The sequence below is a fragment of the Sphaerisporangium sp. NPDC051017 genome (genome assembly GCF_040683095.1).
Lineage (GTDB): Bacteria > Actinomycetota > Actinomycetes > Streptosporangiales > Streptosporangiaceae > Sphaerisporangium.
This window is the reverse complement of record NZ_JBFBCI010000026.1, coordinates 1-55,915: the sequence shown is the minus strand read 5'-3', so window position 1 is coordinate 55,915 and position 55,915 is coordinate 1. Positions and strand designations below refer to the sequence as shown.

The window sequence follows — 55,915 nt, the reverse complement described above, 5'->3', positions numbered from 1 at the left end:
CCGCGACCTCGGACCCGAGCAGCAGGAGTGCGTGGTGCTGCGCTTCCTGCACGGCATGTCCCTGGCCGAGACCGCGCTGATCATGGGCAAGAAGAGCGGCGCGATCAAAGCCCTGCAGTTCCGCGCGATCCGCGCCCTGGCCCGGGCGCTCCCGGACGACCTCAATTGACCACGACCGGCAAGGCGCCGCCGCGGGCGCGGACGGCCGTAACCTGAGGCCTCTCCGCATCGTTGGGCAGATAGCACCTATGGATCATCGTAGTGCGTCCGGCAGGGAGCTTTCATGGGCAAGTGGGGGCCTACGCGGTGGCTGCTCAGGCGGCGGGCCGTCGTCAGGCGGCGCGATCCCCAGCCCCATTTCGTCGCACGGCTGAACGAGATCGGCTCCGACTCCGGCACCGGCCCGCGTCCCGACTTCCGGGCGCGCCTGCGCGAGGAACTGCTGGCCGCCTACCACGCGAAGGCCGCCGCCCCCGCCCCCGAGACGCCCCCGCGCCGCCCGTCCCTGCTCACCCGGGTGCGCCCGGCGGCGATGATCGTGGCCGTGGTGGGCGTGATGTTCTTCACAGGCCTGCGGACCTACGACGCCGTCCCCGGCGACAGCCTCTACCCGATCAAGCGCGCGGCCGAGGCCACCCTGCTCAGCCTGACGACCGACGACACCGAACGCGCCAAGCGGGAGCTGAACGCCGCCCACTCCCGCGCCACGGAGGCCGCCGCGCTGCTCGGCTACCCCGGCTCCGCGCGCGAGAAGCTGATCGGACGGACGCTGGACGACATGACGCGCACCACCCGCTCCGCCCTCACCGAGCTCGGCCACGTGAAGCGGCGCGGCAAGCAGACACCGGCGATCAAAAAGTTCACCGAGCAGCAGCGCGACGTCGTCGAGCCGATGATCCCGCAGCTCGGCGGGGACGACCGCATGAAGGCCAGCGCCTACCTGGACATGATCGACGACCTCACCCCGTGACGTCCCCGCGCGTGCGCCAGACCGTCACGCCACGCTAACGCCTCGTACACCGATTTCAGCCCCTCCGCATGGTTAAGCTGAAGTGCTATGAGGCGGTTACTACGACGGCGTACCGAGGCGGAGATCGCCGGCGAAGTAGCGGCGGCGGCGGCCGTCACGGCCCCGGTGACCGAGCCCGACCCCACCGCCGCGGCGTTCTTCGACGTCGACAACACGATGATGCGCGGCGCCTCGATCTACCACTTCGCCCGCGGGCTCGCCTCCCGCGGGCTTTTCACCACCGGGGACCTGCTGAAGTTCGCCATCGGCCAGGCCCTGTTCCGCGTGCGCGGCAACGAGAACCCCGCACACATCGCCCGCGCCAAGGAGACAGCCCTGGCGTTCGTGGTCGGGCTCAAGGTCGAAGACGTCGTGCGCCTCGGCGAGGAGATCTACGACGAGGTGATGGCCGACCGCATCTGGGCCGGCACCCGCGCGCTCGCCCAGGGCCACCTTGACCGCGGCCAGCGCGTATGGCTGGTGACCGCCACACCGGTCGAGCTGTCCCGCGTGATCGCCCAGCGGCTCGGGCTGACCGGCGCGCTCGGCACCGTCGCCGAGACCGAGAACGGCGTCTACACCGGACGACTGGTGGGCGACCTGCTGCACGGCCCCGCCAAGGCCGAAGCCGTCAAGGCGCTGGCGCGACGCGAGGGCCTTGACCTGTCCCGCTGCACCGCCTACAGCGACTCGGCCAACGACCTGCCCCTGCTGCGGCTCGTCGGCCACCCCTGCGCGATCAACCCCGACAGCGAACTGCTCGAATACGCCAGGAAGAGCGACTGGCCGGTGCGCGACTTCCGCACCGGCCGCAAGGCCACGATGATCGGCCTGCCCATCGCGGCGGGCGCGGGCGCGCTGGCCGGAGGCGTGGCCGCCGCGATCGCCCTCAGAAAGCACTACCGCTCGCTCTGACCCGGCACCCCGCGGGCGTCGGCTGGTCAGCGACCCTCAGCCTTGCCGAAGACCTCCAGCGCCTCGGTGTCGGAAAAGGTGCCGGTGACGAATTCGGCGACCCACTCCTCGACGCCGCCGAAGCCGCTCTCGTGCCCGCCCCTGGTGACCTCGACCAGTTCACGGTCAGCATTAAGGCGTCAATGCGGAGGAACCGGGACTGGCTTGACCCCAACAGGCCGGCGCACGGAGGTGGGGACCACGTCACTGCCGACACGCAGGCATCGACGTGAGGGCCGCGAGCCCGTTCACCCGTCAGCCGTGTTCGCGGAGGGCATGCAGGCAGACGCACGTCTTCGCAAGTTTTCCGCGAAATCCTCACTATGATGACGTCGTGCATGCAGGGAGGGGGGGCCGTGCTCATCCGATTCGATGTGGCGAACTTTCGGTCGGTGCTCGATTCCGTCGAGTTGTCGATGGTCGCCGTCGACCGGGACAGAACCGAGGCGAGGCCGGTGCCCAACCTCGGTGAGAGCCTGCTGCCGGTGGCGGCCGTCTACGGTCCCAACGCCTCCGGCAAATCCAATGTCATCGCCGCGCTGACGTGGCTGCGAACCGCCGTGCGTGATTCCTTGCGCTACTGGGACGACGAGATCCCCGTCGAGCCGTTCGCGTTCGCCGACGGTAAGGACCGTCCTTCCGAGTTCACGATCGAGTTGGTGATATCGGGCGTCAGGTTCGAGTACACCGTCGAACTGGACCGGCAAGAAGTCGCGTACGAAGCCTTGTTCCACTACCCCGAGAAGAAGCAGCGAAGGATCTTCGAACGTGAAGGAGCCGAGCTCAAGCTCCAACGTGGCCTCGGCAGGCTGTCCGGCACGCGGGAACTGTTGACCGCGCGTACTCTCGCTCTGTCGGTCGCCCGGCGATTCGATGAGCCTCTCGTCTCTGATTTCGCTCGTGACCTGCTCGCGGCCCAGACGCTCGGCCTGAAGTCCCGTGCCCGCCGCCCCTTGAACTCCGGCCCGGCCCGCTCGACGCTTCGCTGGTTCGAGGAGAGCTCCGAACGGGACCAGTTGCCCTTGCCAGGCTTCGAGGAACTGGAATGGCCCTCTCCGGCGGATCGGACTCAGGCGTTGGCCTTACTGCGGTTGGCCGACCTCGGCATCGACGATGTGGTGATCGACGAGCCCGAGACTTATCCAGAGGACGCCCCCGAAACACTGCGCATGCGAACGCAACGCAGGGTGAGGCTCGTCCACCGAGCGGCTCACGAAAGAGCACCGCTCGACTTCGCAGCGGAGTCGGAGGGCACGCGCACCTGGTTCCAGCTCATCGGCCCGGTACTGGCCGCTCTCCGGTCCGGGTCTCTGCTGTTGTTCGACGAGCTGGACGCGAGCCTGCATCCGACGTTGTCCATGCACCTGATCCGGCTGTTCCACGAACCGGCGACGAACCCGAAGGGCGCACAGCTCATCTTCACCTCGCACGACACGAGCTTGCTGAACCACCTCAACCGGGACGAGGTCTGGTTGACCGAGAAGGCGGAGGACGGCGCGACCAGGCTCGGCGCGCTGGCCGAGTTCGCCGGAGAGCGAGTGAGGAAATCCCAGAACCTCGAGAAGGCGTACCTGCACGGGCGGTTCGGTGCGCTCCCCGATGTCGACCGGACTGAGGTTCTCCGCGCTCTCGGTCTGATCGGCTGACCGATATGCCGCGTAGAAAGGCAAAGGACCTCAAACGTAAGGTCGCGAGCCGACCGGAACGCAAGACCGTCGTCGTGTTCTGCGAGGGCGAGGCCTCCGAGCCCGACTACATCAACGGACTGAAGCGACTGCCGCACGTCCGCGCGAACACCTCGGTCAACATCGAGATCGACCCCGACAAGGGGGTACCGCTGACGCTCGTGAGGCGGGCGGTCGACCGAAAGCACGATGAGGAGGTCGACGAGTGCTGGTGCGTGTTCGACGTCGAGTGGCCGCGGAATCATCCGAACCTTGAGCAGGCCATCCAGTTGTCGAACAGGCACGGCATTCGCCTCGCCATCTCGAACCCCTGCTTCGAGCTGTGGCTGATCCTTCACTTCGAGGACCAGACGGCCTTCATGAACAACGGTGACGCCGAACGCAGGAGCCGCAGGCTCGACGGGCGCACCGGGAAAGGCATCGACGCCGGTATGTACATGGAACACCGGCACGTGGCGTCACAGCGCGCGGCACTGCTGGCCAAACGCCACGCGCGGGACGAGACCCTGTTTCCCGACGACAACCCCTCGTCCACCATGGGCGACCTGCTCGACGCGATCGAACCCTGAGCGGTCCGCGCCCCTCGCAGGCGCTTAAGCGATCAGAAGAACGGGGGGAAGGCGTGGCCGCGTTCGAGGCGTAGGCGGTTGAGTTGTTGCTGGATCAGCTCGCGGACCTAGTCGGTGAGGTTGAAGACCAGGGCTCCCACCTCGTCGGTGCCGGCACCCGCGCGCTGCGATCGCCCTAAGGAAGCACTACCGCTCGATCTAACCCGGCGCCCGCGGGCGTCGGCGCTCAGCGACCCTCGGCCTTGGCGAAGTCCCCCAGGGCCTGGGTGTCGGAGAAGGTGCCGGTGACGAACTCGGCGACCCACTGCTCGATGTCGCCGAAGCCGCTCTCGGCCACCAGTCGGCTTGCCGCGGCGGCGGCGTCGAACAGGGTGCGGCGGAGGGTGACCGCGCCGCTGCCGGAGTCCAGCAGGGCCCAGTGGGCGCCCGAGGTCCCGTACGGCATGCCGACCGATCCGGGGTTGATCACCAGCCTGCGGTCCACGAGCCGGACGAACGGCATGTGGGTGTTGCCCAGCACCACGGTGTCGGCGGTGACCCCGTCGAGCACCTCGGCCCACCGGGCGAGCGTGCTGTCCACGAGAATCATCTCGTCGTCCCGGCGCGGCGTGGCGTGGACGAGGAGAGTGGTGCCGAGCCGGGCGAGGTCGAGCACCTGCCGGTCGGGAAGGGCGGCCAGCAGGTCGACCTGGTCCGGGCGAAGCCGCTCGCCCGCCCACCGGGAGATCTCGTACTCGCACGGCTCGCCCCTGGCGGCCTCGACCAGCTCGCGATCGGCGTTCCCGTTGACCCACAGCACCCGCTCGCCCAGGCTGACCAGCAGATCGAGCGTCTCAACCGGCTGCGGGCCAGCGGCGATGTCCCCGGTAAGGACGACCAGGTCGGCCGCCACCACGTCGGGCTCCGCGAGCACCGCTTCAAGGGCCGGCAGCACTCCGTGAATGTCGGAAAGCACGGCTACACGCATACGCCCACCCTGCACGGCCGCCCCCCGCCACGCAACGACGTTCGCGAGCGTGATCGAATGCCGGAGGATCCAGCCTGACACGTGGCTCAGGCCTTCCGCCGGGCGGTCTTCCGGGCACTCGTCCCATCGTGCCCCGCCACCGGCCGACCATCGAGCGGAACCCCTCCAGAGCGGTACTACTGATCGGAGCCTCGCTCGCCTGTCCAGACGTCTCGGCCGTTCGCCCAGAGCTCGTTGACGTGATAAGCGAACCGGTCGTACAGGCCGTCGTCCTGGTGCCGTCTGAGGTGCAGCATCGGCGAGTCGTGGCCGACGAGCTTGGCCAGATGCGGGGTGACGAGCATCTCCTCGTCGAACTGGAACACCGACAGCGCGATGTGCTCGTCACCGAACCGCGCCTCGATGCCGGAGATCTCTTTGAGATGATCGAGCTCGGCCAGTGTGATCCTGATCCGCGTGGACACCGTCAATGGCACCCCCTCGGTTTCCTCGCGGCGTCGTGTCACCTCGCTGTCCGGATCTCCGAGCAGAAACCGGATACGGCACCCCTGCTCGGCCTTCCGCTGGAGCACCTTGGCGAGATTAGGGTGCTCCAGCCAGAGAAAGTAGTTGGTGTACCCGGCCAGGGTGATGCTCGACCTGGCATCAGTGATCAGCGTCCGCCACACACTCTTGGGACATGCGGACCGATACGGAAAGACCGACACCACCTCTCGATCCGGCCCGGTCTTGACCGCGTTACGTATCGCCTCGGGCCACAGCACGGCCTCATCCACTCCCAGCGCTCCGGAGGCGGCCCACCGGTGACGCGGATGCGGCACGCGCGCTTGGTCGGTCAGCCAGCGGGACACCGTTTTGACGTCCACCTCGCACCGTTCGGCGAGGTCCTTTTCGGTAAGTCTCGCACTCACCATCGCCTGACGTAGGGACTCGTTGGACATCGGCTACCTCGAAACCAGGGACGTTGGGGACGCCTCCAGACCGTAACGAGAAACGTCCCAGACGTCCGGAGAACGTGGTGTGAACGGCCGAACACGGACAGCCACTCTATCCGCGTGACCAAACCAACGATCCTCGAAGACCTGCAGGCGGCGTTCCCCCGATGGACCATTTGGCGCAGCTCAGCGGGCCGACTGTGGGCTACGCGCAACCAACGGCTTACCGACGCGCAGATGGAGCTCGGACTGAGCCACACCATTGACGGTGACGACGCACCTCAACTGGTCGAACGCCTCCGCGGCGAAGAGAACGCCGGTGCTTCCGGCGACCAAGGTGGGCCGACGACGTGAGCCGCACCCCGGGCCGGCACAGGATCGGAGCGGCACTCAGCCAGGTGGAACCTCGGCGCTGGGATGTGGCCAAGAAGGCGGCCGCCGCGCAAGTTGACCAGATGGAGTCCTGCTGGTCCGTCTCGTACGGCGTGGGTAGCCGACGGTTTCTCGCCATCGCCGTCTGGCACGTTCCGGCACCGCTGCGTGTGGAGGCCGCGACGGTTGAGGAGCTTCGCGAGTTGATGCGCGAAGCCGAGTTGGGGCCGCCGGCTGGGCTGGGCCGTTCGTGGGCATGGGTGGCATGACGGCCTCCGACGCCCACGACCACGAGCCCACCGACCCCGACGACGCCGAGCCACGGGACCCGTACGGCTTCGGCCCCGGTGCACGAATCTCGATCGGCGGCTACTTCCCGAGCAGCGCCGTGGACCAGGTGGGGCCGATAGTTCCGATTGATCCCGTTCCGGCTGATGGTGAACGGCTTTCGGGTGACCGGCAGTTGTACGCGGTCGCGTACCTGCTCCCGTCCCGAACCGAGCACGCCGTACCATGGCGGGTCGCCGTCCCAGGGGACGATGCCGCTACGGCGTGCGGCGTCCGAGCAAGGGTCGCGGACATCTCCAGATCACGGGTCATCTGGATCCCCGGACCTCTGATGTGCCATGAATGCGCATCGGTGGTCACCGGCCGCACCGGACGGGACGGGCCACGGTGACGATCCTCAAGCCCGAAGGCACTGCCGGACACAGCCCGCACGTCCCCGAACCGCAGGCCGACAGCCAGATCATCACCTGGCGGCCGGCGACCCACGCCGAGGACCGGCGGCGGGTGCTGCGCTGGACCTGTCAGTGCAAGCCAGTGGTGTACTACCTGATCACCGCTGGCGGACGAGGCTACATCGAACGCACCGCCCCAGGCCAAGCGACCGTCCAAAGCCCTCGAATGCGGTACGCGCCCTCGGTGCTCCGTCGTCAGAAGAACGGGGGGAAGGCGTGGCCGCGTTCGAGGCGTAGGCGGTTGAGTTGTTGCTGGATCAGCTCGCGGACCTGGTCGGTGAGGTTGAAGACCAGCATGGGGTCGTCGGCCTCTTCGGGGTCGTAGGTGTCGGTGCGGACCGGTTCGCCGAACTCGATCATCCACTTGGACGGCAGGGGGACGAGGCCGAGGGGGCCGAGCCAGGGGAAAAGCGGGGTGATCGGGATGTACGGGAGGCCGAACAGGCGGGCGAGGGAGCGCAGGTCGCCGATCTTGGGATAGATCTCCTCGGCGCCGACGATCGCGCACGGGATGATCGGCACGCCGGCGCGGATCGCCGAGGCCACGAAGCCGCCTCTGCCGAAACGCTGGAGTTTGTACCGCTCGGAGAACGGCTTGCCGACGCCTTTGAAGCCCTCGGGGAAGACGCCGACGAGTTCGCCCTTGCGCATGAGCCGGTCGGCGTCCTCCGGGCAGGCGAGGGTGTGGCCGGACTTGCGCGACAGGTGGCCGAGAACGGGAAGCTGGTAGACGAGGTCGGCGCCCAGCAACCGCAGCGGGCGGTGCGCCGGGTGCTCGTCGTGCAGCGCGACCTGGAGCATGAGGGCGTCGACGGGGATCGTGCCGGAGTGGTTCGCGACGACGAGGGCTCCCGCCTCGTCGGGCACGTTCCCGAGGCCGACGGTCTGGACGCGGAACCAGTGGCGGTAGAGGGGGCGGATCAGCTCCAGGAGCACCTTGTCGTTGAGCTCGGGGTCGAAGCCGAATTCGTCGACCTCGTACTCGCCGGCGAGGCGCCTGCGCAGGAAGTCCAGGAACTCGGTAAGGCGGTCCTCGACGTTCTTGGACGGGGTGTCCGCCGCGCCGCGCCGCGCCGACGTGATCGGGATGACCCGCGCGGTCTCGCCCTCTTCGTCCTCGAAGTCTGAGAATGCGTCTGTCTGCTTCACTGTTTCCCGCCCCCGCCGAGCACTGTTCCCAGCCAGTCGATCACAGGGAGTGGCGTCCCGCCAAACAGGCCACGCGCGTGGAGGAAATCCGCGAACGCGGTCGCGGTGGTGAACTTCGGCCGCCAGTCGAGCTCCGCGGCGATCTTCTCGGCGTCCACGGCGCGCCCGTAGCTCATCAGGGCGAGCTGCTCGGGCGAGAAGTCGACGCGCCCGACGCGCCGGGCGAGCTCGCCGAGGACGCGGAAGGTGGAGGACGGCACCGGGACGGTGGGCCGGCCGCTTCTGCGCACGCACTGCGACAGGAGCATGACGCCGTCGCCGGCGACGTTGTACGTGCCGGGGTGGTCCTCGACGGCCATGCGGCGCAGGACCTCGACGCCGTCGTCCTCGTGGACGAACTGCAGGCGCGGGTCGAAGCCGAAGACGGTCGGCACGACCGGCTGGGTGAAATACCGCGTCAGCGGAGAGTCCACCCCCGGGCCCATGAAGTTCGCGAAACGCAGCGTCGAGACCGTGATGTCGGGGCGCCGTCGCGCGAAGCCGCGCACGTACGCCTCGACCTCGGAGGCGTCCTTGGCGTACCCGGAGATCGCGACCTCGACCGGCTCGGCGTCCTCGGTGAAGACCGCGGGGTCGTGCGACGAGGAACCGTACACCGCCGTCGTGGACCGGACGACCACGCGGCGTACCGTGGCGGACCGCTGGCACGCCCCGAGCAGTTGCATGGTGCCGATGACGTTGTGCTCCTTCATCGAGGACCGGCCGGTGGTCTTCGAGGGAGCGCTGACGAGGCTCATGTGGACGACGGAGTCGACGTCGGCCGCGGCGATCACGCGCGCGATGTCAGGGCTGCGCAGATCGACGCGGACGAACTCGGTGCGGCCGAGCGCGGGGCCGCCGCCGCCCCGCGTGAGCGATGGCGGCGGCACGGTGTCCACACCGATGACCCGGTCGATCAGCGAATCCGCTGCGAGGGCGCTCGCGACGCGCGCGCCGATGTGCCGGGAGACCCCCGTGACGAGCACTGTGTGGGTCATCGGCGCCTCGCAGGATCACGTGCCGTGGGTACCGCTCTACTCGAGTGCTCGCCGGGCGCCTCGTCGCACCCGGCCCGCCGCTCCGCGTTGTCGGTCCGCGCTGCTACTTCTTGTTACGCCGCTGGATGCGGGTCTTCTTGAGAAGCTTGCGGTGCTTCTTCTTCGCCATGCGCTTACGACGCTTCTTGATCACAGAGCCCACGGGACCCCCAGGTGAAGGTAGGTTTGCCAAATCTGCGAGTGCCGCCCGGCGAGTGGCGCACCGCCCGGAGTCATGAGGACACGCCGCTCTCACGGCACACCCATAACCCGGATCGGTGCCTCGTCATGAAGCACACCGACACAACAGCCTACCGGCGATTCGCGGTCGCTCGCTCCCTGGGGGGAACGGCGCTCCCTGGGGGGATCCCGCGTACCACTCCAGGGGACGCCCGCGACCGGCCACGATGCGGGCGGCGAGCCGCCTGCCACGCCCCGGTGGGGTTGTTCGCCCCCTGGCAAACTGATGCGCTCGTTATCTAACGGTTGCCGACCAAACCGCCAATGTCGCTACTGGTCAGTTCAACCCGCTTCGATGAACGCATCCCTCAAGTAGTCGTGCACCGCCTGCTCGGGCACCCTGAAGGATCGCCCGACCCGGATGGCCGGTAACTCACCCGAGTGCACGAGCCGGTACACCGTCATCTTGGACACCCGCATGACGGTGGCAACCTCTGCCACCGTCAGGAACTTCACCTCGCTGAGAGGTCTTTCGCCTGCAGCCATCGGACGCCTCTTCCGCACGTGTTTCCGGGTTATCCCCACTGGTGCCATTGCTCACGCACGTGTACTGCTGTCAGCGTAGAGCGCGCCTCCGATCGCGCAAACCCCCTATTCCACCAGTCCGAGGAGACGCCTGCCACCAGAATGGGAAAAGTCGCTGGCCAGCAGCCAGGCCGGGCCCTGTTTCCGATCTTGTGAACGCTCTGATCACGTCTCATTAGAGCCGCCGGGGATCAGAAAAAAGTTGGCAAACGGTCGACGCCGAGCTCAGATGGCCGGTTCGAAAGCGGGGTTAGGGCGTGACCGGATTACGCGACAGCTGTCTCACAGGCCACTCTCGACCCTTGAGACCAAGTAGCCGGTCATCGGACCGTAGTGGCGCGGCAACACGTTGTCATCAAGGGGGACGGTCACCGCGATCTTGCCCTCGGCCTCGCCGACGAACAGCCCGGGGTCGTTGCTGTCGGCGAACCCGACGGTCTCGATGCCCGCCTCGCCCGCCGCGCCCGCCCAGCCGTGGTCGGCGATCACCAGGTCCGGCCGGTCCTGGCCGGCCTCGTCCAGCTCGGCCAGCATCGCCTGCATCGGGGCGGGGTCGTGGGTGTGGACGAGGGCGCCGCCGTCGTCCAGCATCGCCACGTCGTCCAGGTAGCGGATGCGCCGCCTGCGGCCCAGGCCGCCATGGGTGAACGCCCGCGTCTCGCCGGGGGTGAGGAGTTCGGCGCCGCGCCGCCGGGCCAGGCGCGCGAGGGCGAGGTGGGTGGTGAGCAGGCCGGTGGGGTGGCCGGTCGCGATGAGGATGCGGGGCTTCTCACGCTTCAGCACGGCGGCGATCCGGTCGCCCATCGCGTCCAGGGCGTCGAGGGTGCGGTCGGGGTCGATGGTGTCCTGGCCCGACCGGAACCCGGGGTCGGGCACGACGCCCGCGGCCTTGGCCATCAGCGCGAGGATGTCGCGGAAGGTCCAGTCCCCCTCCATGCTGAGGCCGAACATGTAGTGGGGGTCGCGCACGGCGAGGGAACGGTAGTGGTCAAGGTTGTTCTCCCGGCTGGTCGCCACATCGCCGGCGATCCTCGCCCGGACAAGATGTTCGCGCAGCTCATCCCGCGAAGGAGGGGTCGCGGTCTCCATCGTTCACTCCGTCCACTCGGCAGGTCGTGCGTCCCTCGCGCGACCTCGACAACGCCACGCACGGGCGGCCACCTCGCCGTGCGGGATCAGGGCTGGGGGTCCAGCCCGTGAAGTGGGAAGATCGCCTTCCGCGTCGCCATGATCGCCCGGTCTATGGAGTCCCCCGGGTCGTAACCTCGCGAAAAATCCTGAAATTCCGGGGTCCGTCCGTCGGTCATGGTGAGAGGAGGCAACTCTCCCGTACGTTCCGTGGCGAACGCGCGCCAGCTCGCCGGCGTCTCGGTGGCCGGGTCGACCGGCGCGCCCGCCGCCTCGGCGATCAGATGCGTCCACGCCCGCGGCACGACCTGGACCAGCTCGTACCCGCCGCCGCCCGTGGCCAGCCACCGGCCGCCCGCCGTCTCGTGCGCGAGCGCGTGCAGCGCGGCGTACGCCCGGCGCTGGCCGTCCAGGCTGAGCATGAGGTGCCCCAGCGGGTCCAGAGCGTGGCTGTCGCAGCCGTGCTGGGTGACCAGCACCTCGGGCTGGAACTCGCGCAACAGCGGCGGGACCACGGCCTGGAAGGCGCGCAGCCACCCGGTGTCCCCGCACCCGGCCGGCAGGGCGACGTTGACCGCGGTGCCCTCGGCGCCGGTCTCGCCGGGGAGGCCGGTGCCAGGGAACAGGGTACGCGGGTTCTCGTGCAGGCTGATGGTCAGCACCCGCGGGTCGTCGTAGAACATCGACTGGACGCCGTCGCCGTGGTGGACGTCCACGTCCACGTACGCGACGCGCCGCGCCCCCTGCGCGAGCATCCAGGCGATGCCCACCGCCGGGTCGTTGTACACGCAGAATCCGCTGGCCAGGCCCGGCATCGCGTGGTGCAGCCCGCCGGCGACGTTGATCGCGTGCTCGGCCTGGCCCGTCCACACCGCGCGGGCGGCGGCCAGCGTCGCGCCGGCGACCAGCGCGGACGCCTCGTGCACACCGGCGAAGGCGGGGTTGTCCGGGGAGCCGAGCCCGTAGAAGAAGTCGGGCGCGCCCGAGACGGACACGCGCCTGACGGCGTCGATGTAGTCGCGCGTGTGCACCAGGGCGAGTTCGTCGTCGGTCGCCGGGGCGCACCCCACGACGCGCACCTTGTCGAGCACCCCGAGATCGCGGGCGAGCTCCATGGTCAGCTCGACCCGGACGGGGGCCAGCGGGTGCCCGGGGCCGAAGTCGTAGGAGATCAGCTCGGCGTCCCAGACCACCTGAACCGAACGGCTCACGCGTTCACCTCGCCAACGACGCATCGGCCATACCCTCGGGCCTCCGGGCCCGCCGGGGGCCGCCCTGGGAAGCCGGAGGAACGGTCACACGAGGGGCGCGAGGTCACCGAATCGCCGCGCACGCTCATGAAACCGACCGTACCGCACCGCTTACCGGCCACCGGCGACGGCCACGGCCGAAGGGGCGTCCGGGCGGGCCCGTAGGGGGCTCCTACGGGCCGCACGCGGACGTTCAGGGGTCCCGCCGGTCACTCGGCGCGCAGGGCGATCACCGGGTCCAGCCGGGCGGCCCTGCGTGCGGGCGCCACCCCGAAGAAGACGCCGACCCCGGCCGACACCCCGAAGGCCAGCGCGATCGACCACCACGTGATCGCGGCCGGCACCGGCGACAGCGCCTGGATCGCCAGTGCCCCGCCGACGCCGAGCAGGATGCCGACCACCCCGCCGATCGTGGTGAGCAGCACGGCCTCGATCAGGAACTGGCCGAGCACGTCGCGCCCCCGCGCCCCGAGCGCCTTGCGCAGCCCGATCTCGCGGGTCCGCTCGCGCACGCTGACCAGCATGATATTCGAGACGCCGACGCCGCCGACGAGCAGCGAGATGCCCGCGATGGCAGCCAGCACGCCGGTGAGCATGCCGAGGACGCTGCCGATCGTGCCGAGGAGCTGGGTCTGGGTGACGCCGCTGAACCGCTCGCCCGGGTAGCGCTCGGTCAGCCCGTCCACGACGCGCCGCCGCAGCGGCTCGATCTCGTCCGGGCCGGAGGCGCCGACCGCGATGCCGTTGATCCGCGACAGGCCGATGAGCCGCTGGGCCGTGGTGACCGGGATGTGCACCTCCTGGTCCCGGGCCACGCCGAACGTCGCGCCCACCGGCGCGTACAGGCCGATGACCCGGAACCGCACGCCCGCGATCGTCACCTGGCGGCCGATCGGGTCGACGTCCCCGAAGAGCTTCTCGCCGACCTCCGCTCCGAGGACGGCCACCCTGCGCCGCGTGTCCACGTCGGTCTCGCCGAGGTACCGGCCCCGGCGCAGCGGGCGTTCGAAGATGTTGGGCATGTACTGGTCGGTTCCGGTGACCGTGGCGAACACCTCGGTGCGTCCCACCCGTACGGACTCGCCGGAGTTGACGGCGACGGTGACCTTGGCCGGGTCGCCGACCACGCGGCGCACGTAGGCGACGTCGTTCAGGTCCAGGCGGCTCTGGGTGGGGGCCGCGCCCAGCCCGACCTGGCCGGGGACGACCAGGATGATGTTGCTGCCCAGCCCCGCGATCTCCCCTTCGATGGCCTGCTTGGCGCCGGTGCCGATCGCGACGAGGATCACCACGGACAACACGCCGATCACGACGCCGAACATGGTGAGCGCGCTGCGCAGCCGGTTGACCCGCAGGGCCTCCAGCGCCATCCGGGACGCCTCGGCGGTCCTCACCGGACGCCCGTCCCGGAGGCGGTGTCCAGCTCGATGAGGCCGTCGCGGACATGGATCTGGCGGCGGGCCGCGTCGGCGACCTCGCGCTCGTGCGTGACGAGGACGACGGCGACGCCGCGCTCGGTGTTGAGGTCGGCGAGGATGCCCATCACCTCCTGGCCGTTGCGGGAGTCCAGGTTGCCGGTCGGCTCGTCCGCGAGCACGACCTTGGGGTCGCCGACCAGGGCGCGCGCGATGGCCACCCGCTGCTGCTCGCCGCCGGACATCTGGGACGGCCGGTGGTCCAGGCGGTGCGCGAGCCCGACCGCCTCCAGAGCCCTGCGGGCCCGTTCGCGCCGCTCGGCCCGTCCGACGCCCCGGTAGACGAGCGGAAGCGCCACGTTGTCCAGCGCGGAGGTGCGTCCGAGCAGGTGGAAGGACTGGAACACGAAGCCGATCGCCTTGTTGCGCAGCTCGGCGAGGCCCGCGTCGTCGAGCGTGGAGACGTCGGCGCCGTCCACCCGCAGCGTGCCGGAGGTCGGCCGGTCGAGGCAGCCGAGCAGGTGCATCAGCGTAGATTTGCCGGACCCGGAGGGCCCGACGATCGCCACCGACTCGCCGTGGTGGATGCGCAGGCTCACCCCGCGCAGCGCGTCCACCGACACCCCTTCCAGCCGGTAGGAGCGGGTCAGGTCCACGGCCTCGAACGCGGGGACGGCCCCTGCCTCGTCCGGGCTCATGAGAGCCGCTGACCGGCGCGGACGGTGTCGGCGCCCCTGACGACGACGCGCTCGCCGACGCTCAGGCCGCGGGCGACCTCGACCACGGCGTCGCCCTGGGCCCCCAGCTTGACCACGCGGCGCTCGGCGGTGCCGTCGCCACGGACCACCCACAGGACGGTCTCCCTGCCGCTGGTGACCACGCTGGACGCCGGGACGGCCACCGCGTCGGGCGAGTCGCGCACGGTGAGCCTGACGACCGCGCTCATGCCGGGCTTGGGCGCGGGGGCCCCTCCCCCGCCGTCGTAGGTCCCCGCGCCGAGCGCCAGCCGTACGGGGTAGCTCACGCCGCCGGTAGTGCCCTCCTTCGGGGTGACGCCGACGCCGGTGACCCTGGCCTGGTAGGTCGCCCCGGAGACGGCGTCCAGCTCGACCTCGGCCTTGACGCCGGGGCCGACGAGCAGCACGTCGGTCTCGTCCACGTCGGCCGACAGGGAGAGCTTGGAGACGTCGGTGACGGTGACCAGGGCGTCGCCCGCCGACACCGGGACGCCGGTCGCGATCGTGCCCCCGGACGCCGGGGACGCCGCGCCGCCGCCGGACCCGCCCGCCGCCGCGCCCGCCTGCCCGGCGAGGCCCGGAGGGAGCTGCCCGAGCAGCGCGCCGAGGTTCGCCGAGCCGCCGCCCGGCGGCCCGCCCAGGGCGACGACGCCGCCGAACGGCGCCTTGACCACGAGCCCGTCCACGGTGGCCTTCGCGGCCTTCGCCGCCGCCTTGGCCTGGGCCTTCGAGGCCGACTGGAGCGAGGTCATGGATGTGGCGAGCCCGCCGAGCCCCGCCCCGATCTGCCCGCTGACCTGCGAGAGCGCCAGGTTGACCGAGCGGGTGAGGTTGCGGGTGATCTGGTTCAGCGCGGCGCTCTGCGCGCGGTGCTGGGTCTCGGCGGCGTCGATGGCGGCCACGAGCTGCGCGCGGACCCGCGCGTCCTTGATCTTCCTGGTGGCGGCCCGGGCCTTGGCGAACCCGCGGGCGACCTGGCGGTCCAGGGACGCGGTCACGTTGGGCGCGGCCAGGCGGACGCCCGGCGCCGCGACGCCGCCCATGGACACCGGCTTGGACGCCTGCCGCTCGGCCTTGCGCGCCTGGGCGAGCTGGTCCTTGGCCTGCGGCGAGCTGATCCTGACCAGGATCTGCCCCTTGGTCACCGTGTCGCCGTCCTCGACGTACACCTTGGCGACCGTCCCTGCGGCCGGGGAGCGCAGGGTCGCCGTGGCGCGGGCGCCGACCGTGGCGGGGGCCTCGACGACCTCGCTGACGGGGGCGCGGGTGGCCTCGCCGATCTGCACCTTGGGCGCCTCGTCCGGAGAGCAGGCCGCGATGAGGAACACCGTGAGCCCGAGCAGCAGCGGGGGGAAACCGCGACGAATCGTCACGCGGCCCATCGTAAGAGGGCGATCAGCCGCCCCGCCGGGTCACCCCCGGGAAGTACGGCTAGGTCGCGGCCACCACGCGGCGCAGGCCGCGGATCGCGGGGACCGACAGCAGCAGGACGCACCCCGTGACCGAGACGACCGACGAGACCGCGAGCACCTCCCTCGCCCCGACCAGCGAGGCGACCGGGCCCGCGAGGGACTGGCCGATCGGCACGGCGATGATCGACCCGGCGACCTCGTAGGCGTGGACACGGTTCAGCACCTCCGGCGCGACCTGGGTCTGCACGCTGGTCATCCACATGACGCCCCAGAACGCCGAGCCGGCGCCCGCCACGACGTGCAGGACCGCCATGACCGGCAACGGCGGCACGAGCGTGAGCGACAGCGGCTCCAGCGCGCGGAAGAACATCGCCAGCGCGCCGGCGGCGAGGGGCCGCTGCGGCTTGATCCGCATGGCGATCAGCCCGCCGAGGATCGTCCCCGCGCCGAACGCCGAGGTGACGAAGCCGTAGCCGGTGGCCTTGTAGGCGTCGTTGACGATCACGGCGCCGAGCGGGTAGACCGGGCCGAAGACGGCGATGCCCATGACCGCCCAGATGAGGATCACGCCCCACATCCACGTACGCGAGCGGAACTCCCGCCACCCCACCTTGAGGTTCGCCCAGATCGACCCTTCCTGGACCGCACGGGGGACGCCGCGCAGTCGCAGCAGCGCCAGGCACACCGAGCTCACGCCGTACCCGGCGGCGTCGATGAGGAAGACGAGGCCGACGTCGGCGAACGCCACCAGCATGCCGGCGACCGACGGGCCGACCAGCATCATGAAGGACTCGGAGGTGCGCTGGGTGGCCACGGCGCGCTGCACGTCGGTGGCGATCCGCGGGACCAGGCTCGCCAGCCCCGGCTGGAACATCGCCGCCGCGGTGCCGTTGACGGCGGAGATCACCATGAGGTGCCACAGCGTGGGGGTGCCGACGAGGAACAGCGTGGCCGTGATCGTCTGGGTGCCCACGCGGACGGCGTCGGCGCCGACCATCATGCGGCGCGGGGTGAACCGGTCGGCGAACACGCCGCCGAAGAGGACGAGCAGAGCCATGGGGACGATGGAGGCCGCCATTGTGAGGCCCGCGCCGGTGGCGCCGTACCCGGCCTGGATCACGCCGAGGGACATCGCGACCGGCACCATGCCGGTGCCGAGCGTCGAGACGGACCGGGCGGTGAAGAAGAGCCGGAAGTCCCGCGTCCAGACGGCGGGCTCGCCGCGCCGGTCGTCCTCGGACTTCCGCGCTGTATCGGACATCCCTTCCGTTTCAGCGCGCTCCATCGCAATGCCCCCATGTACGCCCGTTCCCGCCGGACATGATGGCACTTCAATAGCAAGCTTTCCTAACGATTTAGCGAGGCACCCGTTCGGGGGGATTGGGACCACCCATAGGTATCTCGGCGGAATGCCGGGAACTAGGGTGTTCCGTCGTACCAGGTACCTTCTCGCGCCGGGAGGCGGATCTCCTTGACGGCAGAACCCACGGACGAGCGATGGGCCGCGCTCAGGCGGCGCTTCACGGAGATCGACGTCGACGGCGACGGCTACATCACCCACGCCGAGTTCCGCGAGCACTTCCCCGAGTTGCCGGGCGAGGCCATCGGCGCGCTCGACCAGTCCGGTGACGCCGACGGCGACGGACGGATCTCGTTCGAGGAGTTCGTCCGCCTGACGCCCTTCGGCTGAGCCCGCCCGTCCTGTCCGGGTGCACGGAACCTGCCGCCTTCGCGGCTGAGGCCCGCGCCCCGGGACTCCTCCGCGTCAGCCCGCGGCGAGCTGGCGGCTGCGGTCGCGCGCGGCCTCGATGGCGGCCAGAAAGGCCGCGCGGACGCTGTGCCGCTCCAGCTCGGCGATGGCCGAGATCGTGGTGCCACCCGGCGAGGTGACCGCCTCACGGAGGATCACCGGGTGCTCGCCCGAGTCGCGCAGCATGATCGCCGCGCCGACGATCGACTGCGTCACCATGTCGAGCGCGGCCGCCCGCGGCATGCCCAGCAGGATGCCGGCGTCGACCATGGCCTCGACCAGGTAGAAGAAGTACGCCGGGCCGCTGCCGGACAGCGCGGTCGCCGCGTCCTGCTGGGACTCCGGGATGCGCAGCACCTTACCGACCGGCCTCAGCAGGCTCTCCGTCTGCTCCAGGTGAACCTCGGAGGCGTGGGCCCCGGCGGAGATCACGCTCATGGCCTCGTCCACCAGCACCGGGGTGTTGGACATGACCCGCACGACCGGGACCTCGTCGCCCAGCCGGGACTCGACGAAGGACGTCGTGATGCCGGCCGCGACCGTGATGACCAGCTTGCCCGCGGGCACGTGCGAGGCGATCTCGTTCAGCAGGGCGCCCATGTCCTGCGGCTTGACCGCGAGGATCAGCGTGTCGGCGATCTTGGCGGCCTCGCTGTTGGGCACGACCCGCACGCCGTGCCGGTCGCGGAGAGCGGCGGCGCGCTCCTCGCGGCGGGCCGTGGCGATGATCTCGCCCGGCGCGACACCCGCGCGCAGCAGCCCGGACAGCAGGGCCTCGCCCATCTTGCCCGTACCGAGAATCGCGATCATCTCAAGGCACCTCGTGTGAATGTCCGGAAACCCTCGCAGCCTACCGACTCCCCGGCGGTCCGAGCGCGTCGCAGTGCCCCGTCAGCGCCCGTCAGCGCCCCGCCAGGGAGCGGAGCAGGTCGGCGACGTTGCCCGTGCGCCCGGCGAAGTGGCGGGCCAGGTGCCCGTACCAGCCGGGCCCGTACGGGACGCGGACGCGCACCCGCGCGCCGTGGGCGGCCTGGCGTCCGAGCGCGGGCGGGCGGACGCCGTACCACATCTGGTACTCCAGCGACCCGGACTCGCGCTCGTTCAGCACGGCGAGCGCCGCCGCGACCTCGACCAGCCGCCGGTCGTGGGTGGCCACCATCGGGTAGCCGCCGCCCTCCATGAGGATCCTGAGGCAGCGCACGTACGACTTGTCGACGCCGGCGGGCCGCGCGTGGACGACCGACGCCGGCCCGCCCGGGGTGCCCGCGCACAGCCGTACGCGCCCGGCGGCGAGCGCCCGGCAGTGGTCCTCGGCCTGGCGCAGGGAGGCCTGGACGGCGACGCCGGTCGAGGGGTGGTCCTCCAGGAGGGATGCGTGCACGCGCAGCGCGCGGTCGGCCAGGGCGGGGCTCTCGGTGTCGACGGTCACCGTCGCCCCGAACTCGCCCGCGGCCGCGCACACGCGCGCGGCGTTGTCCCGCGCGAGCCCCTCGTCCACGTGCAGGCCGAGCACCGACAGCCGGAGGGACAGGTCGGCCCCCTTGGCGGCCTGGCGCCGGTCGAGGGCGTCCAGCAGCGCGACCGAGGAGTCGGCCGCGCGGGAGGCCTGGGCCGGGTTCCGCGCCTCCTCGCCGAGGTGGTCCAACGTCACGAGGAAGCGGTCGGCGGTGAGGGCCGCGGCGACCGAGGCGGCGTCCTCCACACCCGTGCCCGCGACGTAGCGGCTCATGACACGCCGGGCGAGCCCCGACGTCCGGACCATGCTCTCCACACGGCCGTTGCTCGAAGCGGCCAGCAGAACGCGACGCAACACCATTGGCACCCTTCCTGGCAGGACGGACGGTTCCCGGGGTGAGATCTTCCCACCCTAACGGCGGCCAGGGCGTCGATCTTGGGAGCACGCGGGGCCATGTTGCGGTTTGACAACCAACTGACGACCCATGTCGTCTTACAAGTCTTTAATGCAGAAGATCTACCCGATGGTGCCGTAAGTCGGTTCCAACGCCGGAGCCGCGGTCACCGAAAGGGCAGATGTGAAAAAGATCCTCACAGCGCTGGCCACCGCCGGCGTGGGTCTGAGCACAGCGCTGGTCGCGACACCCGCGACCGCGGGAACTCAGCAGGCCCCCGAGTACACGCCACCCGCCCCGGAGTGGGCGCAGTGCGCCACGCTGCCCGCGGGCATCGAGTGCGCGTCGGTGACGGTGCCGCTGGACTACGACCGGCCGTGGGGCAGGAAGATCAAGATCGCCCTCTCGCGCAAGAAGGCGACCAACACGGCGCACTACCAGGGCGCCATCCTGTTCAACCCCGGCGGTCCCGGCGCCAGCGGCCTGGGCTACCCGGTCACCATGCAGAACCGCCTCGGCGCCGCGCTGGCCGCCCAGTACGACCTCATCGGCTTCGACCCGCGCGGCGTAGGCTCCAGCGAGCCCGCCCTGAGCTGCGACGTGAACTTCTTCAACCCGGTACGCCCCGACTACGTCCCGGGAGACCTTCGCGAGGAGTTCGCATGGCTGAAGAAGTCACAGGGGTACGCCAAGGCCTGTGACACCGCCCACGGCGACGTGCTCAAGCACATGACCACCGTCGAGGTGGCCACCGACATGGACCAGATCCGCAAGGCCCTCGGCCAGAAGCAGATCAGCTACGTCGGCTACTCCTACGGCACCTACCTCGGCGCGACCTACGCCACGCTCTTCCCGAGCAACGTGCGCCGCCTGGTGCTGGACAGCATCGTGCACCCCGACCGCGTCTGGTACGACACCAACATCGACCAGAACCACGCCTTCGAGGTCCGCGCCAAGGACTTCTTCGCCTGGATCGCCAAGTACGAGTCCACCTACCACCTCGGCTCCACCGGCGCGGACGTGGAGAAGGCCTGGTACGCGGCCCGCGCCAAGGTGAAGGCCGCGCCCGCCGAGGGCCGGGTCGGGCCGGACGAGCTCGACGACACCTTCCTCGCCGGCGGCTACCTGAAGAGCCGGTGGCCGCTGCTCGCCAACGCGCTGTCGAAGTACGTCAACAACGGCGACACCGCGACGCTCGCGAACGCCTACGCCATCTACGGCGACAGCAGCGGCGACGACAACGGCTTCGCCGTCTACTCCGCCGTCGAGTGCACCGACGCCCGCTGGCCGCGCGACTGGGGCACCTGGCACCGCGACTGGTCACAGTCCTCCCGCACCGCGCCGTTCCTGAGCTGGGGCAACGCCTGGTACAACGCGCAGTGCCAGTCGTGGCCCGTGCGCGGCAAGCAGCGCCTGCGCATCGACGGCCGGGCGATCAAGAACGCCTTGTTCTTCCAGGACACCAAGGACGCCGCCACGCCGTACGCCGGCGGCGTCGAGATGCACAAGAAGTTCCCCGCCTCCCGCCTGGTCGTCATGGACGGCGGCGGCAACCACGGCCTCACCGGCCGCGGCAACGCGTGCATAGACGACATCTGGAAGGCCTACCTGACCGACGGCACCCTGCCGCCGAGCCTGCCCGGCCCCGACGTCCACTGCGCGCCGTTCCCCGACCCGGTGCCCCCGCCGGCCGCCACCCTCATGCGCACCGCCCCCACGGCGGACGACGACTGGGTCCCCGGCGAGCGCTGACCTCCCCGTCCCCCGTCCGGCACCTCGATGCCCCGCCGCTCACCCGAGCGGCGGGGCATCTCGTCCTCAGGGCACGCTCAAAGGTCAGTGCACGTCGAAGGTGGTGAGAACCGCGACCGGGTCGGGGTGGGCGACAGCTCCTCTACCACGTTGCCGACACCGGTCCGAACCAGGGCGAGATCGGGTACGTCATAGGGATATGCGGATGATGACGGCGACTCTGGCGGCCGGATCCCTGCTGCTGACCGTGGGCGGCAATGTTCCGAGTGCCACTGCCATGAGCCCGAACCCCGACCACGCCGTGACGTCGACCATCGTGGCGACGGGCGGCACCTCCTCACCCCTGGCCCCGGCGACAGGCCCGTCGCCCACGAGGCCGAAGGGCCACACGATCAACACGCACAAGGTCCGGTGGGAGAAGGCGAAGCCCACCAAGGACGGGCGCAAGATCAAGGTCATCTGGTGGTCGGGGGTCGAGCCCTGCACCGTGCTCGACCGCGTGAAGGTGCGGGAGACGTCCAAGCGCGTGACGATCACCCTCTACGAGGGCCAGGCGGAGGACGCGCAGAACGTCGCCTGCATCCAGATCGCCATTCAGAAGGTCACAACGGTCAAGCTGAAGGCCCCTCTCGGCAAGCGCAAGATCGTGGACGGCGCCCGCTCCTGACCGCGCCGCGCTCCCAAGCGGGCCGCTCCCTTCCGGGCCGCGCTCCCAAGCGGGCGGCTCCCTTCCGGGCCGCGCTCCCGATCAGGCGGCACTCCTGACCGTGCCGCGCTCCTGACCCGGGCCGCCCACCTGGGCGGACGTCCGGGGAACCGGCCGGTCGTCCCGCCCGTTCCCTGCTGTGTGACCCCCGGCAGGCTCCCCCGCGTCACGGCGCCCGTCCCCGCCGCCCTCGCCGGTCGCCGTACGGTCGCGCGCGGCCTCCGAAGCCCCGGCCGTGCCGCGCCTTCCGGACATGACGCCGGCTCACGGCCCGTCCGCCGTACCCTCCAAAGGCCCCCCGACAACGGGGAATACAGGCGCCCCGAATAGGGTTGAGCGCAGTAGACTCAACTCGCTTGACAAAGAAACAAGCGAGATCCATGATTGAGTCACTCAGACTCAACTTTGACTACAAGGACGTACTCATGGCACGTGCGGTAGGTATCGACCTGGGGACGACCAACTCCGTCGTCTCGATTCTCGAGGGCGGTGAGCCCACGGTCATCGCCAACGCGCAGGGCTCGCGGACCACGCCGTCCGTCGTGGCCTTCGCCAAGAACGGCGAGGTGCTCGTCGGCGAGGTCGCCAAGCGGCAGGCCGTCACCAACGTCGACCGGACCATCCGCTCGGTCAAGCGGGAGATGGGCACGAACTGGGCCGTCGAGATCGACGGCAAGAAGTTCTCTCCCCAGCAGATCAGCGCGTTCGTGCTGCAGAAGCTCAAGACGGACGCCGAGGCCTACCTCGGCGAGAAGATCACCGACGCCGTGATCACCGTCCCCGCGTACTTCAACGACGCGCAGCGCCAGGCCACCAAGGAGGCCGGCCAGATCGCGGGCCTCAACGTCCTGCGCATCATCAACGAGCCCACCTCGGCCGCTCTGGCCTACGGGCTCGACAAGGAGAAGGACCAGACCATCCTGGTCTTCGACCTCGGCGGCGGCACGTTCGACGTCTCGCTGCTCGACGTCGGCCAGGAGGACGGCCACGGCTTCGTCGAGGTCAAGGCCACCAGCGGTGACAACCACCTGGGCGGCGACGACTGGGACCAGCGCGTCGTCGACGAGCTGGTGACCCGCTTCAAGAACGCCCACGGCGTCGACCTCTCCAAGGACAAGATGGCGCTCCAGCGCCTGCGCGAGGCCGCCGAGAAGGCGAAGATCGAGCTGTCGGCGCAGACCGAGACCTCGGTCAACCTGCCCTACATCACCGCCTCCGCCGAGGGCCCGCTCCACCTCGAAGAGAAGCTGACCCGCTCGGAGTTCCAGCGCATCACCTCCGACCTGCTCGAGCGCTGCAAGGGCCCGTTCCACCAGGTCATCAAGGACGCCGGCATCAAGGTGTCCGACATCGCCCACGTCGTGCTGGTCGGCGGCTCCACCCGCATGCCGGCCGTGAGCGAGCTCGTCAAGGAGCTGACCGGCGGCAAGGAGCCCAACAAGGGCGTCAACCCCGACGAGGTCGTGGCGATCGGCGCCGCGCTCCAGGCGGGCGTGCTCAAGGGCGAGGTCAAGGACGTCCTCCTGCTGGATGTCACCCCGCTGAGCCTGGGCATCGAGACCAAGGGCGGCATCTTCACCAAGATCATCGAGCGGAACACGACGATCCCGACCAAGCGGTCCGAGGTCTTCACCACCGCCGAGGACAACCAGCCGTCGGTGCAGATCCAGGTCTTCCAGGGCGAGCGCGAGATCGCGGCCTACAACAAGAAGCTGGCCACCTTCGAGCTGACCGGCATCGCCCCGGCGCCGCGCGGCATCCCGCAGATCGAGGTCACCTTCGACATCGACGCCAACGGCATCGTCAACGTCGGCGCCAAGGACCTCGGCACCGGCAAGGAGCAGTCGATGACCATCACCGGCGGCTCGGCGCTGCCGAAGGACGACATCGAGCGCATGATGCGCGAGGCCGACTCCTACGCCGAAGAGGACAAGAATCGCCGCGAGGAGGCCGAGACGCGCAACAACGCCGACGCGCTCGCCTACCAGACCGAGAAGTTCCTCCGCGACAACGACGAGAAGATCCCGGCCGACGTCAAGACCGAGGTCGAGGAGTCGCTGTCCGAGCTGAAGAAGACGCTGGAGGGCACCGACTCCGCCGCCATCCGCGCGGCGGCCGAGAAGCTCGCCACCGTCAGCCAGAAGATGGGCTCGGCCATCTACGCCCAGTCCCAGGGCGCGGCCGGCGCTCCCACCGACGCCGCCGCCGGCGCTCCCGGCGCGGGCGCGGGCACGAAGTCCGACGACGACGTCGTCGAGGCCGAGATCGTCGACGACGAGCCGAAGCCGAAGCGGGAGGGCGGTGCCGCGTGACGTCCCCGAACTCTGGGAGCGAGCACGAGGGCTTGGTGATCCGCGACAACCGGCGCATCGATCCGAAGACCGGGCAGGTGCGTGAGGGGGCGGGGAAGACGGCCGAGCAGTCGTCCCCCGCCGCCTCGGCCGATGCGGCGCAGCAGGACGACGGCCTGGCCGCCGAGCTCGCCGAGCGCACGGCCGACCTCCAGCGGCTCCAGGCCGAGTACTCGAACTACCGCAAGCGCGTCGAGCGCGACCGGGTGACGGTCCGCGAGCAGGCGGTCGCCAACGTGCTGGCCGAGCTGCTCCCGGTGCTCGACGACATCGGAAGGGCTCGTGACCACGGCGAGCTGACCGGCGGGTTCGCCAAGGTCAGCGAGTCGTTGGAGGCGGCGGTCGGCAAGCTCGGCCTGCAGACCTACGGCGCCAAGGGAGACCCGTTCGACCCGACCGTGCACGAGGCTCTGATCCACAGCTACTCGGCCGGCGTCACCGAGCCGACCGCCGTCGAGATCCTCCAGCCCGGCTACCGCCTCGGCGAGCGCATCCTGCGCCCGGCCAGGGTCGCGGTCGCCGAGCCCGAGGAGCCGGCGGGTGGCGCGTCCAACGCGGCCAAGACGGGCGAGGCGGGCGAGGCCGCGGCCGACCCCGAGACCAATTGAACGACTACCCCTTTGGCCCACGAAGGAAGAGTTAGATGAGCACCAAGGACTACCTGGAGAAGGACTACTACGCGGTCCTTGGTGTGTCGAAGACCGCCACCGCCGACGAGATCAAGAAGGCGTACCGCAGGCTGGCGCGCAAGTACCACCCGGACGCCAACCAGGGCAGCACCGAGACCGAGGCGAAGTTCAAGCAGGTCTCGGAGGCGTACGACGTCCTGTCCGACACCAAGCGCCGCAAAGAGTACGACGAGGCGCGCGCGCTGTTCGGATCGGGTCTCGGCGGGTACGCGGGGGGCGGCGCCCCCCGCGGCGGCGGTGGCGGGTTCCCGTTCGAGTTCGGCGACCTGTTCGGGGGCAGCGGGCAGGGCGCCGGCGGTGGCGCGGGTGAGCGCATCGGCGACCTGTTCGGCGGCCTGTTCAACCGCGGCGGGCGCACCTCCGCCTCGACCGCCCGTCCCCGCCGGGGGCAGGACATCGAGTCCGAGGTCACCATGTCGTTCTCCGAGGCCGTGGAGGGCACCACGGTCGCGCTCCGGCTGACCAGCTCATCGGCCTGTCCCGCGTGCAGCGGCACGGGCGCCAAGACCGGCACGACCCCCCGGGTCTGCCCGACCTGCGAGGGCACCGGCGCGGCCAGCCGCAACCTCGGCAACTTCGCCTTCTCCGAGCCGTGCCGCGACTGCAAGGGCCGCGGGCTGCTCATCGACGATCCCTGCCCGGTGTGCGAGGGCAGCGGGCGCGGCAAGAGCACGCGCACGCTCCAGGCGCGCATCCCCGCGGGCGTGGCCGACGGCCAGCGCATCCGGCTCAAGGCCAAGGGCGCGCCCGGCGAGAACGGCGGCCCGGCCGGCGACCTGTACGTCGCGATCCACGTCAAAGCACACGCGATCTTCGGTCGCTCCGGCGACAACATGACCATCACGGTCCCGGTGACGTTCACCGAGGCGGCCCTCGGCGCCGAGATCCGGGTGCCCACCCTCCACGGCCAGCCGGTGACGCTGCGCATCCCCGAGGGCACGCCCAACGGCCGCACGTTCCGCGTGCGCGGCCGGGGTGTCACCCGCAAGGACGGCACCAAGGGTGATCTGCTGGTCACCGTGGAGGTCACCGTCCCGCAGTCCCTCGACGACAAGGAAAGGTCCGCGCTGGAGGAGTTCCGTTCCGTGTCCGACGGAGCAGACCCCCGCGCCGACCTGCTCAAACAGGCCAGCAGCGACTAAGCCCGAGAGGAGGCGACGCCGATGGACGCCAACTACTTCGACCTGTCCGACGACACCCCGGTGTACGTCATCTCGGTCGCCGCCCAGCTTTCCGGGCTGCACCCGCAGACCCTCCGGCAGTACGACCGTCTCGGCCTGGTCAGCCCAGGCCGTACGGCCGGCCGGGGCAGGCTCTACTCCACGCGCGACATCGTGATGCTGCGCGAGGTCCAGCGGCTCTCCCAGGAGGAGGGCATCAACCTGGCGGGCATCAAGCGCATCCTGGCCCTGGAGACCGAGAACCTCCGCATGCGTGAGGAGCTCAGCCGACTCAGGGGCGAGATCGCGATGATCCGCGCGCTGATCCAGTACCAGCTACCACCCGCCTAGACCCCTCGCGCACGGGGGGCTCGCGCGGGGTCCCAGGGCAGGTTCAGCGGCGATATTCAGGGGAAACGTGTGGCGCGCGTGCCATGCGAGGAAAGGCGAGATCGAGCGTGGACTACAAACTGACGCGTAAGAGCCAGGACGCCCTGTCGGGGGCCGTTCGCCGTGCCGCTGCGGAAGGCCACCCCGAGGTCGGGCCGGCGCACCTGTTCACCAGCCTGCTCGCCCAGACGGAGGGCACCGCGGTGCACCTGCTGGAGGCGGTCGGCGCCGACTGGAAGAAGCTGCGCGCCGACGCCGAGCAGCAGCTCGAGCAGCTTCCCAAGGCCCAGGGCGCCACGGTCAGCGCCCCCTCGTCCTCGCGGCAGCTCCTGGTCGTCCTGAACACCGCCGCCGCGCGCGCCAAGCAGCTCGAGGACGAATACGTCTCCACCGAGCACCTCCTGGTCGGCCTCGCCGCCGACGGCGGGCGCGTCGCCGACCTGCTCAAGGCGCAGGGCGCCAACGACAAGGCCCTGTTGGACGCGTTCGAGAAGGTCCGCGGCCACGCCCGCGTCACCAGCGAGAGCCCCGAGGACACCTACCGCGCGCTGGAGAAGTACGGCGTCGACCTCACCGAGCTCGCGCGGGCCGGGCGTCTCGACCCGGTCATCGGCCGCGACACCGAGATCCGCCGCGTCGTCCAGGTGCTCAGCCGCCGCACCAAGAACAACCCCGTGCTGATCGGCGAGCCCGGCGTCGGCAAGACCGCCGTGGTCGACGGGCTGGCCCAGCGCATCGTCGCCGGCGACGTCCCCGAGAGCCTGCGCGGCAAGCGCCTGGTCTCGCTGGACCTCGGCGCGATGGTCGCGGGCGCGAAGTTCCGCGGCGAGTTCGAGGAGCGGCTCAAGGCCGTCCTCAACGAGATCAAAGAGAGCGACGGCCAGGTCGTCACGTTCATCGACGAGCTGCACACGATGGTCGGCGCGGGCGCGGCCGAGGGCGCGATGGACGCCGGCAACATGCTCAAGCCCATGCTGGCCCGCGGCGAGCTGCGCATGATCGGCGCGACCACGCTGGACGAGTACCGCGAGCGCATCGAGAAGGACCCCGCCCTGGAGCGGCGCTTCCAGCAGATCTACGTCGGCGAGCCCACCGTCGAGGACACGATCGCGATCCTGCGCGGACTCAAGGGCCGGTACGAGGCCCACCACAAGGTGCAGATCTCCGACGGCGCCCTCGTCGCCGCCGCCACCCTCTCCGACCGCTACATCACCGCCCGATTCCTCCCCGACAAGGCCATCGACCTGGTCGACGAGGCCGCGAGCCGCCTGCGCATGGAGATCGACTCCCGGCCCGTCGAGATCGACGAGCTCCAGCGGGCCGTCGACCGCCTCAAGATGGAGGAGCTCGCGCTCGCCAAGGAGACCGACGAGGCCAGCGTCCAGCGCCTGGACCGGCTCCACAAGGAGCTGGGCGACCGCCAGGAGGACCTGGACGCGCTGGTGGTCCGCTGGCAGAAGGAGAAGTCCGGTCTCAACCGGGTCGGCGAGCTGAAGCAGCGCCTGGACGAGACCCTCTCGGCGGCCGAGCGCGCCCAGCGCGACGGCGACTTCGAGGCCGCGTCCCGGCTGATGTACGGCGACGTGCCCCGGCTGGAGAAGGAGCTCGAAGAGGCCACCGCCCAGGCCCAGCCCGAGGACCCGATGGTCAAGGAGGAGGTCGGGGCCGACGACATCGCCCAGGTCATCTCCTCGTGGACGGGCATCCCCGCCGGGCGCCTGCTGGAGGGCGAGACCGCCAAGCTGCTGCGCATGGAGGACGAACTCGGCCGCAGGCTCGTCGGGCAGCGCGAGGCCGTGCAGGCCGTGTCCGACGCCGTGCGCCGCGCGCGGGCAGGCGTCGCCGACCCCGACCGTCCCACCGGCTCCTTCCTGTTCCTCGGCCCGACCGGCGTCGGAAAGACCGAGCTGGCCAAGGCGCTGGCCGAGTTCCTGTTCGACGACGAGCGCGCCATGACCCGCATCGACATGAGCGAGTACGGCGAGAAGCACAGCGTCGCCCGGCTCGTCGGCGCCCCGCCCGGGTACGTCGGCTACGAGGAGGGCGGCCAGCTCACCGAGGCCGTCCGCCGCAGGCCGTACACCGTCGTGCTGCTGGACGAGATCGAGAAGGCCCACCCCGAGGTCTTCGACATCCTGCTCCAGGTGCTGGACGACGGCCGGCTCACCGACGGCCAGGGCCGCACGGTCGACTTCCGCAACACCATCCTGATCCTGACCTCCAACATCGGGTCGCAGTACCTCGTCGACCTCACGCTGGAGCCGCTGGCCAAGCGGGACAAGGTCATGCAGGCCGTCAGGTCGTCGTTCAAGCCGGAGTTCCTGAACCGGCTCGACGACGTGATCCTGTTCGACGCGCTCGGCTCGGAGGAACTCACGCAGATCGTCGACCTGCAGGTGTCGAGGCTGGCGCGGCGGCTGTCCGACCGCCGCCTGACGCTGACCGTCACGCCCGAGGCCCGCGACTGGCTGGCCCTCACCGGCTACGACCCGCTCTACGGCGCGCGGCCGCTGCGGCGCCTCGTGCAGTCGGCGATCGGCGACAAGCTGGCCAAGAACCTGCTCGCCGGGCTGATCCACGACGGCGACACCGTCACCGTCGACCTGGACGACGCCCGCGACACCCTCACCGTCGAGTCCACGAGCACCGCCACCACACCCTCGTGACACCCTGACGATCCCGCGCCCACACGTATCGAGCCCCTGCCGTCTTCTCGGCGGGGGCTCGATACGTGTGACCGGCGGTCGTAAAGGCAGGCCCGGTAAGGGAATCGCCAGGGTTGGGTCAACGAACCGCTCGGCGAAACTCCGGCTGGATACCGTCGGTGCTCGACCAAGCACCATAGGTAGTCAAGGGAGTGTTCATGCGTACTTCATTCGCGATCAAGGGCGTCGTGGCGCTGGCCGTGGTCGCCGGGGCCGGATGGGCGGGGGCGGGGAGCGCGCTGGCCGCCGTCCCGTGCGGGGAGGGCACCCTCACGCCGCTCACCTCGCCGACCACCGTGTACTGCGGCCCGGACGCGGTCGCCACCGATGTGGCCAACGGCGTCACCGGGCTTCAGCCGCCGCGCCTCGCGGAGCGCACCTCCGGGGGCGACCTGGTCGTCGGCATCGAGCAGATCGGGCGGTCGCCGCGCCTGCTGTCGGGCACGACCGCGGTGATAGGCCTGGCCGACCTCCCCGCGGTCGCCCACGACACCGGCGTCCGTACACTTCGGCGCGGCCTGTCCATCTCCGACGTCAGCCTGCGCCTGCCCGTCTCCGTTCACCGCAAGAGCGGCCCCACGGCGTACCCCTACCAGAACGGACCCGTGGCTACAGGCTTGGTCCCATCGGACGTTCCCGACGCCCCTGGCCTTCCCGTCCAGCCCGTCCAACCCGTCCAGCCGGAGGTCGCCGCCAAGGTCGACGGCCTGCCCAAGGCCGCCGAAGTCGAGGGCCTCACCAAGCCCGGCGAGGCCGCCGTCGACGCCGAGACCAAGCCGCTGCCCGCCGTCGGGTCGGTCACGAGTGGCCTGCGCGTTCGCTGACGACCGACTCGCGAATGCCGTGAAAAGTACGGCCCGTGACACCACAAAGGGCGTCACGGGCCGCCTCTGCGAACGGCCCCGCGCCTCTGTAACGGCCCCCGGCTTAAGTGGCCCGCAACTCTGCAAGTGGCCCCGCGACCCTGTGAAGGGCCCTCGGCTCTGCGAGCGATCCCCGGCTCCCGTCCGGCGCAGCGGGGCGGAGAATTTCGCGGGCCGGGCGCAGAACGTAGAGCAGAACGTCGAAGCGGTCAGCAGGGGACGTCGAGGAGGGCGTCCAGGTCGTCCTCGGGGAGGCCGAGGTCGACGCGGATGCGGTAGCGGGTGCGCAGGAGCGCGTCCCTGGTGCGGAGGGTCGCCTCGCGCGGGCCGCACCCCCCGTCACCGGCGAGAACGCCGTCCGTCGCCCACTCGTGGGCCGCGGTCAGGTCACCGTAGGCGAGAAGGGTCTCGGCGACGTACAGGGCCGTCATCGGATCGACGCGGCCGTCCGCCTTGATGGACTCCACCAGCTCGCGGGCCTCGTCCGGGCGGTCGAGCTCGAACAAGGTGTCCGCGATGCCGGCCCGGGGGTCGACGCTCACCTCGCCGCCGTCCTCCAGCGCCCGCTGGAAGCATTCGAGAGCCCTCGCCGGCTGCCCCGCCTGCCGCCATTCTTCGGCGGACAGCACCAGGATCGCGGCACGGGACACGTCACCGGACCGGTAGCCGCGCGCCAGGTCATCGAGCCGCCCGGCCAGGGCTCCATGGTCGTCGTCCAGGAGCGCCTGCTCCAGCAGACGATCAAGCTGCTCACGTGTCACATGTGCCACAAGACGAGATTACCGAGCGCCGCTCCACTGTGTGGGGACAACGGCGGGCATTGGTTCGGCCCCTATTCGCACATGTTTGACCACGCTCCGCGTGTCTTCCGAGACGAGCGGGCATATCGGCCCTGCCTGGAAGGTCACACACGCCGTTCGAAGGAGCTGCGATGGACATGTCCTGGCAGACGACCTTCGCCCTTGCCTGTGCCGCCCTGTTCGCCGCGATCGTCCCCGGAACCCTCGGCTACACCACGGCACGACTGGAAACCGCCGACCGCCAGCGCGCCGAACTGGTCCGCCTGCGAGCGGAAGTCCAGTCGTCCCGGCAGACCGAGTCCTCCCGCCAGACCCCCCAGCAACCGTCCGAACCCTGCACCTCCGCAGGCACGACAACCTCAGGCAGCTCCCTACCGCCCCACCAGTCGTCCCAATCGCCAGAGTCCTCCGAATCGTCCCATCTGTCAGAGCCGTGAGCCCCTGCCCGGCCGCCAGCCGCGACCCGGCGCAGCGCAGCGCCACTCCGAATCGTCCCAATCGTCAGAGCTCTCCGAATCGGCCGAATCCACCCCCTAACATCGACTTCCTCAGGCCTCGGACGACTCATCACATCTCGGATGTGAGCACCTCCCTCAGGCGGGTGGCGAAAGCCTTGGGGTGGGATGTGAGGCCGTTGTGGCCGCCGGGGAAGGGCGCGACCTCGGTGTCGAGCAGACGGGCCAGTTCGGTGGCGCAGGCGTGGTCGAAGAAGCCCGGCGCGGTCGTAGTTCCCGCCGCCGGCACCACGCGGGTCGCCGTGCCCTTCAGGGCGGCGATGGCGGGGACGTCCAGCTCGCAGTTCCGGGCCGCAGGGATGTCGTGGCTGAAGAAGAAGTGCATGTTGGCGATGCGCTGTTTGGAGAGCGGCGCGGGAAGCTCGACATCGGGCTCCCGGTCGGCGAACGCGGCGCCGGTGACCTCCGCCAGCATCTTGAAGGCCGCCCCCCACCCTTCTTCGCGATAGGTCTTCTCCAGCTCGCCGAACGTGGCGTCCGCACATGCGCGCGTGGCCTCGGGCAGCAGCGAAAGCGCGGGAGGCTCGTGCGCGACGAGCGTGCGGACCAGGCCGGGATGGCGCGCGGCGAGGACCAGGCCGATGAGCCCGCCGTAACTGGAGCCCAACAGCAGCGCCGACTCGGAGGTCAGCGAGGCGAGGAGCCGATGGACGTCGCCGACGTGCGTCTCGACGGTGACCGGCGCGTCCGGATCGTCGGGCGAGCTTCTGGACAGGCCGCGCCGATCGTACGTCACGACGGTGTATTCGCCCGCGAGTTGCCGCACCAGGCCCTTCGTGCGGTCGGCGTCGCCCTCGCCCCCCTGCAGGACGAGCAGAAGCGGGCCCACACCCTGGACCTCGTAGTAGATGCGGGCGCCGGGAACGGCCAGCATGCCGCTTCTCATGGTGCTCATCGATCTTCCTCCCCCCGCGGTGCCTACCCACCGCGCCCCCCTGGAACGCCGAAGCATCCGTCCGGACGCATTCCCCGCATGCGCCCGCCGCGGCGACCGGACCACGAAACACCGGGCCCGCGGAGCGCCGAGGTCAGCCCACCCTGTCGGCGGGCCCTCGGCTTCCGACGGCCGCGACGGCGTCGCGGTGGTGCTCGCGGGCGTCCCGCTGGGCGCGCAGCTGGCTCGACAGGTACTCGCGGATCAACCGCTTGGCCTCCGCGATCAGCGGCCCGTACCCGTTGATGTCGCGCCGGAAGGCGAGCGCCAGCACCGCGCCCCCCGCCTCCACGGCGACCGTGAGAGTCAGGTCGAGCTCCTCGCTGTCGGCCATGCCGAACTCCTGGAGGAGAAGGCCGCGCAGCCGCCCGGCGATGACCGTGTTGTTCTCCGAGGCCGAATCGAGCAGGTTGTGATCGACCGCGTCGCCGAAGCGGAGGGCCCGGAAGCCTGGAACGGTCCTGTGCATGTCCACGTACTCGTCGATGATGGCGTCCACGGCGTGCCACCAGTCGGGGTATTCGTCGACCATGAACCGCCGGCCGACCCGGGAGATGAACATCTCGACGTTGCGCTGGGTCAGCGCCTGGGTGATCGCCCGTTTGTCGGGGAAGAACTGGTAGACCGAGCCGATCGCGACATCGGCGCGGGCCGCGATGCGCGTCGTGGACAGGGCGTCGTAGTCGGCCTCGTCGAGCAATTCGGCGCAGGCGTCCAGCATTCGCTCGACCCGGCGGGCGCTACGACGTTGCGCGGGTTTACGGCGCAGGGGCACCTGCTCGCCGTCACATTGGTCAGTAGAGAAGCCGGGCACACGTTCATCTTGCACTCTTCGCGCCGAACGGTCAGTCCTTCCCGGGCAGACGTCCGATTTCGGAATGCACTACGCGACGTCCGCGGCGACCGCCCGGCGCAGGCTCGGCCCCGCGACGTAGCTCAGGGCCGGGGGTCCAGCCCGGCGCAGTCCCGGAGCGCTTCCCAGCTCGTCACGGCCTGTTGCTTGGCGTCGCCGGTAAGGGGGATCGGAATTCCTCCCGAGATCCGCGCCGGTGTCCATTGATCCTTGAGGACCTTGCGGCCGTTGATCGTCAGGGTGAGCACGCCGGTGCGCCCGGTGTCCGGGCCGGAGTTGTAGAAGACGAAGTTGCCCATGCCGTAGTTGACGTATTTGCCCTGCAGGTACCCGCTGCCGAGCAGGATGTGCGCGTGGCCGCCGACGATCACGTCCGCGCCCGCGGCGATCAGCTTGGGCGCGAGGCCGAGTTGGGCGGGGTTCGGGCATTTCTGCAGTTCGGTGCCCCAGTGCAGGTGGACGATGACGGTGTCGGAGGTCTTGCGCGCCTGCCGGACGGCCTGGATCAGCCGCTGCTCGTTCTTCGCCGAGGCGAGCCCGCCCTTGGTGGAGGTCGCCGTCCAGGACTGGATGAACTGCTCGTCCAGCACCTGGGTCGCCCCGATGATCGCCACTCTGTTGCCGTTGACCGTCTTACGGAAGGGCTTGTACGCCTCCGCGGCGTTCTTCCCGATGCCGACGATGGGGAACTTCGAGCTGCGGATGGCGGCGAGGGAGTCGCTCAGCCCGCCCTCCATGTAGTCCATGCCGTGGTTGTTCGCCATGGACGCGACGTCGACGCCCGCCGCCTTGAGCGCCGTCAGGGCGGTGGCGGGCGCGCGGAAGGTGTACTGCTTGCCGGGGGCGGGGGTGCCTCCCTGGGTGATGGCCGTCTCCAGGTTGACCATCGCGAGGTCGGCGCGCCGCAGCACCGCGGAGATGGGGCCAAGGGCCGTGCGGGGGTTGGCGAGCCGGTTCCTGAGCAGGCCCTCGAAGTGGACGTCGCCGCCGAAGGAGATGGTGAAGGGCTTGCGCTGAGGCCTGGCCACGGTCTCCTGCGCGCTCGGCGTGGACGACGCGGAGTCGTCCTTCGGCGGGGGCGAGGCGGACTCGGCGGCCGAGCAGGCGACGATCGGCACCCCGGCGGCCGCGGCCGCGAGCGTCAGAGCGACGCGACGCCGGAACCACCCCGCGCCCCGGAACGGACGGGTCAGGTCACGCGCCCGGCGGGAAACGGGCAGGTCGTGGACGGGCACGGCGGAGACGGCGAGTTCGGCCGGGTCGGTGAGGTCGGTGAGGTCGGCGGCGTCGGTCGGGGGCGAGGCGGCGGGGTGGCATCTCATCGCTCCAAGAGCATGCCATCTTCGGGTCGTAGATGGACACTGCCACCCCAGACGGATCCAAATTCACCCACCTTGGACGATTCCTTTACTTGAATGATTCAGGTTTAGTGCCTAAGGTGCAGGTCGTGGGGGATGTGGACCGGCTCCATGACGCCGGGCTACGGGTGACCGCCGCCCGAGTCGCGATCATGCACGTGGTGCGCGAGGGTGACCACCTTGATGTGGACACCATCTATCGCGCCGTGCACGACCGGGTCGGCCAGGTGTCCCTCCAGGCCGTCTACGACGGGCTGCACGCGCTCCACGACGCCGGGATCCTTCGCAAGATAGAGCCCATGGGCAGCCCGGCCCGCTACGAGACCAGGGTGGGAGACAACCATCATCACCTGGTCTGCCGTGGGTGCGGCACGGTGGCCGACGTCGACTGCGCGACCGGGGTGGCCCCCTGCCTCGATCCCGTGGACGCCGCCGGCTTCATCGTCGACGAGGCCGACGTCATCTATTGGGGCGTCTGCCCCGATTGCCAATCTCGAACCGCCTGATCCCTTGCCCTACGCACCACTCAAGCGCTGACCGACGACGAGTCGATCGTGGACCCGCTGTCCGGGAACGCGGTGTTCAACGGCGTCCCGGTCATGCTCACGCCCGCGTGAGCGGCGCGGGAACGGATGGGAACGTGTGGGAACGGCGAGGCTGGGCGGTTTCAGGCGCTTGGCGGTAATAGGCTGTGCCGCGTGACCACCGTGCCCGATAAGGAACGTCTGCTGGCCCAGGTCGGTTTCGCCGTGGAAATCGACAAATTGAAGCGTGTGCTCCGCCGTAACACGCTGATGGACGGCTCCCGCAGGGAGAACGACGCCGAGCACTCCTGGTACCTGGGAATGCTGGCCATGGTCCTCGCCGAGCACGCTCCCCCGGGCACCGACCTCGATCGCGTCACGGCCATGCTGCTCGTGCACGACATCGTCGAGATCGACGCGGGCGACACGTTCGTCTACGACGTGACGGCGGCGGAGGTGCAGGAGAAGGCCGAGCGCGCCGCGGCGGACCGCATCTTCGGCCTGCTCCCCGCGGACCAGACGGCCACGCTGCGCGGTCTGTGGGACGAGTTCGAGGAGCGCGTGACGCCCGAGGCGAGGTTCGCCAAGGCCCTCGACCGGCTGGCGCCGATGCTGGCCAACCACTACAACGAGGGCGGGAGCTGGGCGCGTCACGGGGTAACGGTCGAACAGGTGATGGAGAAAGTGGAGATCATCCGGGAGGGATCGCCGACGTTGGGCGACTACGCGACGGAGATCGTCGAGCTTTCGGCGGCCCGTGGCCACCTGGCTCGCGGCCGCGCGTAGCAGCCTTCGCGGTGTTCCCTCCGGGCCTTAGGGGTACGTCCCCTAAGGCGAGAGGGGGGCGAAAGTGGAGGAAACTTCGAAGTCCATCAACTCGCGACGCCGCCGCACGATCCGGGAGTCTTTGGGACTTGGAACCCTATCGTTGCCGGTGAAGGCCACCGAGCGCCTGGAGCACGTCAAGGCGGGCGACCAGCTGATCGTGCGGCTGGCGAGAACCATTCGTAAACGGCTCCCCCTGGGCAGCCCGGCCAGAGACCTGCTCCACGGCGTTCCCACCGGTCACCCCTTGCATCCCCCGCTCGCGATCGTCAGCCTGGGCTGCTTCACGGCGACGGCCGTGCTGGACGCGATCGACGCCGACCCCCGCGCCTCGCAGGCCGTGCTCGCCACCGGCGTCGCCGGGGCCATCCCCGCCGCGGCGGCCGGGATCACCGACTGGTCGGTCCTGCATCTGGAACAGCAGCGCGTGGGGTTCGTCCACGCGCTGGTCAACCTGACGGCCCTCGGCCTGTACTCGGGTTCGCTCATGCTGCGACTGGCGGGCAGGCAGCGCGCCGGGAAGGCGCTCGCGTTCGCCGGGCTCACCGCGGCCGGCGTGGGCGGGTACCTCGGCGGGCACCTCGCCTACCGGATGGCCGCCGGGCCCACGCACGCCGAGCCCACGACGCACCTCGTCCCCCTCGGCTGGCACGACCTGTGCCGCCTGTGGGACCTGCCGGACGGACGGCCGGTGCCCCGGCGGCTCGGCTACATCCAGCTCTTCGTGCTGCGGCACGGTTCCACGGTGAAGGTCCTCGCCGACCGGTGCTCGCACCTGGCGGGGCCGCTGCACCAGGGGCGGCTCAAGCTGGAGGGCGACGAGGTGTGCGTGGTGTGCCCGTGGCACGGCAGCACCTTCCGGCTGGAGGACGGCGCGGTCGTCCACGGCCCGGCGACCTCTCCGCAGCCCTCGTTCGAGGTCAACGTGCGCGGGGACGGGCTCGTCCAGGTCCGCCCGCGGCCGTTCTGAGAGCGGTGTTCATGGCCTCGCTCCGCTCGGCTGGTCCAGGGCGTCCAGTTCGGGCCGGTCGGAGGCGGGGTGCTCCACGAGGGCCAGGATGCGGCTCGCCATGAACCGCGCCGTGCGGACGGGCGTGCCGCTCCTGGTGACCTCGCTGACCTCGACGAGGCCACGGCGGGTATCGACCTCGACACGGCGACCGGCCTTCGTCGCCACGACCTCGTACGTGCGGGGCGTACCGCCCGCGTCTATGACGATCTCAACCCGGTCACCCTTCATGTCCGGGTAAATACCCACTTGCTGGTGCGGCTATCCGTACACCAGTTTGACAATCGCGACGACTCCGACGCACACGATCACGGCCCTCAGCACCCGCGGCGGCAGCCTGCGCCCCACCCGGGCCCCGACGAAGCCGCCGACGAGCGAGCCGAGGGCGATCAGCAGGGCGGCCCACCAGTCGACGTGCGCGATGAACGAGAAGAGCACGGCCGCCGTGAAGTTGACCACCAGCGACAGCAGGTTCTTGGCGGCGTTGACGCGCTGGAGGTGGTCCTCCAGGAACGTGCCGAGCAGCCCGATCAGCACCACCCCCTGCGCCGCGCCGAAGTATCCGCCGTACACGGCCGCCGCGAACACCCCGAACCACAGCCACGGCCCGCCGTGCGGGTGCGGCCGGTCCTGGCGGGCGGACAGCCATGCCTGCAGCCGGGGCTGGAGGACCACCATCACGCAGGCGAGCGCGATCAGGACCGGGACGATCACCTGGAACGCCTTGGCGGGCAGGGACAGGAGCAGGAGGCCGCCCACCAGGGAGCCCAGCAGCGAGCCCGCGCCGAGCTTCAGCAGCCGCTCCCGCTGGCCCTTCAACTCCTCGCGGTAGCCGAGCACTCCGGTCACACCGCCCGCCACCAGGCCGACGCTGTTGGACACGTTCGCGACGATCGGCTGGTATCCCAGCGCGAGCAGCGTCGGAAACGTGATCAACGATCCCGAGCCGACGACCGCGTTGATCGCTCCCGCCGCGAGCCCGGCCGCGAGGATCGCGACGACCTCCAACGGTGTCAAAGCCCCACCTTTCGTACGACCCCGCCCGATGGTAGGCGGCCACCGATGCCCGGCACGCGCGAGGGTGCCCCGAGCGGGCCTTGATCGGCGGACCGGATGCCAGGGTACGGAGGCGGGGGACGCGCGGGTCAGACGATGTACGCCTGCGCCCGCGGGACGATGCGGATGGTTCGGTATAAGGCGCAACCGGCAACGGCCACCACGACCATGGCCACGACGAGTTGCGTCATGAGCGCTCCTTGTTGTGCCTGTGGCGCTAGGGGGCCGGCCGGGTTGGTCAGGCCGGGTCAGCCGGGTCAGCCGGGGAGGGCTCGGGCGTACCAGCGGCCGTCGGAGCTTCTCTCCAGGCTCAGGGGGACGCCGAACGTGCGGCTGAGGTTGTCGGCCGTCATGACGTATTCGATCGGGCCCTGGGCCACGACGGACCCGTGGCGCAGCAGCAGCACGTGCGTGAACCCGCTCGGAACCTCCTCGACGTGGTGGGTGACCAGCACCATCGTGGGCGCCGCGGCGTCGTACGCGAGCGCGGACAGCCGCCGCACGAGATCTTCGCGACCGCCGAGATCGAGCCCGGCGGCCGGCTCGTCGAGGAGCAGCAGCTCGGGGTCGGGCATGAGGGCGCGCGCGATCTGGACGCGCTTGCGCTCGCCCTCCGACAGCGTGCCGAACTTCCGCCGGATCAGATGCGCGCACCCGAGCTGGTCGATGAGCTCGACCGCGCGGGTCACGTCCCCCGAGTCGTACTCCTCGTTCCACCGGCCGAGGATCGCGTACGAGGCGGTGAGGACGAGGTCGATGACCTTCTCCTCGGGGGGGACCTTCTCGGCGATCGCCACGCTGGCGAGGCCGATGCGGGGCCGCAGGTCGAAGACGTCCGTCTGGCCGAGCCGCTCGCCGAGGATCTCGACCGAGCCTTCGCTGGGGTACAGGAGCGCCGCCGTCACCTGGAGCAGCGTCGTCTTCCCCGCCCCGTTGGGGCCGATGACGACCCAGCGCTCGTCCTCCTCGACGGTCCAGTCGATGCCCCGCAGCAGGGCCGCGCCATCTCTGCGGACGGCGACGTCCTGGAGCCGAAGCACCTGACCACCCATCGCCAATACCTCCTGACATGTGATCCGGACCGGTCCGGGCAACCCCGGGACGACCCGGCTTCACCGTGCGAGTAGCCCCCGCCCGATGTCTCCGGACCAAACCTATTGCAGCATCAACGCATATCGTGGATCGGTGCACCCCGATTCACCGATCTCCGCCACCTTGGTCGCATGGGGCAACGCCTGGCTTGCCGGACATGTCGGTCTTGATGAAGCCGTGGACCGGCTGGAGCGCGCCGCGGGTCCCCACGTCGTCGCCGCCGACGGGGACGAGACCCCCCTGCGCGTCTTCCTCGCCGAGCGACGCGTCGACGGCCTGACCGGTCTGCGCCTCTCGCTGCCCGCCGCAGGCGACCCGCTCGGTCTCACCGGGCCTCCCTCCTACACCATGGCCGCCGTCGACGCCGGTGAGGCCGTCACGGCCGTGCTGTCCGGCCGCTGCCTCGGCCTGGTCCCGTCCCTCGACCGCCGCGGCTCGTCCTACACCGGGATCCGCTGGACGGCCATGGACGCCTCCGCCACCCCGCCCGACGTCCCGAGCCTCGCCGAGGCCGAGAACGCGCTCACGACGGCGATGCGCTCCGCCACGGACGCGCTGCTCACGGTCGAAGGCCCCGAGATGGGCCAGCCCACCCTCGCCCACGCCGACGACGGCCTCGCCCCCGGGTACGCCGCCCGGGCCCACCGCGTCGCCGCCCTCACCGCGCGGCTCGCCTCGGTGCTGCGCGTCGCCGACGAGCGCGGGCTCACGTCCGGGCAGATCGCGGTGCGCGGCCAGGCCCTGCGTGACCTGGACCGCGCGGTGCGGCGGGCGCGGGTGGCCGCGCACAACTCGATCATCGAGGGACGGCAGGCTCCGGGCGGGCTGAGGCCGGGCTCGCGTCCCTGAACCCCACCCCAGGCCCCGTGACGCACGACGCGCGGCCCCGGCCCCTGGCGCGGCGGACCCGCCTCAGACGAGCCCGTGACGCACGGCGTACAGCGCCGCCTGGGTGCGGTCCTGGACGCCGAGCTTCATCAGCACGTTCGAGACGTGGGTCTTGACGGTCTTCTCGGCGACGACGAGCTCACGGGCGATCTCGCGGTTCGACCGCCCAGACGCGATCAGCGCCAGCACCTCGCGCTCGCGCTCGGTCACCACGGCGAGCGGCGCGGGACCGTCCTGCGCCTCCGCGTCCGGCCCGGCGAGCATGGCCTCGGCCGCCTCGGGCGCGAGCAGCACCTGGCCGCCGTGCACCGCGCGGATCGCCCGCACCAGCGCGCCCGGGTCGACGTCCTTGTAGAGGAAGCCCGAGGCCCCCAAGCGCATGGCCGGCGCGACGTCCCCCGGGTCGCTCACGGACGTCAGCACGATGACCCGGACGCCGAGGCCGCGCTCGGCCAGCAGCCGCAGGGCGCCCAGGCCGTCCAGCACGGGCATCTTCAGGTCGAGCAGCAGCACGTCCGGGGCGAGCGAGGCGGCCAGCTCCACGGCCTCGGCCCCGTCGCACGCCTCGCCGACGACGTCGAGGTCGTCCTGCAGGTCCAGGAACGTGCGCAGGCCCTGGCGCACCACCGGGTGGTCGTCGGCGATGAGGACGCGGACCACGGCGCTCACGCGGCACCTCCGGGAACGCGGGCGGCCTCACGAGTGGTCACGCCGGCACCTCCAGGTAGACCGTCGTGCCCGCGCCCGGCTCCGAGGCCACGCGCAGCGACCCGCCCAGACGGTGTTCGGGGTGCGGCCCGGGTCCGCCGAGATGCCGAGCGCCGGGCGGCCGTTCAGCCACGACCTGGTGACCGCGCTGGTCACCCGGGGATCCTGATCGCGCCGATCACCCTGCACACCGGGGTCGCCTCGCCGGAGAAGGACGCGCAGGCGAGGAACTGGTCGCGGGGTCGTACAAGGAGGCGTTGCGCGAAAGATACCTTTGGCATGAATTCGGAGACCTACACCTGATCGTGCCCGTGTAAATATCCAATAAAGTGACATACAAGGACGTTCCAAGTCCGATGTTCGATGCTTGACACGTCGTTCAGTCACTCAACGGGAGAACACTCCATGCGACGGCACCTCTCCGCTCTCGCCGCACTCACCATTGCCGGATCCCTCGCGGGCGCCTCGCTCGCCGCCCCGGCCACGGCGGCGACCACGGCCGCGTCGGCCTCCGCGAGCGCCGCCCACGTGGCCGCCGCTCCGCAGTCCCCGCTGACCACCAAGGTGGTCTGGGACAAGGCCGTCCGCGCCGGCGGCACGATCACCTACACGCTGAAGAGCACCAACAAGGGCGAGTGGGCGACCGACCTCGCCGGGCTCTTCGGCACCCTTCCCAAGGGCGCGAGCAAGGTCCGCGTCGTGAGCAAGTCGAAGGCGTACTGCGAGCTTTCCGGCCGCAGCCTGTTCTGCATCTACGACACCCTCGAGCCGGGCAAGTCCGCCGGGCTCAAGGTGAAGGTGTGGCTGAAGAAGAGCACCCGTGGCACGGCGGTCGCGGAGTTCGGCCACTTCTCCATCGACGTCCCCTCCGGCGTCGACATCACCAACGAGGAGGAGCTCAACAAGCTCGACATCCAGGACGAGATCCTCTGGAAGAACTTCAAGACCAAGATCGTGCGCTGATCACAGGGCTCACGCCCTTGGACGAGCGCGTGTACGCGGCAGGCGTGCGCCCTTCATGGGGGCGGTGACGCCCGCGGGTCCTGACGAGGCGGCCACCGGACACACCGGTGGCCGCCTCGTCGTTATTCTGTTCCGTTACTCAGAGATATCTCGTCCGCTTCTGAGTAATCATTTGTGGATAAACTGTAAAAAAGTCGTGCCCCATCGTGGATCATGATAAAAAAGGTGCCGCTTACCGCGGGTTTCCCCCGAGGCACCCGTTCCGGGGTCTTCGGCGACTCCCGCACCCGGGCTTCTCACGTCCCAGGCGGCCTCCCTTACCACCGCCGGGGAACGGTTTCCCTCCCGCCCGGGAACCCACGCTCCACCGCGCCGGGAACCTTCGCGTCCCCCGGCGTACGGGACCGCGCGGCCTCGCGTCACGGGAACGTTCCCATGACGCGCGAGCCCGTGGCCCCCGTCCGTCCCCCACAATCTGGAGATCCTGCATGCGCCACCCGATCGCCAAGATCGCGACCGCGGCCGTGGCCGTCCCGATGACGGGCGCCCTGCTCCTGGCCGCCACCCCGGCCTCAGCGGAGCCGGTCACCCGCGCGTCCCGCGCGACCAGCGCGACGCCCCACTCGTTCCTCTCGGCCGCCTCGACGGGCACCGCCACGACCACGGCGAAGACGGCCGACGACGCGTACTCGAGCTTCTCCGTCCAGGTCACCGGGCCGAAGAAGGCCAAGCGGGGCGGGGAGATCACCTACCGCATCAAGGGCCTCAACAAGGGCCCGTGGACGGCCGACGACTTCTACCTCGGCGGCACCCTCCCCAAGGGCATCCGCGGCACGGTGTACTTCGACGGGCCGAAGGGCACCAAGTGCGGTTTCTACTACGACGGCTTCTGGTGCTGGCCGCCCCACGTCCTGGAGAAGGGCGAGGACAGCTGGCTGACCATCACCGTCCGGCTCAAGAAGTCCACCAAGGGCACGGTGGCCGCGAAGCTCGGCGTCAACAGCTGGGACTGGCCGACCGGCTCGGAGAACCTCAGCCGCGAGGAACTGAAGAAGATCGGCATCAAGAGCTGGTACTTCACCAAGTCCGTGAAGACCAAGATCGCCGGCTGACCGCGCCGAGGGTCGTCCGCCCGCGAACGGCCGGGCGACCCTCCGCCGCGGCGGATCCCGCGCGACCGCGCCGCGCGCCACTCGTGCCGTGGCGCCTCCCAGGCGTCACGCCGGAGCCCCACGCTCCGGCCTTGAGCGCCGCCCGGAACCTCAGGCCGCCATGAGCGCGTCGTGCCGCCGCGGGGAGTCACCGGAGACCGTGGCGTGCGCGATGCCCGCCAGCGACCGCCGGGAGACGCCGCTGTCCGGCGCGTAGGCGATCACCGGGAACATCGTCACCTCGATCACCAGCCCGCGCGCCGCGATCACCCGTCCGAGCGACGCCAGCAGCGTGTCGTCGCCCACGAACGCCGGCCCCGTCGCCGGGTTCTGGTCGCCGTCACGGAAACGCAGCCGGATCGGCCGGATCGGCGCGCCCGCGTCGATCGCCGCCTGGAACATCGCCGGACGGAACGGACCCATGCCCCGGCCGCACGTCGTCGTGCCCTCGGGGAAGACGGCGACGTCGTGTCCCGCGGCGAGCGCGTCCGCGACGTCCCGCACGGTGCCGGGCAGCGTCGAGAGCCGCTCCCGATCGATGAAGATCGCACCGCCGCGCGCGACCATCGACCCGAGCACCGGCCACCCGGCGATGTCGCTCTTGGCCAGGGGCTTGCACGGCATGATCGCCGCCACCACCAGCGGGTCCAGCCACGAGACGTGGTTGGCCACCAGCAGCGTGCCTCCCCGCGCCGGTTCCTGCACCGGGAGCACGGCCGAACCGCCCAGCACCGAGAACCCCTGCACGACCTCCAGGCGGATTCCCAGCACCCGCAGCAGCGCCCGGGCCCAGCTCATGCTCATCTCACTGCGCCGCTTCTCGTCGAACCGGCGGGCGGCGAACGACCACGGGACGCCCGCGACCACCACCGCGAGGGCGCCCAGCACGCGGAGCACCCGCCGGACCGGGCCCACGGTCCGCGCCGGGGCCGTCACGCACGAGGCGACCGTGCACGACGCCACAGGAAGCCAGCTCATTCGGTCACCCCGAGAAAGTGCCGCAGGTAGCGGACGTCGACATTGGCCAGCGACAGCAGGACGAAGAAGTCCGCCGTGCCGAACTCCGGGTCGTGGGCCGGGGCGCCGCAGATCCACGCGCCCAGCCGCAGGTAGCCGCGCAGCAGCGGCGGGATCACGAACCGGTCCGGACGCATCACGCCCTCACCGGACCACTGCCGGTGCGGCGTCACGCGGTACTCCTCCGGCCCGAGCGGGATCTTGTCCAGCACGCCCGCGGCCGCCGCCCCGCCGTCGTCCAGCGGGATCGAGCAGCAGCCACCCAGCCAGGTGAAGCCGCCGCTGACCATGTAGTGGGCGAGTCCCGCCCACATCAGGCCGATCACCGCGCCGCCGCGATGCGCGGGGTGGACGCACGTACGCCCGACCTCGACCATGCCGCCCCGGATGCCGGAAAGCGCCGACAGGTCGAACTCGCCGTCGGAGTAGAGCCGGTCGGACCGCCCCGGCGCCAGCATCCGATACGTGCCGACCACCGTGTCGCCCTCGCGCACCAGCAGGTGGTCGCAATAGGCGTCGAACCTGTCCACGTCCAGCCCGGAGACCGGCGAGTCCAGCCGGGCTCCCATCTCCTCGGCGAACACCTCGTAGCGGAGCCGCTGCGCCGCGCGCAGATCGGCGGGCGTCCTGGCCAACCCCACCGTGTATCGTCCGCGCGCGTCGGTCAGATCTCGTTCCGGAAGCCTCGGGGCTCCGGCGAGTCCGTTCGGTCCGTTCAGTCCATTCAGTCTGGAGAGATCGGGAAGACCGGCGGGGGCGGCGGCTGTGGGGGGATCAGCGGGCACGGCGGCCTGAGCGACGGAGTCGCTCGCGCCGTGGACACGGTCGGTGAAGACCTGGGTCATGGCATGCCTCCTCGTGTGGCATACCCATGAAGACATGGGGAGATGACCATCTCCCGTCCGTATGGTGAACCGCTTACGCGTTCACTCTGAGCGGTCGGTAGCGTTATGCCCGATGAAGCAGCGCACGCTTTTGATCACACTCACCGGCCCCGACCGGCCCGGGGTGACGTCCCGCTTGTTCAGCACGCTGGCGTCCTTCCCGGTGAACGTCGTCGACGTCGAACAGGTCGTCATCCGCGGCCGCCTGGTCCTCGGCGTGCTCGTCATGTACGCCGGCGGGCCCCCCACGGGAACCGGCGGCACCATCGGCGCCATGTGGGCGGCCATCGAGCGCGTGGCCGAAGACCTCGGCATGGAGGTCGAGCTCGCCACCGGCACCGATACCAAGGAGAAGCGCCGCAGAGGGCGCCTCCACGTCACCGTCCTCGGCAACCCGCTGCACCCCGCCGCCCTCGCCGGCATCGCGGGCCGCATCGCCGCCGCCGGGGCCAACATCGACCGCATCGAGCGGCTGGCGCACCTGCCGGTCACGTGCATCGAGCTGGAGGTCTCCGGGGCCGACCCGGCAGCCCTGCGCACCGCGCTGGCGGCCGAGGCCGTCCTCCAGCAGGTCGACGTCGCCGTCCAGCGCTCCGGGCTCCACCGGCGCACCAAACGGCTGATCGTCATGGACGTCGACTCCACGCTCATCCAGGGCGAGGTCATCGAGCTGCTCGCCAACCACGCCGGCTGCATGGAAGAGGTCGAGAAGATCACCTCGGCGGCGATGCGCGGCGAGCTCGACTTCGCCGCCTCCCTGCGCGAGCGGGTGGCGCTGCTCGAAGGGCTGTCCGCCGACGTCTTCGAGCGCGTCCGCAAGGAGGTCGTCCTCACCCCCGGCGCCCGCACCCTGGTACGCACGCTCAAGCGCCTGGACTACCGCTTCGCCATCGTCAGCGGAGGCTTCACCCAGATCACCGACGCTCTGGTGGAGGACCTCGGCATCGACTACTCCGCCGCCAACACCCTGGAAGTCGTGGACGGCAAGCTCACCGGCCGCGTCGTCGGCGAGATCGTCGACCGTCCAGGCAAGGCCCGCGCCCTCGAGCGGTTCGCGCGGGAGGCCGGCATCCCGATCAACCAGACGGTCGCCATCGGCGACGGCGCCAACGACCTCGACATGATCGGCGCCGCCGGGCTCGGCATCGCCTTCAACGCCAAGCCCGTGCTGCGGCAGGCCGCCGACGCCGCGGTCAACGTCCCCTACCTGGACACGATCCTTTACCTGCTCGGCATCTCCCGCGAGGAGGTCGAGGCCGCCGACGCCGAGGACGGCCTGACGCCGCCCGCGGCGGGAAGCCCGCACCACTGACGCGTTCCCGGGCGCGCCACCGCGCCCGGACGCGTCGGCGCCCCGACCGGTCTCTGTTTCAGTCGCCCATCAGCGCCTCAGTCGCCCTGCGGCGCATCAGTCGTGCTTCGGCGTCCAGCGGCTGATCACCCGCGCGTCGCCCGGGCCGAGCCCGGCCCAGCCGCCCGTCTCCAGCACCGCGAACGCCCCCGGCGGGAAGCCCTCGTCGTCGCGCGACAGGCTCAGGTTGACGACCAGCTCATGCACGCCCGGATTGTGACCGACCAGCAGCAGCGTCGAGACGTCGTCGTCGGTGCGCCCGATCAGTTCGAGCAGCTCGTCCGGATACGCCTCGTAGATCTCGCTCTCCAGGTGCAGCGGAGCGGCGGGCGCGAGGTCCGCCAGGGCCAGCTCGGCGGTCTGCCGCGTCCGCAGGGACGGGGAGCACAGCACAAGATCCGGAGACAGGCCCATCGCCTTCAAGGTCTGCCCGGCACGCGCGGCGTCGCGCTCGCCGCGATGCGTCAGCGGACGTTCCCGGTCGGCCAGCCCGGGGACGTGCGCGGCCTTGGCGTGTCTCAGGACGATCAGCGTGTTCATCCCCTCAACTATCCCATTACACGCGTACGGCTACCGCCCAGCCTCGGGCGGTAGCCGCAGGTTTCGCGTCCCCGGACCTCACCGCGCGCTCGACGCGGCGGCCCGGAAGCGGACTAGCTGGAGACCTTCGCGGGCTCGGCCCGCGCGCTCGGGTCCTCGTTCGCCGGGGCGATGCCCGTCGAGCGCCGCTTGGAGACGACCACCGCGCCGACCACGATCACCACCGCGACCAGCGTGACGCCGACGCGCAGCACCGCGTTGTCGGCGTAGGTCACGACGGCCGGGGCGATCAGCAGGGCCACCAGGTTCATGACCTTGATCAGCGGGTTGATGGCCGGGCCCGCGGTGTCCTTGAACGGGTCGCCGACGGTGTCGCCGATGACCGTGGCCGAGTGCGCCTCCGAGCCCTTGCCGCCGTGGTGGCCGTCCTCGACCAGCTTCTTGGCGTTGTCCCACGCGCCACCGGAGTTGGCCAGGAACACCGCCATCAGCGTGCCCGCGGCGATCGCGCCCGCCAGGTAGGCGCCGAGCGGCGCGTACCCGAGGGCGAAACCGACCGCGATCGGCGTCATGACGGCGAGCAGACCCGGCGTCGCCAGCTCACGCAGCGAGTCGCGGGTGCAGATGTCGACCACGCGGCCGTAGTCGGGCAGCTCGGCGCCGGACATGATGCCCGGCTTGGTGCGGAACTGCTCGCGGACCTCGTACACCACGCGCCCGGCCGCCCGGCCCACCGCGCTGATCGCCAGGCCGGAGAAGAAGAACACGACCGCCGCGCCGATGACCAGGCCGACGAGCACGTTCGGCGCGTCCACGCTCAGGCTGAACGAGCTGAACGAACCGAGAGCCTCCTTCACCCCGGCGGACGCGCTCGCCAGCTTCAGCTCGACCGCCGTACGGAACGACCCGAACAGCGCCGTCGCGGCGAGCACCGCCGTCGCGATCGCGATGCCCTTGGTGATGGCCTTGGTGGTGTTACCGACCGCGTCCAGGGAGGTGAGGATCCGCGCGCCCTCGCCCTCGACGTCGCCCGACATCTCGGCGATGCCCTGGGCGTTGTCGGAGACCGGGCCGAAGGTGTCCATCGAGACGATGACGCCGACCGTGGTCAGCAGTCCCGTACCGGCCAGGGCGACGGCGAACAGCGCCACCGTCACGTTGCCGAAGCCCAGCAGGAACGCACCGTACACGGCGCCGCCGATGAGCAGCGCGGAGTAGACCGCGGACTCCAGGCCGACCGAGATGCCGGACAGGATGACGGTCGCCGGGCCGGTCAGCGAGCTCTCGCCGATCTCCTTCACGGGACGGCGGTTGGTCTCGGTGAAGTAGCCGGTGAGCACCTGGATCGCGCTCGCCAGCACCAAGCCGACCAGCACCGCGCCGATCGCGATCAGACGCGGGTCGGCGTCGAGCTGCGCCACGCCGGCGCTCACACCGCTGAGCTCGGAGAACGTCGCGGGCAGGTAGGCGTAGGCCGCCACCGCCACCAGGACCGCCGAAATGACCGCGGAGATGAAGAAACCTCGGTTGATCGCCGCCATCCCGGAGCGATCCCCGTTGCGCGGAGCCGTGGTGAAGATGCCGATGATCGCGGTCAGCACGCCGATCATGGGGACGATCAGCGGGAACACCAGGCCCTCGGTGCCGAAGGCCGCCTTGCCCAGGATGAGGCTGGCGACGAGCATGACCGCGTAGGACTCGAACAGGTCGGCCGCCATGCCGGCGCAGTCGCCGACGTTGTCGCCCACGTTGTCGGCGATCGTGGCCGCGTTGCGGGGGTCGTCCTCGGGGATGCCCTGCTCGACCTTGCCCACCAGGTCGGCGCCCACGTCGGCCGCCTTGGTGAAGATGCCGCCGCCGACTCGCATGAACATCGCGAGCAGCGCCGCGCCGAAGCCGAAGCCCTCCAGGACGCTGGGCGCGTCGCCCTTGTAGATGAAGACGACGATCGCCGCGCCCAGCAGGCCCAGGCCCACCGTGAACATGCCGGCCACGCCGCCGGTACGGAAGGCGATGCGCATCGCCGGCTTCTCGCCCGCCTCACGGGCGGCGGCGGCGACGCGGACATTGCCCCGCACCGCCAGCCACATGCCCATGAAGCCGGTCAGCGCGGAGAACACCGCGCCGACCACGAAGAAGACCGAGCGCCCGATGGCCACGCCGGTCGACTCCGACGGCAGCAACAGCAGCAGGAATGGGATGAGAATGACAAAGATGGCAAGAGTTCTGAACTGCCGCGTGAGATACGCGGCTGCGCCTTCCTGCACCGCGCGCGCGATGTTCTGCATACGCTCGGTGCCCTGACCGGCGCCGAGCACCTCGCGGACGAGACCGCCCGCGACGGCCAGCGCGATCAGCGCCACCGCGGCCACCACGATCACGATCGTGAGGTGGGAACCGCTTAGAGATACCGCTGCGGCGTCGTCAGCGGCGAGATAGAGCCTAGACATCCGTCCTCCTCGGCCAGACGGGTAGGTCCAAGCTCAGACCGCGCTGCGGAATGAGTCGGGGGGCGGCGCGCATCCGAGCTGGATTGGCAGTGCCGCTTCCGGTAACGTCCGCAGACCTCCCGCAGGGCATCGTCGATCTGCGGGGACATAAACCTTGGCCGGTGCGGGGAGTCTACGCAGGCACGCGCCAGATATGAAGCCTCTTCGGCCAGCTAATTAGGGCTCCGTCCAGTAAGCGCCGCGCCTTTGCCCCGCAAGGGCATGGTTTTCCAGGCACGATGCCGCGCAACGTCCGGATTACCGTCAGGGATTTATTGCCATAGCTTTGTGTCCATAACTCCGGAGACATACCTGCCGCCCCCGCCTCCGACACTCCGAACCGACGCCGCATACCCGTCAGAGATGATCAGCCGGCCCTCCGCCCAAACTTTTCCCCTTGCCCCATTTTCCTCCCTTCACACCGCCGTCACAAAACCGCCACAAACCTTTCCTCTCCCCGTCACCACCACCAGCCCCCACCCCCGAGACCCGACCCACACGCCAAGCCCTCGCCCTATTCAACGCCGCGGCGGCGGGAAGGGACGGCGGCGATGTCGGCGCCGCGTACGGCGAGTGTCCCGGTCGGGTGTTCGGCTCGCAGGCACGGTTCGGCCCTGGCTCCACGGAACCTCGTGGCACGGGTGAGGCGGCCGGGCCCACGGACCGGCTCAGGATCATGGTGCGGTTCTGTTCATCGGAAGGTCCGGCCGTGTTCTTCTGGGGCTTACACGGGCGGCCGATGCTGCTGGGAGCCGCTTCGAAGCCGCGGCCGTTCCCGAGGGCGCACCGGTAAGGGAAAGGCTACGGCGACAGGCCGGTCGATCACGCACGGCAGCTCCAGCCGCTTGCCGACGTCGGACACCGGCAGATGCCGCATGCCCGACTGGGAACGCTTGCCGGCCTCAGACGCAGGGCACAAGCCGCTCGTCGGCCTCGGACGCCGGTACGGGCCCGTTGTCGGCCCCGGACGGACAACGGTAGGCGGGACACGGCACGTCGGCGGACGGCACTCACGTCCGGCGCGGACCGTTCCACGACGCTCGCGCGCGGCCTCGCCTCCGCCGGAGCGCTCGGACACCAGGTCCGAGACGCTCGGAGGTGATTTCGGAATCGCTTCGATCCCCGTCACGCGGTCCGGTGGTGCGTCAGGGAGTCGGACTCCCGACGTGCGGCTCGGCGACGCGTCAGGGAGTCGTCGCGAAGCCGGTCGCGGCGGCGGGCCAGCTCATTCTGATCCGCAGCCCCTTGGCGCTCGGGTACACCTCGACGTCATCGGCCAGCGCGGCGATGACGGCGATGCCGAACCCGGACATCAGCGTGTCGGCGGGAAGTAGGCCGGCCAGCTCGGTTCCGTTGACGGCTACCGGCGGCCCGTCCTCGTCCTTGTACGCCTGTTCGAGATCGTCGCTCGGGGCGGAGTCGGTGACGGTGACCTCGAAGCGTCCCGACTCGTCGCACAGCTCGATGCGGATCGGCTCGCCGGGGCAGTGAATGCGATGCGCCTCCACTGCCCGTGAGCATGCCTCACCCACGGCGAGCCGTACTTCGTCCAGCAGCGCCTCCGCCACCCCGGTACGGCGGGCGATCGCGGTCGCGACCAGCCGCGCCGTGCGCACGTGGGCCGGCAGCGCGCTGAACGTCAGCTCGACGGTGGCCATGACTACTTGTCTCGGCCGTGAGCTTCCTTGGCCTCTTCGACCGAGGCGTAAATCCCGAAGACCTTCGTGAGACCGGTGATCCGGAAGATCTTGAGGATGCGCTCCTGCGTACAGACGAGCTCCAGGGAGCCGTCGTGCGCCCGAACGCGCTTGAGCCCGCCGACCAGGACACCAAGACCCGTGGAGTCGAGGAAGTCCACCTTCTCCATGTTGACGAGGAGGTGGAAGTTGCCCTTGTTGACCAGGTCGATCAGCAGCTCACGCAGCCTCGGCGCGGTATAGACGTCGATCTCACCCTCGACTTCCACGATGGTGAGTCTGTCTTCAGTGTGGTGGTCCAACTTCAGGTCCACAGATCCTCCAGCGCCTTGCCTGCTGAGTCCACGACGAGGGGTCTGACATGCTGGGACCCCGGGTCCCAGCGCGCAATACCCTGACGCGCGGCATTCAACCACGCCCCGTCTTCGTGTCTATACGAAATCACGACTCCGGGCGACTCTCCCCCAAGATGCCAAACTGGAAACCAGTGACTGCGACTACTTCACCCTCGCGGCGACCAGGCCCGATCCTCACACGCCTGCTCGCGACACCCGCACGCCGGGAGCGTGTCACCCATGTGGAGCACGTTCCCGCACGTCAGGCGGGTCATGTGCATTGGCCGGACTGGGTTGCTGAGCCCCTCGTCAGCCGCCTGAGAGATCTCGGCGTCGACGGCCTCTGGAAGCACCAGGCGATGGCCGCCGACCTGGTACATCGTGGCCAAAACGTGATCATTGCCACAGGCACGGCTTCGGGAAAATCTTTGGCTTACCTGGTGCCGGCCGTGTCGGAGATCCTTTCCGGAGGCACCGTCCTCTACCTCACGCCGACCAAGGCCCTCGCCGCCGACCAGCTGCGGTCGCTCAAGGGGCTGGAGCTCGAACAGGTGCGGGCGGCGACCTACGACGGTGACACCCCGCCCGATGAGCGCCAGTGGGTGCGGCGGCACGCCAACTACGTGCTGACCAACCCCGACATGCTCCATCGGTCGATGCTGCCCCACCACTCGGCGTGGACGTCCTTCTGGCGGCGGCTGAAGGTCGTCGTCGTGGACGAGTGCCACGGCTACCGCGGCGTCTTCGGGTCGCACGTGGCCCAGATCCTTCGCCGGCTGCGCCGGATATGCGCGAAGTACGGCTCCCGTCCGGTGTTCATCCTCGTCTCGGCCACGGTCAGCGACCCCGCGGTCGCGGCGATGCGCCTCACCGGGCTTGAGATGGCCGAGGTGACCTCGGACGCGTCTCCCCGGGGTTCCACTACCTTCGCGCTCTGGGAGCCGCCCCTGACCGATCTGCGGGGCGAGGGGGGCGCACCCGTCCGGCGCACGGTTACGGCCGAGACCGCCGACCTGCTGACCGACCTGGTGATCGACGACGTGCGGACCCTCGCCTTCGTCCGGTCGCGCCGCGCCGCCGAGACGGTCTCGCTCGTCGCGCGCGGCAACCTGGAGGAGATCTCCCCCGAGCTTCCCGCCAGGGTGGCCGCGTACCGGGCCGGGTACCTCGCCGAGGACCGGCGATCGTTGGAGAAAGCTTTACGGTCAGGGGCCGTCACGGGCCTGGCGACGACCAACGCGCTGGAACTCGGCATCGACGTCTCCGGCCTGGACGCCGTGCTGATCGCGGGCTGGCCCGGCACGAGGGCGTCGCTGTGGCAGCAGGCGGGCCGCGCCGGCCGTGACGGCCAGGACGCGCTCGCCGTGCTCATCGCCCGCGACGACCCTCTCGACACATACCTCGTCCATCACCCCGAAGCCCTCTTCGGGCGGCCGGTCGAGGCGATCGTGCTGGACCCGGACAACCCGTACGTCCTCGGCCCTCATCTGTGCGCGGCGGCGGCCGAGGTCCCGCTGACCGAAGCCGACCTGCCGGTGTTCGGCCCCTCGGCGGAGGCGGTCCTGGACGACCTCGTGGAGCGGGGGCTGCTGCGCAGGCGTGCCCAGGGGTGGTTCTGGACCCGCCGCGACCGCGCGGCCAACCTCGCCGACATCCGGGGCTCGGGCGGCCCCCCGGTGCACGTCGTGGAGTCGTCCACGGGACGGCTGCTCGGCACCGTGGACGAGCCGTCCGCCCACACCGCCGTCCACACGGGAGCGGTGTACCTCCACCAAGGGGACACCTACGTCGTCGACCTGCTCGACCTGGACGCGAGCGTCGCCCTCGTCTCGGGGGCCACGCCGGACTACTCCACCTTCGCCAGGGATGTCACCGACATCTCCGTGCTGGAGTCCCTGCGCTCGCACCCGTTCGGGCCGGGCGAACTGCACTTCGGCACCGTGGAGGTGACCCGGCAGGTCGTCTCCTTCCTCAAGCGCCGCGTGCAGAGCGGCGAGGTGCTCGGCGAGGAGCCTCTGGACCTTCCGCCGCGCACCCTGCGGACCCGGGCCGTCTGGTGGACGCTGCCGCCCGAGGCCGTGGCCCCGCTCCTGGCGGCCGGGTACGACCTCGGTGGTTCGGCGCACGCCGCCGAGCACGCATCCATCGGCCTGCTGCCGCTCTTCGCCACCTGCGACCGCTGGGACATCGGCGGCGTCTCCACGGAGGTGCACCTCGACACCGGCCTGCTCACGGTCTTCGTGTACGACGGCCACGAAGGCGGAGCCGGCTTCGCCGAACGCGGCTACGCCCGCGCCCACGACTGGCTCACGGCCACCCGCGAGGCCATCGCGTCCTGCGAATGCGAGCGAGGCTGCCCGTCGTGCATCCAGTCCCCCAAGTGCGGCAACGGCAACGACCCCCTGGACAAACAAGGCGCCCTGACCCTCCTCCAAACCCTCCTGACCCCCTCCCACCCCGCCTGACCGCCCGCTCCCCCACCCCGTGCCCCGAACTGTTGGGTGGGTTCGGGGGCGTTGGGTTGGTGATCAGGGACATCACAACCTCGGACCGCCGACCCCCAACCGCTGACCGCCGCCTCGGACCACCGGCCACCACCGCGCCGCCGACCGCATTGCAAGGGGGCGGCGCCCAGCCGAGACACGGCAGGTCAGCGAGGGCCGGCTCGGGAGGTTGCCACGATCGAGCGGCTGCCCGCCCAGGGGATCGTCAACGGGATGACCACGCTGACGTCCACGACTCCGGCGTCAACGGCGCATCTGCTCACAGTGGCGCCATTGGCGTGCGCGATATCGCGGGCCAGGCGGCAGGCCCGCTCCGGAGCGGCGAGCGCCTGACTCGCCCCCGCCAGCGCGCTGAGGTCGGCGGCCGACTGCGCCCGATGACGCCCCACCCTCGCCACGCCCGCCATCAGCAACACCCCGGCCAGCAACCAGACCAGTGCCATGGCCCCGACCACCCAGACGGTCGCCGAACCACGATCACCGGCCACCCGCCTCAGCGAGCGGTGCCGTCCCCCGGCCCTGCGGCACGTGCCCGCACCGAAGCCCCTGCGCATCCGGCTCACCACGACCATCACCCCCTTCCCAGTCGAACCTCAGGACTTCAATCCGCACTGCTCGCGGGAGGGTCGGCATTGCTCGGCGGAGGGTCGTCGGCACCCGGCTCTGTGGTGGACACCGCGGACGCGCTCACCGGGATCGGCGGTACCGCGATGGCCCAGCCTGGCCGTATCGAGGCCGAGACGGTGACGCGGCTCACGCTCGGCTGACGCACCACCGAAACGGTCGCCTCGGGAGGCCCGGCACGCGCGGCGGCGTGGCGCACGGCATCCAGCGGCTCGCCCCTCGCCGCGGCCCTCGCCCCCGCACGAGCGGCGTCGACGCACTCCAACTGGGCCGCGACGACCGTGAGCGCCCACAACGCCGCTCCGAGCACGAGCGCCAGCGACGGCAGCGCCACGGCCATCTCAGCCGTCACCGACCCCCTGTCGGACGCCCTTGCTCCCCGCCCCCGTCGACCGCCCGACCCTGGTGACGAGCGACTGAAGACGTCCACCACCAGGAACCACAACCCCGTGAACCAACCGACCACCCACCACAACCCCGCAAGTCGACCTACCACCCAGCGCAACCCCATGGACCGGAGCCGACAACGCGACGGGCTTGGCATAACGCGCTTATGACCTGCACGAAAGAACCAATCGGTACAAATAGCACCAAACACGCCTATACCCCCATAGATCAAGCCCCTGGATGACCTGCGCCCCCAGGACGGCCCCGTCGCTGGACGGGGGCCGCCCCAGGCACGCACCCCACTTCAGCCCTCAGGTCGCCAGCTTGAGCGCGCGGCCGATGACGTCCGAGAGCATCTTCCGTACCTCCTCACTGCTGACGATCTTGTAGAGCAGGCCGGCGAACGCGCAGGCCGCGATGGTTCCGACCGCGTACTCGGCGGTCGACATGCCCGCCTCGCCCCTGGGCCGCGCCATGACGGTGAGCCGCAGCCCGGAGACGCGAAACCGCTCACCCCACCTCCGCAGCAAACGCCCGGCCCCGAGACCGCCCCTGATCAGCCGCACGGCCGGCATGCGCCCACGGCATGTGTGGATCAACCTGTCCATCGGACCTCCCCTTGAGTCGTCATCGGGGCCGGTGGATGACCGCCCCGGCCCCGGCAGGCGAGACGAGAATGGCCCAGACGACCAGGCGAATCCGGGGCCGAGCGCGATTCTGTGGATGAACGAGCCACATGCGGCAGAGCCTGTGGATAACCGTCGGCAAGGCGGGCTCACCACCCACCCTCGGACGAACGGCAGGGCGCCTACAGGGATGCCTGGAGGCCGGTCTGTCTTCTCCGGCGGGGAGATCAGTCGCTTACTGCCGGAGGGCAGGCCAGTAAGGCTGGCGGTACTCCCAGCCCTCGCTCGCGGGCAGGTGAGGGACGGTGGTCGGGTCAGACATCCCTGGAGCCGGAATGTCAAGCGGCGAGGTCGTGTTGCCGGTGTGACCATGCGGTTGCTTGGTCGTAGGTGGTGTGGGTTTTCA

The 55,915-nt window shown here is 70.4% G+C and carries 59 protein-coding genes (1 of these 59 cut by a window edge); 26 read left to right on the top strand and 33 right to left on the bottom strand.

Annotated elements, in window-relative coordinates; all coding sequences use genetic code 11:
- The 5 genes from AB0M95_RS21400 to AB0M95_RS21380 all read left to right on the top strand — a co-directional run.
- On the top strand, positions 1-169 hold the 3' end of the coding sequence (locus AB0M95_RS21400; protein WP_363767196.1) for a sigma-70 family RNA polymerase sigma factor. The gene continues 431 nt to the left of window position 1, outside the view; 169 of the gene's 600 nt are visible here — the last part of the coding sequence; its start codon lies beyond the left edge, outside the window; the stop codon is at positions 167-169.
- 114 nt (positions 170-283) lie between these two features.
- The gene (locus AB0M95_RS21395; protein ID WP_363767194.1) at positions 284-970 is read left to right on the top strand and encodes a DUF5667 domain-containing protein; all 687 of its coding nucleotides are present in this window, start codon (positions 284-286) and stop codon (positions 968-970) included.
- Positions 971-1,057: 87 nt separating this feature from the next.
- On the top strand, positions 1,058-1,924 hold the full coding sequence (locus AB0M95_RS21390; RefSeq protein ID WP_363767192.1) for an HAD-IB family hydrolase: 867 nt from the start codon (positions 1,058-1,060) through the stop codon (positions 1,922-1,924).
- A gap of 395 nt (positions 1,925-2,319) precedes the next feature.
- Entirely contained in the window at positions 2,320-3,609 is a 1,290-nt protein-coding gene (locus AB0M95_RS21385) for an ATP-binding protein (RefSeq protein ID WP_363767189.1), read from the top strand.
- Between the two features lie 5 nt (positions 3,610-3,614).
- Positions 3,615-4,217: an RloB family protein gene (locus tag AB0M95_RS21380; RefSeq protein ID WP_363767186.1), complete on the top strand. Its 603-nt coding sequence runs from the start codon at positions 3,615-3,617 to the stop codon at positions 4,215-4,217.
- A gap of 226 nt (positions 4,218-4,443) precedes the next feature.
- Here the strand turns inward: AB0M95_RS21380 and AB0M95_RS21375 are convergent, their stop codons facing one another.
- Both AB0M95_RS21375 and AB0M95_RS21370 read right to left on the bottom strand, forming a co-directional pair.
- Positions 4,444-5,172: a metallophosphoesterase family protein gene (locus tag AB0M95_RS21375; RefSeq protein WP_363767183.1), complete on the bottom strand. Its 729-nt coding sequence runs from the start codon at positions 5,170-5,172 to the stop codon at positions 4,444-4,446.
- A gap of 188 nt (positions 5,173-5,360) precedes the next feature.
- Positions 5,361-6,125: a DUF5919 domain-containing protein gene (locus tag AB0M95_RS21370; protein ID WP_363767180.1), complete on the bottom strand. Its 765-nt coding sequence runs from the start codon at positions 6,123-6,125 to the stop codon at positions 5,361-5,363.
- Positions 6,126-6,239: 114 nt separating this feature from the next.
- Here AB0M95_RS21370 and AB0M95_RS21365 point away from each other — a divergent pair, with 114 nt between their 5' ends.
- The 3 genes from AB0M95_RS21365 to AB0M95_RS21355 are packed head-to-tail and all read left to right on the top strand — an operon-like array spanning position 6,240 to position 7,170.
- On the top strand, positions 6,240-6,473 hold the full coding sequence (locus AB0M95_RS21365) for a hypothetical protein (RefSeq protein ID WP_358517158.1): 234 nt from the start codon (positions 6,240-6,242) through the stop codon (positions 6,471-6,473).
- Positions 6,470-6,760, top strand: coding sequence for a hypothetical protein (locus AB0M95_RS21360; protein WP_363767177.1), 291 nt, complete (start codon positions 6,470-6,472; stop codon positions 6,758-6,760). Before AB0M95_RS21365 ends, AB0M95_RS21360 begins: the two co-directional genes overlap by 4 nt.
- Entirely contained in the window at positions 6,757-7,170 is a 414-nt protein-coding gene (locus AB0M95_RS21355) for a hypothetical protein (RefSeq protein ID WP_363767174.1), read from the top strand. The genes AB0M95_RS21360 and AB0M95_RS21355 overlap by 4 nt, the downstream gene beginning before the upstream one ends.
- 256 nt (positions 7,171-7,426) lie before the next feature.
- Here the strand turns inward: AB0M95_RS21355 and AB0M95_RS21350 are convergent, their stop codons facing one another.
- The 10 genes from AB0M95_RS21350 to AB0M95_RS21305 form a co-directional block, all read right to left on the bottom strand.
- Positions 7,427-8,380 (bottom strand): lysophospholipid acyltransferase family protein, encoded by a 954-nt coding sequence (locus AB0M95_RS21350; protein WP_358517164.1) that lies wholly within the window; start codon positions 8,378-8,380, stop codon positions 7,427-7,429.
- Positions 8,377-9,417 carry an NAD-dependent epimerase/dehydratase family protein gene (locus tag AB0M95_RS21345; protein WP_363767171.1) on the bottom strand — a complete coding sequence of 347 codons (1,041 nt, stop codon included), beginning with the start codon at positions 9,415-9,417 and terminating at the stop codon, positions 8,377-8,379. The genes AB0M95_RS21350 and AB0M95_RS21345 overlap by 4 nt, the downstream gene beginning before the upstream one ends.
- Before the next feature lie 103 nt (positions 9,418-9,520).
- Positions 9,521-9,619, bottom strand: a complete 99-nt coding sequence (locus AB0M95_RS21340; protein WP_018654693.1) for an AURKAIP1/COX24 domain-containing protein — start codon at positions 9,617-9,619, stop codon at positions 9,521-9,523.
- Positions 9,620-9,978: 359 nt separating this feature from the next.
- On the bottom strand, positions 9,979-10,182 hold the full coding sequence (locus AB0M95_RS21335) for a helix-turn-helix domain-containing protein (RefSeq protein WP_114029719.1): 204 nt from the start codon (positions 10,180-10,182) through the stop codon (positions 9,979-9,981).
- 321 nt (positions 10,183-10,503) lie between these two features.
- Positions 10,504-11,310 (bottom strand): phosphatase, encoded by an 807-nt coding sequence (locus AB0M95_RS21330; protein ID WP_363767168.1) that lies wholly within the window; start codon positions 11,308-11,310, stop codon positions 10,504-10,506.
- Between the two features lie 86 nt (positions 11,311-11,396).
- Entirely contained in the window at positions 11,397-12,560 is a 1,164-nt protein-coding gene (locus AB0M95_RS21325) for an acetoin utilization protein AcuC (protein WP_363767165.1), read from the bottom strand.
- Positions 12,561-12,808: 248 nt separating this feature from the next.
- Positions 12,809-13,993, bottom strand: coding sequence for an ABC transporter permease (locus tag AB0M95_RS21320; protein ID WP_358517172.1), 1,185 nt, complete (start codon positions 13,991-13,993; stop codon positions 12,809-12,811).
- On the bottom strand, positions 13,990-14,712 hold the full coding sequence (locus AB0M95_RS21315; protein WP_363767162.1) for an ABC transporter ATP-binding protein: 723 nt from the start codon (positions 14,710-14,712) through the stop codon (positions 13,990-13,992). The genes AB0M95_RS21320 and AB0M95_RS21315 overlap by 4 nt, the downstream gene beginning before the upstream one ends.
- Positions 14,709-16,124 carry an HlyD family efflux transporter periplasmic adaptor subunit gene (locus AB0M95_RS21310; protein WP_363767160.1) on the bottom strand — a complete coding sequence of 472 codons (1,416 nt, stop codon included), beginning with the start codon at positions 16,122-16,124 and terminating at the stop codon, positions 14,709-14,711. Before AB0M95_RS21310 ends, AB0M95_RS21315 begins: the two co-directional genes overlap by 4 nt.
- Positions 16,125-16,182: 58 nt before the next feature.
- Entirely contained in the window at positions 16,183-17,424 is a 1,242-nt protein-coding gene (locus AB0M95_RS21305) for an MFS transporter (RefSeq protein ID WP_363767157.1), read from the bottom strand.
- A 210-nt stretch (positions 17,425-17,634) separates the two neighbouring features.
- Between AB0M95_RS21305 and AB0M95_RS21300 the strand changes: the two genes are divergently transcribed.
- Positions 17,635-17,853: an EF-hand domain-containing protein gene (locus tag AB0M95_RS21300; RefSeq protein ID WP_363767154.1), complete on the top strand. Its 219-nt coding sequence runs from the start codon at positions 17,635-17,637 to the stop codon at positions 17,851-17,853.
- A gap of 75 nt (positions 17,854-17,928) precedes the next feature.
- On the opposite strand, the gene proC is transcribed toward AB0M95_RS21300, so the two are convergent.
- Together proC and AB0M95_RS21290 are read right to left on the bottom strand one after the other, a co-directional pair.
- Positions 17,929-18,723: a pyrroline-5-carboxylate reductase gene (proC, locus tag AB0M95_RS21295; protein ID WP_358517181.1), complete on the bottom strand. Its 795-nt coding sequence runs from the start codon at positions 18,721-18,723 to the stop codon at positions 17,929-17,931.
- A 91-nt stretch (positions 18,724-18,814) separates the two neighbouring features.
- Entirely contained in the window at positions 18,815-19,729 is a 915-nt protein-coding gene (locus AB0M95_RS21290; RefSeq protein WP_363767150.1) for a proline dehydrogenase family protein, read from the bottom strand.
- A 217-nt stretch (positions 19,730-19,946) separates the two neighbouring features.
- On the opposite strand from AB0M95_RS21290, the gene AB0M95_RS21285 reads away from it, so the two are divergent.
- From AB0M95_RS21285 to AB0M95_RS21250, 8 genes are all read left to right on the top strand, one after another.
- On the top strand, positions 19,947-21,515 hold the full coding sequence (locus AB0M95_RS21285) for an alpha/beta hydrolase (protein WP_363767147.1): 1,569 nt from the start codon (positions 19,947-19,949) through the stop codon (positions 21,513-21,515).
- Between the two features lie 205 nt (positions 21,516-21,720).
- Complete coding sequence (locus AB0M95_RS21280; RefSeq protein ID WP_363767145.1) at positions 21,721-22,182, top strand: hypothetical protein; 462 nt, start codon at positions 21,721-21,723, stop codon at positions 22,180-22,182.
- A gap of 464 nt (positions 22,183-22,646) precedes the next feature.
- The gene (gene dnaK / locus AB0M95_RS21275) at positions 22,647-24,533 is read left to right on the top strand and encodes a molecular chaperone DnaK (RefSeq protein ID WP_363767143.1); all 1,887 of its coding nucleotides are present in this window, start codon (positions 22,647-22,649) and stop codon (positions 24,531-24,533) included.
- Entirely contained in the window at positions 24,530-25,180 is a 651-nt protein-coding gene (grpE, locus tag AB0M95_RS21270) for a nucleotide exchange factor GrpE (RefSeq protein WP_363767141.1), read from the top strand. The genes dnaK and grpE overlap by 4 nt, the downstream gene beginning before the upstream one ends.
- 35 nt (positions 25,181-25,215) lie before the next feature.
- A complete protein-coding gene (gene dnaJ, locus AB0M95_RS21265; RefSeq protein WP_363767139.1) occupies positions 25,216-26,403 on the top strand; it encodes a molecular chaperone DnaJ in 1,188 nt (395 codons plus the stop codon).
- 21 nt (positions 26,404-26,424) lie between these two features.
- The gene (locus AB0M95_RS21260) at positions 26,425-26,772 is read left to right on the top strand and encodes a helix-turn-helix transcriptional regulator (protein WP_358517195.1); all 348 of its coding nucleotides are present in this window, start codon (positions 26,425-26,427) and stop codon (positions 26,770-26,772) included.
- A gap of 107 nt (positions 26,773-26,879) precedes the next feature.
- On the top strand, positions 26,880-29,477 hold the full coding sequence (clpB, locus tag AB0M95_RS21255; protein WP_363767137.1) for an ATP-dependent chaperone ClpB: 2,598 nt from the start codon (positions 26,880-26,882) through the stop codon (positions 29,475-29,477).
- A gap of 197 nt (positions 29,478-29,674) precedes the next feature.
- A complete protein-coding gene (locus AB0M95_RS21250; RefSeq protein ID WP_363767135.1) occupies positions 29,675-30,340 on the top strand; it encodes a hypothetical protein in 666 nt (221 codons plus the stop codon).
- A 248-nt stretch (positions 30,341-30,588) separates the two neighbouring features.
- Here AB0M95_RS21250 and AB0M95_RS21245 read toward each other — a convergent pair whose 3' ends face one another.
- A complete protein-coding gene (locus AB0M95_RS21245; RefSeq protein ID WP_363767133.1) occupies positions 30,589-31,149 on the bottom strand; it encodes a tetratricopeptide repeat protein in 561 nt (186 codons plus the stop codon).
- 161 nt (positions 31,150-31,310) lie between these two features.
- Here AB0M95_RS21245 and AB0M95_RS21240 point away from each other — a divergent pair, with 161 nt between their 5' ends.
- Positions 31,311-31,616, top strand: coding sequence for a hypothetical protein (locus AB0M95_RS21240; protein ID WP_363767131.1), 306 nt, complete (start codon positions 31,311-31,313; stop codon positions 31,614-31,616).
- 130 nt (positions 31,617-31,746) lie between these two features.
- Here the strand turns inward: AB0M95_RS21240 and AB0M95_RS21235 are convergent, their stop codons facing one another.
- The 3 genes from AB0M95_RS21235 to AB0M95_RS21225 form a co-directional block, all read right to left on the bottom strand.
- Positions 31,747-32,589: an alpha/beta hydrolase gene (locus AB0M95_RS21235; RefSeq protein ID WP_363767128.1), complete on the bottom strand. Its 843-nt coding sequence runs from the start codon at positions 32,587-32,589 to the stop codon at positions 31,747-31,749.
- A gap of 133 nt (positions 32,590-32,722) precedes the next feature.
- Complete coding sequence (locus AB0M95_RS21230; RefSeq protein WP_363767319.1) at positions 32,723-33,349, bottom strand: TetR/AcrR family transcriptional regulator; 627 nt, start codon at positions 33,347-33,349, stop codon at positions 32,723-32,725.
- A gap of 215 nt (positions 33,350-33,564) precedes the next feature.
- Positions 33,565-34,803: a CapA family protein gene (locus AB0M95_RS21225; protein ID WP_363767125.1), complete on the bottom strand. Its 1,239-nt coding sequence runs from the start codon at positions 34,801-34,803 to the stop codon at positions 33,565-33,567.
- A gap of 125 nt (positions 34,804-34,928) precedes the next feature.
- Here AB0M95_RS21225 and AB0M95_RS21220 point away from each other — a divergent pair, with 125 nt between their 5' ends.
- The 3 genes from AB0M95_RS21220 to AB0M95_RS21210 all read left to right on the top strand — a co-directional run bounded on the left by AB0M95_RS21220 (position 34,929) and on the right by AB0M95_RS21210 (position 37,158).
- The gene (locus AB0M95_RS21220; RefSeq protein WP_363767122.1) at positions 34,929-35,345 is read left to right on the top strand and encodes a Fur family transcriptional regulator; all 417 of its coding nucleotides are present in this window, start codon (positions 34,929-34,931) and stop codon (positions 35,343-35,345) included.
- A 192-nt stretch (positions 35,346-35,537) separates the two neighbouring features.
- Positions 35,538-36,149, top strand: a complete 612-nt coding sequence (locus AB0M95_RS21215; protein WP_363767119.1) for an HD domain-containing protein — start codon at positions 35,538-35,540, stop codon at positions 36,147-36,149.
- Positions 36,150-36,297: 148 nt separating this feature from the next.
- Positions 36,298-37,158, top strand: coding sequence for a Rieske 2Fe-2S domain-containing protein (locus AB0M95_RS21210; protein WP_358517215.1), 861 nt, complete (start codon positions 36,298-36,300; stop codon positions 37,156-37,158).
- Positions 37,159-37,167: 9 nt separating this feature from the next.
- Here the strand turns inward: AB0M95_RS21210 and AB0M95_RS21205 are convergent, their stop codons facing one another.
- The 3 genes from AB0M95_RS21205 to AB0M95_RS21195 all read right to left on the bottom strand — a co-directional run bounded on the left by AB0M95_RS21205 (position 37,168) and on the right by AB0M95_RS21195 (position 39,305).
- On the bottom strand, positions 37,168-37,428 hold the full coding sequence (locus AB0M95_RS21205; protein ID WP_363767116.1) for a hypothetical protein: 261 nt from the start codon (positions 37,426-37,428) through the stop codon (positions 37,168-37,170).
- Between the two features lie 30 nt (positions 37,429-37,458).
- The gene (locus AB0M95_RS21200) at positions 37,459-38,214 is read right to left on the bottom strand and encodes a sulfite exporter TauE/SafE family protein (RefSeq protein ID WP_358517219.1); all 756 of its coding nucleotides are present in this window, start codon (positions 38,212-38,214) and stop codon (positions 37,459-37,461) included.
- 296 nt (positions 38,215-38,510) lie between these two features.
- Entirely contained in the window at positions 38,511-39,305 is a 795-nt protein-coding gene (locus AB0M95_RS21195) for an ABC transporter ATP-binding protein (protein WP_358517221.1), read from the bottom strand.
- Between the two features lie 133 nt (positions 39,306-39,438).
- Here AB0M95_RS21195 and AB0M95_RS21190 point away from each other — a divergent pair, with 133 nt between their 5' ends.
- Entirely contained in the window at positions 39,439-40,194 is a 756-nt protein-coding gene (locus AB0M95_RS21190) for a hypothetical protein (RefSeq protein WP_363767112.1), read from the top strand.
- A 63-nt stretch (positions 40,195-40,257) separates the two neighbouring features.
- On the opposite strand, the gene AB0M95_RS21185 is transcribed toward AB0M95_RS21190, so the two are convergent.
- Genes AB0M95_RS21185 through AB0M95_RS21175 form a run of 3 tightly spaced genes read right to left on the bottom strand, consistent with a single transcriptional unit; the run spans position 40,258 to position 41,222 of the window.
- The gene (locus AB0M95_RS21185; RefSeq protein ID WP_363767316.1) at positions 40,258-40,893 is read right to left on the bottom strand and encodes a response regulator transcription factor; all 636 of its coding nucleotides are present in this window, start codon (positions 40,891-40,893) and stop codon (positions 40,258-40,260) included.
- A 46-nt stretch (positions 40,894-40,939) separates the two neighbouring features.
- Positions 40,940-41,074: a hypothetical protein gene (locus AB0M95_RS21180; protein ID WP_363767109.1), complete on the bottom strand. Its 135-nt coding sequence runs from the start codon at positions 41,072-41,074 to the stop codon at positions 40,940-40,942.
- A gap of 19 nt (positions 41,075-41,093) precedes the next feature.
- Positions 41,094-41,222: a hypothetical protein gene (locus tag AB0M95_RS21175; RefSeq protein ID WP_363767106.1), complete on the bottom strand. Its 129-nt coding sequence runs from the start codon at positions 41,220-41,222 to the stop codon at positions 41,094-41,096.
- Positions 41,223-41,346: 124 nt separating this feature from the next.
- Between AB0M95_RS21175 and AB0M95_RS21170 the strand changes: the two genes are divergently transcribed.
- Positions 41,347-41,904, top strand: coding sequence for a hypothetical protein (locus AB0M95_RS21170; RefSeq protein ID WP_358517227.1), 558 nt, complete (start codon positions 41,347-41,349; stop codon positions 41,902-41,904).
- Positions 41,905-42,392: 488 nt separating this feature from the next.
- Positions 42,393-43,016, top strand: a complete 624-nt coding sequence (locus AB0M95_RS21165; RefSeq protein ID WP_363767103.1) for a hypothetical protein — start codon at positions 42,393-42,395, stop codon at positions 43,014-43,016.
- Between the two features lie 150 nt (positions 43,017-43,166).
- Here the strand turns inward: AB0M95_RS21165 and AB0M95_RS21160 are convergent, their stop codons facing one another.
- Positions 43,167-44,033 (bottom strand): lysophospholipid acyltransferase family protein, encoded by an 867-nt coding sequence (locus tag AB0M95_RS21160; protein ID WP_363767100.1) that lies wholly within the window; start codon positions 44,031-44,033, stop codon positions 43,167-43,169.
- Positions 44,030-44,917, bottom strand: a complete 888-nt coding sequence (locus tag AB0M95_RS21155; RefSeq protein ID WP_363767097.1) for a GNAT family N-acyltransferase — start codon at positions 44,915-44,917, stop codon at positions 44,030-44,032. Before AB0M95_RS21155 ends, AB0M95_RS21160 begins: the two co-directional genes overlap by 4 nt.
- A gap of 112 nt (positions 44,918-45,029) precedes the next feature.
- On the opposite strand from AB0M95_RS21155, the gene serB reads away from it, so the two are divergent.
- Complete coding sequence (serB, locus tag AB0M95_RS21150; protein WP_363767094.1) at positions 45,030-46,268, top strand: phosphoserine phosphatase SerB; 1,239 nt, start codon at positions 45,030-45,032, stop codon at positions 46,266-46,268.
- Between the two features lie 96 nt (positions 46,269-46,364).
- On the opposite strand, the gene AB0M95_RS21145 is transcribed toward serB, so the two are convergent.
- From AB0M95_RS21145 to AB0M95_RS21130, 4 genes are all read right to left on the bottom strand, one after another.
- Complete coding sequence (locus tag AB0M95_RS21145) at positions 46,365-46,847, bottom strand: histidine phosphatase family protein (protein WP_358517237.1); 483 nt, start codon at positions 46,845-46,847, stop codon at positions 46,365-46,367.
- A gap of 113 nt (positions 46,848-46,960) precedes the next feature.
- On the bottom strand, positions 46,961-49,297 hold the full coding sequence (locus tag AB0M95_RS21140) for a sodium-translocating pyrophosphatase (RefSeq protein WP_363767091.1): 2,337 nt from the start codon (positions 49,295-49,297) through the stop codon (positions 46,961-46,963).
- Between the two features lie 1,223 nt (positions 49,298-50,520).
- Entirely contained in the window at positions 50,521-50,994 is a 474-nt protein-coding gene (locus tag AB0M95_RS21135) for an ATP-binding protein (RefSeq protein WP_358517241.1), read from the bottom strand.
- A 2-nt stretch (positions 50,995-50,996) separates the two neighbouring features.
- The gene (locus AB0M95_RS21130; protein WP_114029683.1) at positions 50,997-51,347 is read right to left on the bottom strand and encodes an STAS domain-containing protein; all 351 of its coding nucleotides are present in this window, start codon (positions 51,345-51,347) and stop codon (positions 50,997-50,999) included.
- Positions 51,348-51,610: 263 nt separating this feature from the next.
- Between AB0M95_RS21130 and AB0M95_RS21125 the strand changes: the two genes are divergently transcribed.
- A complete protein-coding gene (locus AB0M95_RS21125) occupies positions 51,611-53,833 on the top strand; it encodes a DEAD/DEAH box helicase (RefSeq protein WP_363767087.1) in 2,223 nt (740 codons plus the stop codon).
- Positions 53,834-54,018: 185 nt separating this feature from the next.
- On the opposite strand, the gene AB0M95_RS21120 is transcribed toward AB0M95_RS21125, so the two are convergent.
- From AB0M95_RS21120 to AB0M95_RS21110, 3 genes are all read right to left on the bottom strand, one after another.
- Positions 54,019-54,444 (bottom strand): Rv3654c family TadE-like protein, encoded by a 426-nt coding sequence (locus AB0M95_RS21120; protein WP_363767084.1) that lies wholly within the window; start codon positions 54,442-54,444, stop codon positions 54,019-54,021.
- Between the two features lie 29 nt (positions 54,445-54,473).
- A complete protein-coding gene (locus AB0M95_RS21115) occupies positions 54,474-54,848 on the bottom strand; it encodes a TadE family type IV pilus minor pilin (protein ID WP_363767081.1) in 375 nt (124 codons plus the stop codon).
- 346 nt (positions 54,849-55,194) lie between these two features.
- Positions 55,195-55,491: a DUF4244 domain-containing protein gene (locus AB0M95_RS21110; protein WP_363767078.1), complete on the bottom strand. Its 297-nt coding sequence runs from the start codon at positions 55,489-55,491 to the stop codon at positions 55,195-55,197.
- Positions 55,492-55,915: the final 424 nt, after the last annotated feature.

Coding starts and splice junctions, on each gene's coding strand:
- AB0M95_RS21395 (WP_363767194.1), top strand. CDS start 284: ATGGGCAAGTGGGGGCCTACGCGGTGGCTGCTCAGGCGGCGGGCCGTC.
- AB0M95_RS21390 (WP_363767192.1), top strand. CDS start 1,058: ATGAGGCGGTTACTACGACGGCGTACCGAGGCGGAGATCGCCGGCGAA.
- AB0M95_RS21380 (WP_363767186.1), top strand. CDS start 3,615: ATGCCGCGTAGAAAGGCAAAGGACCTCAAACGTAAGGTCGCGAGCCGA.
- AB0M95_RS21370 (WP_363767180.1), bottom strand. CDS start 6,125: ATGTCCAACGAGTCCCTACGTCAGGCGATGGTGAGTGCGAGACTTACC.
- AB0M95_RS21355 (WP_363767174.1), top strand. CDS start 6,757: ATGACGGCCTCCGACGCCCACGACCACGAGCCCACCGACCCCGACGAC.
- AB0M95_RS21345 (WP_363767171.1), bottom strand. CDS start 9,417: ATGACCCACACAGTGCTCGTCACGGGGGTCTCCCGGCACATCGGCGCG.
- AB0M95_RS21335 (WP_114029719.1), bottom strand. CDS start 10,182: ATGGCTGCAGGCGAAAGACCTCTCAGCGAGGTGAAGTTCCTGACGGTG.
- AB0M95_RS21330 (WP_363767168.1), bottom strand. CDS start 11,310: ATGGAGACCGCGACCCCTCCTTCGCGGGATGAGCTGCGCGAACATCTT.
- AB0M95_RS21315 (WP_363767162.1), bottom strand. CDS start 14,712: ATGAGCCCGGACGAGGCAGGGGCCGTCCCCGCGTTCGAGGCCGTGGAC.
- AB0M95_RS21305 (WP_363767157.1), bottom strand. CDS start 17,424: ATGTCCGATACAGCGCGGAAGTCCGAGGACGACCGGCGCGGCGAGCCC.
- proC (WP_358517181.1), bottom strand. CDS start 18,723: ATGATCGCGATTCTCGGTACGGGCAAGATGGGCGAGGCCCTGCTGTCC.
- AB0M95_RS21290 (WP_363767150.1), bottom strand. CDS start 19,729: ATGGTGTTGCGTCGCGTTCTGCTGGCCGCTTCGAGCAACGGCCGTGTG.
- AB0M95_RS21280 (WP_363767145.1), top strand. CDS start 21,721: ATGATGACGGCGACTCTGGCGGCCGGATCCCTGCTGCTGACCGTGGGC.
- dnaK (WP_363767143.1), top strand. CDS start 22,647: ATGGCACGTGCGGTAGGTATCGACCTGGGGACGACCAACTCCGTCGTC.
- dnaJ (WP_363767139.1), top strand. CDS start 25,216: ATGAGCACCAAGGACTACCTGGAGAAGGACTACTACGCGGTCCTTGGT.
- AB0M95_RS21260 (WP_358517195.1), top strand. CDS start 26,425: ATGGACGCCAACTACTTCGACCTGTCCGACGACACCCCGGTGTACGTC.
- AB0M95_RS21250 (WP_363767135.1), top strand. CDS start 29,675: ATGCGTACTTCATTCGCGATCAAGGGCGTCGTGGCGCTGGCCGTGGTC.
- AB0M95_RS21240 (WP_363767131.1), top strand. CDS start 31,311: ATGGACATGTCCTGGCAGACGACCTTCGCCCTTGCCTGTGCCGCCCTG.
- AB0M95_RS21235 (WP_363767128.1), bottom strand. CDS start 32,589: ATGAGCACCATGAGAAGCGGCATGCTGGCCGTTCCCGGCGCCCGCATC.
- AB0M95_RS21230 (WP_363767319.1), bottom strand. CDS start 33,349: ATGCTGGACGCCTGCGCCGAATTGCTCGACGAGGCCGACTACGACGCC.
- AB0M95_RS21225 (WP_363767125.1), bottom strand. CDS start 34,803: ATGAGATGCCACCCCGCCGCCTCGCCCCCGACCGACGCCGCCGACCTC.
- AB0M95_RS21205 (WP_363767116.1), bottom strand. CDS start 37,428: ATGAAGGGTGACCGGGTTGAGATCGTCATAGACGCGGGCGGTACGCCC.
- AB0M95_RS21195 (WP_358517221.1), bottom strand. CDS start 39,305: ATGGGTGGTCAGGTGCTTCGGCTCCAGGACGTCGCCGTCCGCAGAGAT.
- AB0M95_RS21175 (WP_363767106.1), bottom strand. CDS start 41,222: ATGCCAAAGGTATCTTTCGCGCAACGCCTCCTTGTACGACCCCGCGAC.
- AB0M95_RS21170 (WP_358517227.1), top strand. CDS start 41,347: ATGCGACGGCACCTCTCCGCTCTCGCCGCACTCACCATTGCCGGATCC.
- AB0M95_RS21165 (WP_363767103.1), top strand. CDS start 42,393: ATGCGCCACCCGATCGCCAAGATCGCGACCGCGGCCGTGGCCGTCCCG.
- AB0M95_RS21160 (WP_363767100.1), bottom strand. CDS start 44,033: ATGAGCTGGCTTCCTGTGGCGTCGTGCACGGTCGCCTCGTGCGTGACG.
- AB0M95_RS21155 (WP_363767097.1), bottom strand. CDS start 44,917: ATGACCCAGGTCTTCACCGACCGTGTCCACGGCGCGAGCGACTCCGTC.
- serB (WP_363767094.1), top strand. CDS start 45,030: ATGAAGCAGCGCACGCTTTTGATCACACTCACCGGCCCCGACCGGCCC.
- AB0M95_RS21145 (WP_358517237.1), bottom strand. CDS start 46,847: ATGAACACGCTGATCGTCCTGAGACACGCCAAGGCCGCGCACGTCCCC.
- AB0M95_RS21140 (WP_363767091.1), bottom strand. CDS start 49,297: ATGTCTAGGCTCTATCTCGCCGCTGACGACGCCGCAGCGGTATCTCTA.
- AB0M95_RS21135 (WP_358517241.1), bottom strand. CDS start 50,994: ATGGCCACCGTCGAGCTGACGTTCAGCGCGCTGCCGGCCCACGTGCGC.
- AB0M95_RS21120 (WP_363767084.1), bottom strand. CDS start 54,444: ATGGTCGTGGTGAGCCGGATGCGCAGGGGCTTCGGTGCGGGCACGTGC.
- AB0M95_RS21110 (WP_363767078.1), bottom strand. CDS start 55,491: ATGGACAGGTTGATCCACACATGCCGTGGGCGCATGCCGGCCGTGCGG.